General features: G+C 41.9%; 51 protein-coding genes and 1 rRNA gene. 14 read left to right on the top strand and 38 right to left on the bottom strand.

What is annotated here, in order from left to right:
- Window positions 1–291 precede the first annotated feature (291 nt).
- The 6 genes from B5Y67_RS01035 to B5Y67_RS01010 form a co-directional block, all read right to left on the bottom strand.
- On the bottom strand, window positions 292–2733 hold the full coding sequence (locus B5Y67_RS01035) for an ATP-dependent Clp protease ATP-binding subunit (protein ID WP_088224738.1): 2442 nt from the start codon (window positions 2731–2733) through the stop codon (window positions 292–294).
- A gap of 75 nt (window positions 2734–2808) precedes the next feature.
- A complete protein-coding gene (locus tag B5Y67_RS01030) occupies window positions 2809–3849 on the bottom strand; it encodes a protein arginine kinase (RefSeq protein WP_088224737.1) in 1041 nt (346 codons plus the stop codon).
- Window positions 3839–4354 (bottom strand): UvrB/UvrC motif-containing protein, encoded by a 516-nt coding sequence (locus B5Y67_RS01025; protein ID WP_088224736.1) that lies wholly within the window; start codon window positions 4352–4354, stop codon window positions 3839–3841. Before B5Y67_RS01025 ends, B5Y67_RS01030 begins: the two co-directional genes overlap by 11 nt.
- A 13-nt stretch (window positions 4355–4367) precedes the next feature.
- The gene (locus B5Y67_RS01020) at window positions 4368–4838 is read right to left on the bottom strand and encodes a CtsR family transcriptional regulator (protein ID WP_088224739.1); all 471 of its coding nucleotides are present in this window, start codon (window positions 4836–4838) and stop codon (window positions 4368–4370) included.
- A 239-nt stretch (window positions 4839–5077) separates the two neighbouring features.
- Window positions 5078–5362, bottom strand: coding sequence for a hypothetical protein (locus B5Y67_RS01015; RefSeq protein WP_088224735.1), 285 nt, complete (start codon window positions 5360–5362; stop codon window positions 5078–5080).
- 222 nt (window positions 5363–5584) lie between these two features.
- Window positions 5585–6013 (bottom strand): universal stress protein, encoded by a 429-nt coding sequence (locus B5Y67_RS01010; RefSeq protein ID WP_088224734.1) that lies wholly within the window; start codon window positions 6011–6013, stop codon window positions 5585–5587.
- 189 nt (window positions 6014–6202) lie between these two features.
- On the opposite strand from B5Y67_RS01010, the gene B5Y67_RS01005 reads away from it, so the two are divergent.
- Window positions 6203–7411 carry an MFS transporter gene (locus B5Y67_RS01005; RefSeq protein ID WP_088224733.1) on the top strand — a complete coding sequence of 403 codons (1209 nt, stop codon included), beginning with the start codon at window positions 6203–6205 and terminating at the stop codon, window positions 7409–7411.
- Here the strand turns inward: B5Y67_RS01005 and B5Y67_RS01000 are convergent.
- The 10 genes from B5Y67_RS01000 to B5Y67_RS00955 form a co-directional block, all read right to left on the bottom strand.
- Entirely contained in the window at window positions 7403–7720 is a 318-nt protein-coding gene (locus tag B5Y67_RS01000; protein ID WP_088224732.1) for a nitrous oxide-stimulated promoter family protein, read from the bottom strand. The genes B5Y67_RS01005 and B5Y67_RS01000 overlap by 9 nt on opposite strands.
- 104 nt (window positions 7721–7824) lie before the next feature.
- Window positions 7825–8328, bottom strand: coding sequence for a DinB family protein (locus tag B5Y67_RS00995; protein ID WP_088224731.1), 504 nt, complete (start codon window positions 8326–8328; stop codon window positions 7825–7827).
- A 249-nt stretch (window positions 8329–8577) separates the two neighbouring features.
- A complete protein-coding gene (locus tag B5Y67_RS00990; protein WP_088224730.1) occupies window positions 8578–9807 on the bottom strand; it encodes a malic enzyme-like NAD(P)-binding protein in 1230 nt (409 codons plus the stop codon).
- Between the two features lie 248 nt (window positions 9808–10055).
- A complete protein-coding gene (locus B5Y67_RS00985) occupies window positions 10056–10949 on the bottom strand; it encodes a CoA ester lyase (RefSeq protein ID WP_088224729.1) in 894 nt (297 codons plus the stop codon).
- A gap of 677 nt (window positions 10950–11626) precedes the next feature.
- Window positions 11627–13003, bottom strand: a complete 1377-nt coding sequence (locus B5Y67_RS00980; RefSeq protein ID WP_088224728.1) for an FAD-linked oxidase C-terminal domain-containing protein — start codon at window positions 13001–13003, stop codon at window positions 11627–11629.
- Window positions 13004–13021: 18 nt separating this feature from the next.
- Window positions 13022–14326: an FAD-binding oxidoreductase gene (locus tag B5Y67_RS00975; protein ID WP_088224727.1), complete on the bottom strand. Its 1305-nt coding sequence runs from the start codon at window positions 14324–14326 to the stop codon at window positions 13022–13024.
- A gap of 86 nt (window positions 14327–14412) precedes the next feature.
- Window positions 14413–15663, bottom strand: coding sequence for a (Fe-S)-binding protein (locus B5Y67_RS00970; protein ID WP_088224726.1), 1251 nt, complete (start codon window positions 15661–15663; stop codon window positions 14413–14415).
- A 220-nt stretch (window positions 15664–15883) separates the two neighbouring features.
- Window positions 15884–16660 carry an IclR family transcriptional regulator gene (locus B5Y67_RS00965; RefSeq protein WP_088224725.1) on the bottom strand — a complete coding sequence of 259 codons (777 nt, stop codon included), beginning with the start codon at window positions 16658–16660 and terminating at the stop codon, window positions 15884–15886.
- Window positions 16661–16985: 325 nt separating this feature from the next.
- Window positions 16986–20600 carry an SbcC/MukB-like Walker B domain-containing protein gene (locus B5Y67_RS00960; RefSeq protein ID WP_088224724.1) on the bottom strand — a complete coding sequence of 1205 codons (3615 nt, stop codon included), beginning with the start codon at window positions 20598–20600 and terminating at the stop codon, window positions 16986–16988.
- Window positions 20597–21940: an exonuclease SbcCD subunit D gene (locus B5Y67_RS00955; RefSeq protein WP_088224723.1), complete on the bottom strand. Its 1344-nt coding sequence runs from the start codon at window positions 21938–21940 to the stop codon at window positions 20597–20599. The genes B5Y67_RS00960 and B5Y67_RS00955 overlap by 4 nt, the downstream gene beginning before the upstream one ends.
- Before the next feature lie 258 nt (window positions 21941–22198).
- On the opposite strand from B5Y67_RS00955, the gene B5Y67_RS00950 reads away from it, so the two are divergent.
- The gene (locus B5Y67_RS00950; protein ID WP_207652381.1) at window positions 22199–22870 is read left to right on the top strand and encodes a uracil-DNA glycosylase; all 672 of its coding nucleotides are present in this window, start codon (window positions 22199–22201) and stop codon (window positions 22868–22870) included.
- Between the two features lie 126 nt (window positions 22871–22996).
- Here the strand turns inward: B5Y67_RS00950 and B5Y67_RS00945 are convergent, their stop codons facing one another.
- The 4 genes from B5Y67_RS00945 to B5Y67_RS00930 all read right to left on the bottom strand — a co-directional run bounded on the left by B5Y67_RS00945 (window position 22997) and on the right by B5Y67_RS00930 (window position 25799).
- Complete coding sequence (locus B5Y67_RS00945; RefSeq protein WP_088224721.1) at window positions 22997–23551, bottom strand: chromate transporter; 555 nt, start codon at window positions 23549–23551, stop codon at window positions 22997–22999.
- Window positions 23535–24101, bottom strand: a complete 567-nt coding sequence (locus B5Y67_RS00940; protein WP_088224720.1) for a chromate transporter — start codon at window positions 24099–24101, stop codon at window positions 23535–23537. The genes B5Y67_RS00945 and B5Y67_RS00940 overlap by 17 nt, the downstream gene beginning before the upstream one ends.
- A gap of 105 nt (window positions 24102–24206) precedes the next feature.
- Window positions 24207–24914 (bottom strand): GntR family transcriptional regulator, encoded by a 708-nt coding sequence (locus B5Y67_RS00935; protein WP_088224719.1) that lies wholly within the window; start codon window positions 24912–24914, stop codon window positions 24207–24209.
- A gap of 309 nt (window positions 24915–25223) precedes the next feature.
- On the bottom strand, window positions 25224–25799 hold the full coding sequence (locus B5Y67_RS00930; RefSeq protein ID WP_088224718.1) for a class I SAM-dependent methyltransferase: 576 nt from the start codon (window positions 25797–25799) through the stop codon (window positions 25224–25226).
- 253 nt (window positions 25800–26052) lie between these two features.
- On the opposite strand from B5Y67_RS00930, the gene B5Y67_RS00925 reads away from it, so the two are divergent.
- The 3 genes from B5Y67_RS00925 (at window position 26053) to B5Y67_RS00915 (ending at window position 28139) form a co-directional block, all read left to right on the top strand.
- Entirely contained in the window at window positions 26053–26238 is a 186-nt protein-coding gene (locus B5Y67_RS00925; RefSeq protein WP_088224717.1) for a ferredoxin, read from the top strand.
- A gap of 356 nt (window positions 26239–26594) precedes the next feature.
- The gene (locus B5Y67_RS00920) at window positions 26595–26906 is read left to right on the top strand and encodes a PadR family transcriptional regulator (RefSeq protein WP_242975767.1); all 312 of its coding nucleotides are present in this window, start codon (window positions 26595–26597) and stop codon (window positions 26904–26906) included.
- Window positions 26907–26951: 45 nt separating this feature from the next.
- The gene (locus B5Y67_RS00915) at window positions 26952–28139 is read left to right on the top strand and encodes an MFS transporter (RefSeq protein WP_088224715.1); all 1188 of its coding nucleotides are present in this window, start codon (window positions 26952–26954) and stop codon (window positions 28137–28139) included.
- 4 nt (window positions 28140–28143) lie between these two features.
- Here B5Y67_RS00915 and cbiM read toward each other — a convergent pair whose 3' ends face one another.
- From cbiM to B5Y67_RS00890, 5 genes are all read right to left on the bottom strand, one after another.
- Entirely contained in the window at window positions 28144–29169 is a 1026-nt protein-coding gene (cbiM, locus tag B5Y67_RS00910; protein WP_088224714.1) for a cobalt transporter CbiM, read from the bottom strand.
- Window positions 29170–29217: 48 nt separating this feature from the next.
- A complete protein-coding gene (locus tag B5Y67_RS00905; protein ID WP_242975766.1) occupies window positions 29218–30000 on the bottom strand; it encodes an ABC transporter ATP-binding protein in 783 nt (260 codons plus the stop codon).
- A gap of 17 nt (window positions 30001–30017) precedes the next feature.
- Window positions 30018–30953, bottom strand: coding sequence for a cobalt ECF transporter T component CbiQ (gene cbiQ / locus B5Y67_RS00900; protein WP_088224712.1), 936 nt, complete (start codon window positions 30951–30953; stop codon window positions 30018–30020).
- 48 nt (window positions 30954–31001) lie between these two features.
- Entirely contained in the window at window positions 31002–31214 is a 213-nt protein-coding gene (locus B5Y67_RS00895) for a CooT family nickel-binding protein (RefSeq protein ID WP_088224711.1), read from the bottom strand.
- Window positions 31215–31481: 267 nt separating this feature from the next.
- Window positions 31482–32012 (bottom strand): hypothetical protein, encoded by a 531-nt coding sequence (locus B5Y67_RS00890; RefSeq protein WP_088224710.1) that lies wholly within the window; start codon window positions 32010–32012, stop codon window positions 31482–31484.
- Window positions 32013–32577: 565 nt separating this feature from the next.
- Here B5Y67_RS00890 and B5Y67_RS00885 point away from each other — a divergent pair.
- Window positions 32578–32946: a hypothetical protein gene (locus B5Y67_RS00885; protein ID WP_088224709.1), complete on the top strand. Its 369-nt coding sequence runs from the start codon at window positions 32578–32580 to the stop codon at window positions 32944–32946.
- Window positions 32947–33003: 57 nt separating this feature from the next.
- Here the strand turns inward: B5Y67_RS00885 and B5Y67_RS00880 are convergent, their stop codons facing one another.
- Complete coding sequence (locus B5Y67_RS00880; protein ID WP_088224708.1) at window positions 33004–34515, bottom strand: PLP-dependent aminotransferase family protein; 1512 nt, start codon at window positions 34513–34515, stop codon at window positions 33004–33006.
- A 118-nt stretch (window positions 34516–34633) separates the two neighbouring features.
- Here B5Y67_RS00880 and B5Y67_RS00875 point away from each other — a divergent pair, with 118 nt between their 5' ends.
- Window positions 34634–35359: an AzlC family ABC transporter permease gene (locus B5Y67_RS00875; RefSeq protein ID WP_088224707.1), complete on the top strand. Its 726-nt coding sequence runs from the start codon at window positions 34634–34636 to the stop codon at window positions 35357–35359.
- Entirely contained in the window at window positions 35349–35666 is a 318-nt protein-coding gene (locus B5Y67_RS00870) for an AzlD domain-containing protein (protein ID WP_088224706.1), read from the top strand. The genes B5Y67_RS00875 and B5Y67_RS00870 overlap by 11 nt, the downstream gene beginning before the upstream one ends.
- A gap of 127 nt (window positions 35667–35793) precedes the next feature.
- Here B5Y67_RS00870 and B5Y67_RS00865 read toward each other — a convergent pair whose 3' ends face one another.
- From B5Y67_RS00865 to B5Y67_RS00850, 4 genes are all read right to left on the bottom strand, one after another.
- Entirely contained in the window at window positions 35794–36477 is a 684-nt protein-coding gene (locus tag B5Y67_RS00865) for an alpha/beta hydrolase-fold protein (protein WP_282432739.1), read from the bottom strand.
- A 22-nt stretch (window positions 36478–36499) separates the two neighbouring features.
- Window positions 36500–37285 carry a hypothetical protein gene (locus B5Y67_RS00860; protein WP_088224704.1) on the bottom strand — a complete coding sequence of 262 codons (786 nt, stop codon included), beginning with the start codon at window positions 37283–37285 and terminating at the stop codon, window positions 36500–36502.
- 104 nt (window positions 37286–37389) lie between these two features.
- Complete coding sequence (locus tag B5Y67_RS00855) at window positions 37390–37767, bottom strand: DUF4440 domain-containing protein (RefSeq protein WP_088224703.1); 378 nt, start codon at window positions 37765–37767, stop codon at window positions 37390–37392.
- A 56-nt stretch (window positions 37768–37823) separates the two neighbouring features.
- The gene (locus B5Y67_RS00850) at window positions 37824–38288 is read right to left on the bottom strand and encodes a GNAT family N-acetyltransferase (protein WP_088224702.1); all 465 of its coding nucleotides are present in this window, start codon (window positions 38286–38288) and stop codon (window positions 37824–37826) included.
- Between the two features lie 183 nt (window positions 38289–38471).
- Between B5Y67_RS00850 and B5Y67_RS00845 the strand changes: the two genes are divergently transcribed.
- The gene (locus B5Y67_RS00845) at window positions 38472–39482 is read left to right on the top strand and encodes a DUF3231 family protein (protein WP_088224701.1); all 1011 of its coding nucleotides are present in this window, start codon (window positions 38472–38474) and stop codon (window positions 39480–39482) included.
- Between the two features lie 300 nt (window positions 39483–39782).
- Here B5Y67_RS00845 and B5Y67_RS00840 read toward each other — a convergent pair whose 3' ends face one another.
- From B5Y67_RS00840 to B5Y67_RS00825, 3 genes are all read right to left on the bottom strand, one after another.
- Window positions 39783–40319: a hypothetical protein gene (locus B5Y67_RS00840; protein WP_088224700.1), complete on the bottom strand. Its 537-nt coding sequence runs from the start codon at window positions 40317–40319 to the stop codon at window positions 39783–39785.
- Between the two features lie 772 nt (window positions 40320–41091).
- The gene (locus tag B5Y67_RS00830; protein WP_088224698.1) at window positions 41092–41328 is read right to left on the bottom strand and encodes a phosphopantetheine-binding protein; all 237 of its coding nucleotides are present in this window, start codon (window positions 41326–41328) and stop codon (window positions 41092–41094) included.
- Window positions 41329–41445: 117 nt separating this feature from the next.
- A complete protein-coding gene (locus B5Y67_RS00825) occupies window positions 41446–43590 on the bottom strand; it encodes an ATP-dependent helicase (RefSeq protein WP_088224697.1) in 2145 nt (714 codons plus the stop codon).
- A gap of 1407 nt (window positions 43591–44997) precedes the next feature.
- On the opposite strand from B5Y67_RS00825, the gene B5Y67_RS00810 reads away from it, so the two are divergent.
- Window positions 44998–45825, top strand: a complete 828-nt coding sequence (locus tag B5Y67_RS00810) for an RNA methyltransferase (RefSeq protein ID WP_088224694.1) — start codon at window positions 44998–45000, stop codon at window positions 45823–45825.
- Window positions 45826–46170: 345 nt separating this feature from the next.
- On the opposite strand, the gene B5Y67_RS00805 is transcribed toward B5Y67_RS00810, so the two are convergent.
- The 4 genes from B5Y67_RS00805 to nrdR all read right to left on the bottom strand — a co-directional run bounded on the left by B5Y67_RS00805 (window position 46171) and on the right by nrdR (window position 50460).
- Window positions 46171–46644 (bottom strand): pyridoxamine 5'-phosphate oxidase family protein, encoded by a 474-nt coding sequence (locus B5Y67_RS00805; protein WP_088224693.1) that lies wholly within the window; start codon window positions 46642–46644, stop codon window positions 46171–46173.
- A gap of 133 nt (window positions 46645–46777) precedes the next feature.
- On the bottom strand, window positions 46778–47236 hold the full coding sequence (locus B5Y67_RS00800) for a hypothetical protein (protein WP_088224692.1): 459 nt from the start codon (window positions 47234–47236) through the stop codon (window positions 46778–46780).
- Between the two features lie 315 nt (window positions 47237–47551).
- Window positions 47552–49951, bottom strand: coding sequence for a vitamin B12-dependent ribonucleotide reductase (locus tag B5Y67_RS00795; protein WP_088224691.1), 2400 nt, complete (start codon window positions 49949–49951; stop codon window positions 47552–47554).
- A 20-nt stretch (window positions 49952–49971) separates the two neighbouring features.
- On the bottom strand, window positions 49972–50460 hold the full coding sequence (nrdR, locus tag B5Y67_RS00790) for a transcriptional regulator NrdR (RefSeq protein WP_088224690.1): 489 nt from the start codon (window positions 50458–50460) through the stop codon (window positions 49972–49974).
- A gap of 221 nt (window positions 50461–50681) precedes the next feature.
- Between nrdR and B5Y67_RS26095 the strand changes: the two genes are divergently transcribed.
- The 4 genes from B5Y67_RS26095 to B5Y67_RS00775 all read left to right on the top strand — a co-directional run bounded on the left by B5Y67_RS26095 (window position 50682) and on the right by B5Y67_RS00775 (window position 54919).
- Complete coding sequence (locus B5Y67_RS26095; RefSeq protein ID WP_282432738.1) at window positions 50682–50816, top strand: hypothetical protein; 135 nt, start codon at window positions 50682–50684, stop codon at window positions 50814–50816.
- 215 nt (window positions 50817–51031) lie between these two features.
- The gene (locus tag B5Y67_RS00785) at window positions 51032–52609 is read left to right on the top strand and encodes a spore germination protein (protein ID WP_088224689.1); all 1578 of its coding nucleotides are present in this window, start codon (window positions 51032–51034) and stop codon (window positions 52607–52609) included.
- Window positions 52610–52649: 40 nt separating this feature from the next.
- Window positions 52650–53750 (top strand): endospore germination permease, encoded by a 1101-nt coding sequence (locus B5Y67_RS00780; protein ID WP_088224688.1) that lies wholly within the window; start codon window positions 52650–52652, stop codon window positions 53748–53750.
- Entirely contained in the window at window positions 53747–54919 is a 1173-nt protein-coding gene (locus B5Y67_RS00775) for a Ger(x)C family spore germination protein (protein WP_088224687.1), read from the top strand. Before B5Y67_RS00780 ends, B5Y67_RS00775 begins: the two co-directional genes overlap by 4 nt.
- Before the next feature lie 471 nt (window positions 54920–55390).
- On the opposite strand, the gene rrf is transcribed toward B5Y67_RS00775, so the two are convergent.
- Window positions 55391–55506: ribosomal RNA gene (gene rrf, locus B5Y67_RS00765) — 5S ribosomal RNA — on the bottom strand.
- Window positions 55507–55510 lie beyond the last annotated feature (4 nt).

Below are 55510 nucleotides of genomic sequence, written 5' to 3'. Positions count from 1 at the left end.
TTCACCTGGGTGACCTCCGTTATTTTTTGATTGGATTCTGTTGGCCAACAGTGCATCCTCTCAAAGCTTAACGTGAGGTCGTCTTTTTTTCAAAGCTCATTTTTTGTTACTCACAGGAATGCTCCTTATTAATTTTTAGTATGTTCACTTTCTTAATAATCATTTAGTAATAATCTGGTTAATTTAGCTGCTATTTTACAGTGCCTCTTGTTTTTTTGTCACTGTTTCCGACTGCTGTTTTAAAAAAACGGGGTTGTAATCAAAGTTACAACCCCGTTTCTCATAAATCAATTAGCACTGCGAGAAAACTATTTTATCCTCATCTGCTCGTACACAAATTTTGTTTCCAACTTTAAACTCACCTTGAAGGATCTTCTCAGACAATGCGTCCTCAATTAATCGTTGAATTGCCCTGCGTAAGGGTCGAGCTCCAAAGGTCGGATCATTGCCTTCTTTGGCAATAAGTTCAATGGCACTTGGATCGATCTGAAGCTCCAGGCCAACCTCCTTCAGGCGTTTATTCATCTGCAGAGCAAGAATTTCCGTGATTTTCGCCAGATGCTCTTTCTTCAGAGAATGGAAAACCACCAGTTCGTCGATACGATTCAGGAACTCAGGACGGAAAGTTCGTTTTAATTCTTCCATGACCTGACCGCGCATATTTTTATATTCTGTTTTCTCATCCTTCTGAGCGGCAAAGCCCATGGCATCCTTACGCAAGAAGGACGAACCAACATTGGAGGTCATGATAATAACTGTATTGCGGAAATCAACAGTTCTGCCTTTCGTATCCGTCAAACGCCCATCCTCAAGAACTTGAAGCAAAATATTGAACACCTCAGGATGCGCCTTTTCAATTTCATCTAACAAGACAACGCTGTAAGGTTTTCTTCTGACCGCTTCTGTGAGTTGTCCGCCTTCGTCATGTCCTACATAACCGGGAGGAGCTCCCACTAAACGGGAGACAGCGTGTTTCTCCATATATTCCGACATGTCAATGCGAATTAATGCTTTCTCGTCCCCGAACATAGCTTCAGCCAAAGAACGACCAAGTTCTGTTTTTCCGACGCCTGTGGGTCCCAGGAAAATAAAGGAACCGATTGGCCGTTTGGGGTCCTTTAAGCCTGCCCGTGCCCGTCGAACTGCCCGCGCGACAGCGGTCACTGCATCGTCTTGTCCTATAACCCTTTGGTGAAGAATTTCCTCGAGGTTCAGAAGCCGTTCACTTTCCTCTTGAGCCAATTTTTTGACAGGGATTCCGGTCCAGCTGGCTACAATCTGTGCAATATCATCCTCTGTAACTGTTGAGTTTTCTTTCTGGCGCTTGCTTTCCCATTCTTCCCGTTGTTTGGCAAGCTCTTCCTTCAGTTTGTGTTCCTGGTCTCTTAATTGAGCGGCCTTTTCAAATTCCTGACCCGTAACAGCAGCCTCTTTTTCCTTCTTCAGTCGTTCAATTTCCCCTTCAAGCGTTTTTAAATCAGGGGGAGCAATATAACTGGTAAGCCGAACTCTTGACGCAGCCTCATCCATTAAGTCAATAGCCTTATCCGGCAGGAAACGATCTGATACGTAGCGATCAGACAGCCGTACTGCGCTTTCAATGGCTTCATCGGTAATTTTAACCCTATGGTGGGCTTCATAACGATCTCGTAAGCCGCGCAGAATCAAGATTGCTTCCTCTACCGTTGGTTCGCTGACCGTGATAGGTTGGAAACGGCGTTCCAAGGCTGAGTCTTTCTCAATATATTTACGATACTCTTCTAAAGTCGTAGCACCTATACACTGCAATTCTCCGCGAGCTAAAGCAGGTTTTAAAATATTAGCTGCATCAATGGCCCCCTCAGCTGCACCAGCTCCAATAAGAGTGTGCAACTCGTCAATAAAGAGAATGATATTCCCGTCTGCCCGGATTTCATCCATCACTTTTTTCAAACGTTCTTCAAACTCGCCCCTATACTTGCTGCCTGCAACCATAGCCGAAAGATCCAGCGTTATTACCCGCTTGTTGCTGAGGATCTCCGGTACTCGGTTGTTGATAATTCCCTGAGCTAAACCTTCGGCAATTGCCGTCTTTCCTACCCCCGGCTCGCCAATTAAAGCCGGATTATTTTTTGTTCGGCGGCTTAAGACTTGAATTACCCGTTCTATTTCCTGCTCTCGGCCAATAACGGGATCCAATCTGCCTTCGCGGGCTTGCTGCGTGAGATCCCGTCCAAATTCATTTAAGGAAGGAGTATTGGCTGGCCCAGCGTTTTTGCCGACTGGAACCGAGTTGGAAGGCGGAACAGCAGATTCGTCTAATTCTCCACCCAACAACTTAACCACTTGTTTCCAAACTCTTTCCGGATTGACGTTTAGATTAGCCAAGATTCGAGCGGCAATTCCCTCCCCTTCCATGATAAGACCTAAAAGAAGGTGTTCTGTACCAATATAATTGACGTCCTGGCGATGGGCTTCCTCATTGGCTAACTCTAAGACCTTTTTTACCCGCGGTGTCAGTTCTACAGCTCCCATATTGGGTTGGCCTACACCTGTAATTTCTTCAACCATAGTCCGGACCTTTTCAAGATCCAGGCCCAAATTTCTCAAGGCTTGGGCAGCAATTCCCTCCCCTTCTTGAATAAGCCCCAGCAAAATGTGCTCAGTACCTACAACCTTGTGTCCCATGCGTTTGGCTTCGCTCTGAGCTATCATTAAAACCTTTTCTGCACGTTCTGTATAGCGTCCTTTCATTGCGTTCATCCTTTCATTAACATTAAAATAGAAATTCTAGTTTTTTTGTTTTCTCGCTGCTTGTTCATGCCCGGATTATGTTGTCTGTTCGCGAATCAAACGGGCTCTTTCGCTATCTCGCTGACTGGGATCCAATTCCCGATCAAGAATGTATTGCAAACATCCCGGACGGGTATTGACAAGCAGCGTTGCAAAGCTCTCTTTGTTCTTAGGCAATATTCCCATATCTGTTCCCAAACGATCTTGGGATAATAGTTGCATTGCATCCTCAGAAGTAAGCAGACGGGCATTTTTCAGGATCCCCCGGGCCCGCCAGACTTTATCCTCTAAGAATAAGGGCATCTGTCTGCGAAGATATTCACGGGCCTGAAGTTCGTGTTCTAAAATTTGTCCGGTCACTGCTTCTAAATGAGTGAGAATATCCTCTTCGCTTTTTCCCAGGGTAATCTGATTAGAGACTTGGAACATCTGCCCATAGGCTTGAGATCCTTCCCCATACAATCCTCGGATAGCTAATCCTAAATTCGTCAAAGCCCCTAAAACCTGCTGTACCTGTTTAGTCATTACCAAACCGGGCAAATGGACCATAACCGAAGCTCTTAGACCTGTTCCCACATTGGTCGGACAGGCCGTAAGATATCCCTGGTTTTCCCGATAAGCAAAATCGAGTTTTTCCTCCAGAGCATCATCTAAGGCCATTGCTAAACGATTGCACTCCAGCAATTGTCTTCCCGGCAGAAGAACTTGAATTCTTAAATGATCTTCTTCATTAACCATAACGGCATATTTATGATCCTTGGCAAGGGCTACCCCACTTGATCCAGAAGACCCTCCTAAACTTGGACTGATTAAATGCTTTTCAATCAGCACCTGATGCTCAATACTGGTCAGATTCGTCAGAGACATATACTGTAAAGGGTCTTGATCCGCCTGAACCGTTGTAAGAGTCTGGGCCAAAATCTGTTCGACCTGACTAGCCCCTTCAATATTTAAAACGTGAGGAAAAGGATAGTTTTCAAGGTTGCGGGCCAGCCGTACACGACTGCTAATCACGACAGGGGAATCCGATTCAGCCATCCAGGCACTAGTTTGCAAAAGAAGTTCTTTACGTGTCATGGTTTTCCCCTCCCATGAGTTGTTCGATCTCGCGAATTTGATCCCGGACCAGGGCGGCCTCTTCGAAATTTTCTTGCTGAATTAATAGTTGGAGCTTTTCTTTAAGCTTTCGCTCTTCCAAACGGTTTTTAATAGCACTTCCTCGTCTGACAGGAACCTTACCTACATTTTGCCCTCCGCCATGTATCCTGCGAAGCAATGGCTCAAGCTGTGTTTCGAAAGTTTCATAACAAGTGCTGCAGCCAAGCTTACCGGCCTGAGTTATTCTGGAGAAAGATATGCCGCACTTCGGGCAGACCTTCTCAGAAGGTTGTTCCGGTAATTTGGGATTTAAACCAAATAAAGCTTGAAGAAACTCCGGGACAATAACAGGATGAAAAATAAAACTGACTTCCTTAGTTTGTTTTGCACAAACTTCACAAAGATAAACTTCACGGGTCTCCCCATTTTCTGTCTTCATTATCTGTACTTTAGCTTCTCTTTGCTGACAATGTTGACAAAGCATATCAAATCCCCCCTTAAAGCAAATCATCCCTGCTCAACGTGGTTAAAATACTCTTCATTAATTGAGCACGAAGTACATTCCAATCGGTAAATTCGCCGCTCAAAGCGCCCCCTGAGAGAATTCCTTTAATTAGAGCCGCTTCGCGAACCGTCACCAGCTGTTCATCAAGCAATCGCTCGACCAGCCCATTGCAGCGCACCCGTGTAAGCTGCTCACCAATTAATTGACGCATGATCTGTTGATATTGACCTTCCATGCCTAATCCCAAACGGACAATACGCAAGTATCCTCCGCCCCCTCGGCGGCTTTCCACTAAATAACCCCGTTCTACGGTAAACCGAGTATCCAATACATAGTTAATCTGAGATGGAACGCAGTCAAATTCTCCCGCCAGCTCGCTACGTTGTAATATAATATAACCATCTGGCGTTTGTTCCAGAATTCTTTTAAGATATTCTTCAATGCGGTCCGCAAGATTTCCCATATTTGATGTACTCCTTGTCAAATATTCTTTGCCTAAGCCAGCCCCAACAAACATTGACCTTCTCTGACCTTCTAACTATATGATACCCATTTTCCTCAAAATTTGCAAAGGATTTTTCTAAAAAACTTTAAACTCTTAAAAATCAAAAGCTTAATGGTAAACTTATTAGTTGAATGGTCTGCCAAAAATAATTAAAGACCGTCAATAGACAGTCCTTAGATAAGCTTCATTGTTTACAATTATTTCGAAAACAAGACAAAATAAAACCAAGATGACAACGTTAACAAGCCAATACTGCCAAGCAGCCATACAACAGGCTGCCCTTCTAAGGGCTTATTTTCATCTCTGTTTTTCCCGTCTGTGTTATTAATAACTTTCGGTTCCAGAAATTGAGCTGGTTCTTCTGACCTTCGCATGCCGATCCGAGACGTCGACGTGCGGGATGCAATATCCATCCAAAGTAAGGAGCCATGCAACATACTTTGGAGTTCTTCTTGACTCAGCCAAATATTATGCTCTTTCATGAACGTAAAGCGATAAACCCTTTCTTACAAAGGGCCCCCGCTTGGCACCTCCAAATCGTAAGTTAGTTGCCCAAGATCTGTGTAATTACTTCTCCAATTCTGCTATTCGCCCTTAGACTAAAAATCCCTGCTATGAATGCAGGGATTTTGTCTTTCTGGCTCGCTATAAATCATGGAATTGCAGCATAATTTGCGCCAAAGGTTCACAATACCTCCCAAATTCTACTTAATGATCAGAACTGGACATCCGGCCCTTTGGAGCACCCGTTGACTAACGCTTCCTAATACTGACCCTGTGATAGCCCCATAACCATGACTCCCCATGATTATCAAATCGATGTCTTCATTTTTAATCTCATCGAGAATCACCGTCACGGGGTGACCTGATTTCAGCGTCTTCTTGATTACAACATTTGAAGTCTCGATACCCGTCAGAGTTGCTTCGAGAGCCAAGTCTCCACTTTTGTCCAGTTGATCCTGCGTTACCGTAATACCGTATGAAATCGTATACCCCCAAAAAGCCTGGGGGGTAAAATTAACATGAAGAAGTTCTATCTCAGCCTGAACAGTTTGGGCTAAGTCTATGGCGGCCTTCAGAGCACGCCGCGAAAATTCAGAGGCATCCGTAGGGACGAGAATTTTTTTAAACAATCCTATCACTCCCTTACATAAAATGGACATCTTTCCTTTATTATATCCTATTCTCAATATTTCCAATACGATAAACTATAATTTCTGATAGTTAAGGGAGGATGGGCTGCTCGAGGTTTCCGAGTAAAGGGTTTTTTTATTCGTTTGTCGAAGTAATTACCTACTAGCTCTTAGAAGGTGGTTTTTCATTTGTGGTTTAAACGTCCGGATATCCCCCAAGCCGTTGTGATCTTAATTATCGGAGGATTCATCCAATCCATTGGGAATTCTCTGCTGTGGCCTTTAAATAGCCTTTTTATGCATAATAGTTTAGGTCGTACTTTAACAGAGGCAGGCACCCTTTTAGCCCTCCAGTCAGCAGCCTCTTTGCTGGGACAATTCTTAAGTGGGTTTTTAGCAGATCGCTTTGGTTCCAAAAAAATAATGATTATCGGTCTTGTAGGTGCCGTTTTATCCATAGGATCCATCGGAGTTTTCCCTGTCTGGAGAGTTTATATGCCCGGATTTGTCCTTTTTGGCTTAGCCCAAGCATTTATTTTGGTCCCTTTAAACGCGCTTATTCATGCCGTCTGGCCTGAAGGCGGACGGCGCGGTTTTAATATGCTCTATGTTTCTAACAACGCCGGCGTTGCAATCGGAACAGCAATTGGAGGGATAATTGCTCAAGTATCATTCCGGCTTACCTTTTCCTTAAATGCCGCAGCCTTTTTCATTTACTTTCTTCTCGTGTCCTTTGGGATTTCAGAGCATAAGACATCCATTTCCTCGACGCCTGCAAAACATCACTCGGGAAGTTTGTATAAAGACCGTGGCTTTAAGGTACTCCTTACCTTAGGAGGAGGTATTTTCTTTGTCTGGGGGGCTTACATCCAACTTGTATCAATTTTGCCGGTGGTCATGAATCAATTAGGTTTTTCCCTCTTTTCTTACAGCATTCTTTGGACGCTGAACGGCGTTTTTATCGTTACATTACAACCCCTCATTAATTGGGTGATTAGAACCTATGCTCAATCCTTTCAGCGACAGTTTTATCTTTCGGCGATGCTTATATCGATTGGTTTTATTATTATTTGGGCGAGACTGCCCTATGTATCCTATATTATCGCAATACTCATCATAACACTGGGAGAAATGTTAATTTTACCGGCAGTTCCTGCAGCCTCTGCTCAACTCGCCCCGCAGGGAAAAACCGGCGTATATCAGGGTATTGTTGGAGGGGCTTCTGCCGGCGGACGCATGTTAGGTCCTTTCCTCGGTGGTGTGTTTTTTGACCACGGGGGAGGCTCCTACGTTTGGATCCTTGCTCTCACATTCATGGCGATCTCTATAGTTATGTTTTTCTTCTACGGTAAGTATATTCGTTCTATGCTCATGGAACGAAGCGCAAGCTCATTTTGACGGCTTTTTAATACCGGTGATTAAATGCCTAAAGGCCATGAGAGGATGAGAAAACACCATCTTAGGTCCTGCATAACGCATAATCTCAATCATTCTTTCTCGCATATCCGGTTTATAGCAATGTACGGGGCATTTCCCGCAGGATGTTTTTTGATCTCCAAACCTGCAGTGATCCAGACGAGTCATAGCATATCTCTCAAGCTCCTGACATTCCGGACAGAGACCCTCTTGAGTATGATGATGATCTTTACAATAGAGTCTAAGCATTGTTCTTACTGTTTTCTTCTCCTGATCCAGCATTTTTGACATCATCCTCAACTCCTTGCTTAACCCATCTTGAATTTAGACTCAATGCTATTGTTCTTTAATGATGTTATAAATCTTGTTTTAGGAAAATTAGACTTCTATTCTCTTTATATTAAGGGAGGCTCCATGCCGAATTTACTCCAATCTTCCCGCGCAGGGCCGTAAATACCCGGTACTTTTAAACCTGCTTGCCTCATCAAAACGGTCATTTGCCCGCGGTGATGGATCTGGTGGTTAACAAGAACGTTTAAAATCATGGCAATTGTCCAGCTCTCCCCATACATGTTACGGTCCTCTAAGAGTGTTTGATCATTCCACTGATGTATAATTCCCATTTTCATGCTCTCACTTGCATTTTCATAATAGTTTATAATATCTTTAACTGAGCTTGGTACCGGAGCATCTTCCAGAAATCCTTCAAATACCAGCCCCGTCTTAGACATCATCTCAGGGATTGTTATGGCTATGTGCCATGCCAATCGTCCTATGGTACGGTCCTCCTTCGTGACTCTTTGATCCAGTGAGTCATCCGTTAAGGCTTTGAAAATTTCCAGGGTTAACTCTGATTCTCTTTTCCAAGTTTCCAGAAATGAAGCAATTGACGAAAACACGCAAGTTCCTCCCCTAATTATTTAATTTTCCCCATCTTATCAGTTAGCCTATAGTTCGGTCAATGAGTGAACTTGTTCAGCTAAAGCCTGAACATCGGGACCACACCCACTTGTAGAAGTTGGTGTCTTACAATTGGTTAAACTTCAAAAGCGGGACCCGCTTTTGAGCAGATCCCGCTTGTTCTTCATATTTTAATGAACCATTAGAAGGTACTAACATTATTTAATCGCTATTAATAAAAGCCTGCATTATTTACTTTCGTAATATTTACGCAGGTTAGCTGCAACTTGCTCCGGATCAACCTTGTGAGTTGCAACTCCCGTATCCATAGCTGCTTTAGCAACAGCAGCAGCAACGGCAGGTCCAACACGTAAATCAAAGGACTTAGGTATTACGTAATCGGCATTGAGTTCTTCGGCACTGACGATGCTGGCAATAGCATAAGCCGCTGCAACTTTCATTTCTTCATTGATCACTTTAGCACCGGCATCAATAGCACCACGGAAAATCCCCGGGAAAGCTAATACGTTATTGACTTGGTTCGGGTAGTCAGAACGGCCTGTTCCTACAACTGCAGCACCTGCTTCTTTAGCATCAGCAGGCCAAATTTCCGGAACAGGATTTGCTTGAGCAAACACGATCGGATTCGGTGCCATGGATTTTACCATTTCTTTGGTGACAAGATTTGCACCAGATACGCCAATAAAGACATCAGCGCCTTTTAAGGCATCTGCTAAATTACCCTTGAGTAATTCACGGTTTGTTTTAGCAGCAATCTCTTCTTTGTACTTATTCATGCCTTCTTTACGGCCTTCGTATATCGTACCCTTTGTATCGAGCATAATGACATTTTGAAGTCCCATGCTCATTAAGAGTTTAACAATGGCCATGCCAGCTGCGCCTGCGCCATTGGCCACGATCTTAACGTCCTTCAGTTCTTTCTTGACTACTTTCAGGGCATTGACCAATCCAGCCATAGTCACGACAGCTGTTCCGTGTTGATCATCATGGAAAATCGGTCCATCATAAATTTCTTTAAGTTTTTCTTCGATATAAAAGCACTCAGGAGCCTTAATATCTTCCAGGTTAATAGCACCAAATGTTGGCTCGAGAAGCTTAACGGCTTCAACCACTTTGTCACTGTCTTGAGTATCTAAGCAAATGGGGAAAGCATCTACATTGCCGAAGGTCTTGAAGAGAATTCCCTTTCCTTCCATTACCGGCATGGCAGCGCGGGCGCCAATGTTTCCCAGGCCTAAAACTGCAGAACCAGTTGAGACAACAGCTGTTAAATTTTCACGATTTGTATAAACATTAACTACTGCAGGATCTTTAGCAATCTCCAAACAGGGTTCAGCAACTCCTGGGGAATAAGCGAGGCTTAAATCTTCTCCATTACGAACAGGTACTTTACTTACAACAGCAATTTTGCCTTTATTGTCTTTATGGAGAGCGAGAGCATCTTCACGAAGGCCCATATCTACACCAATCCTTTCAACATAAGATTATTTTTTATAACAAACTTAACTGGCGAAGGAGGAACAGGTTAGCTGCATTTATGCTAAAGGAAAGTATCAACCGTAGGCCTATACTTTCTGATAGTATAAAGAAAAACCGGCTTCTCCGAGCCTTAGCGAAAGCGAAGTCGTTGTTGCATGCAGTCTATAATAAATAACTTGTAAGAAAAAGCCTGGCCACTCAAATAAGTGACCAGGCTTCACTTACCTTAGGCTTTTTTGGATGCGTTTTTGGCGTCGATCTCGGCTTGTGCTGCTAAGATATCTTTAGCATTGAGATAAACCGGGGTATCAACCATTTTGTTATTGTAAGAAACGGAAGCTTTGCCTTTGGCAATTCCTTCTTCTTCGAAGACTTTTACAACACCGCGTGCCCATTCTACGTCAGCCGGATCTGGTGCATACATACGGTTGGAAGGTTCGATTTGTCCTGGGTGGATAATCATACGGCCTTCATAACCCATTTGACGGCCTTCGGCAACGTTTTTCTCAAAGGCTTCGATATTTTTGAAATCTACGAAAGGAGCGTCGATAGCGACGATTCCTGCTGCGCGGCAGGCAACAGCCATGTGAGCCCGAGCATATTGTTGCTCAACGGATTCATTGGTTAATTTTACTCGCATATCGCGGCAATAGTCTACAGCACCGAAGATAGCATTTACATTACGTTTACTTGCTAAGCAGCATTCTGCAGCATGTATAATCCCTTTAGCAGTTTCCAGAAGCATGGAGATTTTCACGCTTCCTACTTCTAATCCGCGACGACGCTCGAGTTCTTCAAGTTTCCAATCGAGACGTTGAACGTCTGCAGCACATCCGGTTTTAGCTAAGGTTACACCTGCAAGTCCTTCATAAACGATAGCTTCGAGGTCATCATTGGTTAATTCAGTTTCCCAGTTGTTAATACGAACAAATACTTGTGCTCCGTTAGAGCCAGCATATTTGAGGTTTTCAGCAACTAATTTCCGGGCAGCTTCTTTTTCAGCAGGTGGTACGGAATCTTCGAGGTCAAGAGTAATGATGTCGGCAACAAACTCCGGAGCCTTTGCCACCATTTTTGGATTGTTACCAGGAATATACAGAATTGATCTCATGATAGCCATAACGTTTTATACCCCCTAATAAATATAATTTATTATTGATTCCCAGATGATATCCAGGAAAGATCAACGAAGAAAATTAACAGCGGTTATCTCCGCAATGCACGAGAGAATCTTAGACCAACCATCGAAACCTAGACCGGAATAGCTGCTCAATTACACTTATCGAAGTCCCCTCCCTTCTCCGCAGTTACGTCACTGGCATCAGGGCTTGCTATGTATAGTACTTCAAATAAGCAATGTCTTTGGTTCAACTGTTATCGGTTTCGTTTCATTCTTCAAAACTTGGTTTCATTATTATCCCTATTTCATTATCATACGTATCTCCTGATTAGTCAACCATTTAATTAGCTCTCCCGCCAAGACTTACAATAAAATTAATTTATGGAATGAAACAAGGTTTTAATTCTTTCAAGTCTTGAATCGTAATATATCTCAGGATGATTATGATCTAGATAAATATGGCATAAGTTTCCCCAGCTTTCGCCGAAATAACCATACTTTTAAGAATTAGCCCTTCTAAGTTAACATCTGTCACTATTGGAATGTTCGTAGTAAATATGAAAGCAGGCGTTAGAATTTTTTAACCAACATCCTGCTTTCACCTTCTTTCATAATTCTATAATTGCGAATTATTTTAAGACTACCTATTTAGTTGTTGAATACCCTTCCATAGGCCATTATAATTCAAAGACCTTTCCTGGGTTAAAGCGATTGCTTGGGTCAAAGCTTCTCTTAATCTTTCTAAAGGCTCCCATAGCAGCAGGCGTAAACTCCGAATCGAGATACTTCTTCTTAACGAGCCCGATTCCATGCTCTCCACTTACTGTACCATCAAGATCAAGAGCCATCATGCAAAGTGCCTTTTCTGCAGCATGAACGGTTTCAACTTCCTCTTTATTCCGTTGATCGAAAAGAACGAGAGGGTGTAGATTTCCGTCACCGGCATGAGCCACAACTCCGATGGTGACACCATACTCTTTGGCAACTTTAAGAACTCCCTGAATTGCTTTGGGGAAATTACTCCTCGGAACCGTAATATCATTAACACCATATGACGGTCTAACACGAGCAACAGATCCGAAAGCACAGCGACGGGAAGTCCAAATTTGATCAACTTCAGCTGCCGATTGAGCAATTTTAAACTCTTTGGCAATTTTATTGCAAATTTCACTGATTGTCTTAACTTGAGGATCCATATCTTCGGGATATCCGTCAACCTCAATAATGAGAACAGCTCCAGCGTCACGAGGGAGCCCGGCATGACTAAAATCCTCAGTCGTATTGATAAGCAAATTATCCATCAATTCCAAAGTAGTGGGAATAATACCGGCAGCAACTATATCAGCAACAGTTTGTGAAGCATCTTCAACCTTGTCGTAAATTGCCAGCATTGTTTTCTTAGCTCTGGGCAAGGGTATGATACGGACGAAGACTTTAGTAACTAATCCTAAGGTTCCTTCCGCGCCAACAATAATTCGAGTTAAATCATAGGCTGGCTCACTTTGGAAATTACGTCCACCCGTTTGGATAACTTTGCCATTGGGGAGAACGACTTCCAAACCCAGAATATAATCCCGGGTAACCCCGTACTTAAAACATTTCGGACCGCCGGAACATTCACCAACGTTTCCTCCGATTGTTGAAGCTTTATAGGACGACGGATCGGGAGGAAAATAGCAGTTTCTCTTTTCGAGTTCGACTTGAAGGTCAAAGTTGATTACTCCAGGCTCAACAACTGCCACAAAGTTTTCCGTATCTATTTCATGAATTTTAGTCATTTTAGTAAAACTAATGACCACAGAATCTTGAGTTGGAATTGTTCCGCCACTTTCATTCGTCCCAGCACCCCGAGGCACAAGTTTAATATTATGCTCGTTCATCAATTTGACGATTTCAACAACTTCTTCCGTCGTATGAGGAGAAACGACTCCTAAGGCCTCACCAGATAATAACGTGCCGTCATAGCCATAGGTCAGCAAGCCGACTTTGTCTGTAACTACGTTTTTTTCTCCAACTATCTCCTTCAACCGATTAACAACCGTTTGGCTTAACATATTCAGACCTCCTTCTTCTTAAGCCTCTAGACTTACCCCAGGACTGAGAATCCCTTTGGGGTCAAATTGCTGACGCAGTTCCTGAAGCAAACCTATAGTTTGCTGCCACATTTCCGCATCATTATAAGCTTCAGCTTTGAGCTTGTGACCCAAGAGGCCCTTTATATTTCCGCCCAGGGACATTGCCAGTTTATTCACTTTAGCGGCTAAGGCAAGTTTATCGGTTCCCTCGGGCAGAGCCAAACAAACATATCCGAGAAGTCCTTCGACAACTACACCGGGGTAAGCTCCCAGATCTCCCGTGAGCGCTTCAAGCTGAGTTAAGGCTTGGGGCATTTTCGCCGGGCCAACCAGAAACTCCAAGGTTTGCTCCGGTTTCCCATTGAGCTCGGCACGGACCTTAAGCCAACCGTTGATCACTTGATCATACTCAGCCTCATCCTCAATGATTTTGACATCAGTCCCTCCGCCCAATGTGAGAACTGCAGCAATTTCATTAGCAATATTTTTGCCCGACTCTTTAAAGCCCTGTAAATCAATAATTACCAGTTGCCCTTCAGTTCCAGATATGGCATTTTTGGCAAGGGAGGCATTAAGGAGGTTCATTCGGGTCGGCTGTACATTACGCTTAATCAAAGTATTGAACGTTGCATTAGCCTTGTGGATTGATGTAAATGTGCCAATTACTGCTCTTTTAGCTTCCTGTACAGGCAGGAGCTTCACCAAAAGTTTGGTGAAAATCCCAAACGTTCCTTGGCTCCCCACAGCGAAGTGAATGAAGTCTAAACCTGAAACGTTCTTAATGCATTTATTTCCGATTTCCAGGATCTCCCCTGTCGGAAGAACCATTTCAAATCCCAAAAGAAACGTTCTGGTAGGGCCATATTCGAAAGATTTTGAATCAGAATCCCCAATCGCAAAGCAGCCGCCAATGGAACTGGTTTCGACTTCATAGGGCTCAGGAGGAAAGTTTAAGCCGGCTTCCCCAACCTTAAGCAGAAATTCCTTATGAAGAAGTCCAGGTTCGACGTGAGCCACAAGGTTTAGATGATCCATTTCTAAAATACGGTTCATCCGGGACATAACCATCGCAATTCCGCCATTAAGACCCTTGGTCCCGGCGACTGTCCCGCCTACTGCTATTTTTACATTCTGCTCATTTGCTAGTTTAACGATGCTCGAAACTTCTGATGTATTTCCTGGTAAGACAACGACTGCAGGCTTACCTTTACCTTTTAGGTATTTTGCCATTTCGGAAGGCGAATCAATGACATTATTATCACCGACAATCGCCTTCAGCTTACTGATATTGACGTTACTCATGACTACCCGCCCTTCCACTAATTTACTAGAACTTGCGGTCAGCATGTTCCGCAAATATACAAAGTCAATGTGATTCTTTTGGTTAATTAGTCTTTGTAAGCGTTGGCCATTAAATCGGCAACATGCATAACTTTTTGTTTTTGACCGGCTTTATTTATGCCGCCTTGAAGTCGCAACATGCAAGCTGGGCAACTTGTAGCCACCAAATCTGCATTCGTATCTTTGATGTTTTCTACCTTCTGATCCGTGATATTTGTTGATACCTCATGATAGAAAGCTTGTATTAGACCGGCAGCTCCGCAGCAGCGGCCTGCTTCAAACATTTCCTTATATTCAACCCGTGGAATCATTTGCAGCAATTGCCGAGGCTGTTTTGTCACCTTAAGGCCCCGGATCATGTGGCAAGGATCATGATAGGTAACTCTGACGGGGCTTGAATTATGAAGCTGGCTTTGATCAACACCAATTTTCGCCATATATTCTGAAAACTCAACCACTTTTTCACAAAATAATTCAACTTTCGGAAGATATGAGGGCTCATCAGCAAAGAGCTTTAGATAGTCATGCTTGAGCATTGAAGCACAGGACGCACATGCTGAAAGAACAACTTCGGCATCTTTATATTTATCTAAAAATGTATCAATAGTTTTGCGGGCATTTTTCTTCGCTGTTTCAAAGTCGCCATAAGCATATTGCGGAAGGCCGCAGCACACTTGATCTTTAGGAATAATAACATCACAGTCATTTTTCGTTAACACTTTAACAACAGAATGAGCAGTTTGATCTAACGAGTAATTCAGGAAACAGCCCACATAAAATCCGACTTTGTGTTTCGGATGCTGCACCGTAATCCTCTCCGGAACCTGCTCCAAAAATGGTTTTTTTGCTGTTGGGAAGTTGCGAATATCAATACCGCGGAAATAGTCCATTCCATCGATTTTATTAAGAACACTTTTGCCCATTCCTCCGAAAAGACTGAATCCCATTCCCAACCTCTTCGGACTTGCTAATGTTTTTAAAGCGAAAGACTTAGCAAATGGCTTAATTCCTTTTCTTAATTTCAAGTCTCGACGCGCTGCCATGACAAGCTCATTGCCTCGTACACCGTTTGCGCAAGCTACTGCACACTCACCACACAACAGACAGCTCATGATAGCATCTTCATACTCTTGATTAGGTTCTAATTTACCGTCGGCAACAGCTTTGATGAGTTGAATTCTTCCGCGTGCAACCATTGTTTCCTGACCAGTCAATTTATAGGTCTTACAGGCTGTATGGCAACCACCACACTTGTTACACGTGTTTAACATTTCGTATACTTCTGTCAAAACCCCCACTGATATTTCCCCCTTCTCTGCCAGATTATCAGACCATATGACGGATAGACTGATACTTGCAACACCCTTTGCTCGTTTAGATTTCTCTAGGACTTAGCCACATGTTTTTACAAGTGAAACCATGTTTCACAATTTTATGACTCTATTATCTACCTGAGGTTTAAAATCGTCAAGAGTAAATTTCTGAAAAGTTCGTTTAAATGTCAAATCAGAAAAGTTGTTATAGTTTTTGGAAATAGTTAAATCCCAATTTTGCGGAAACTTCTTCGCCGGCTTTTTTCATTTCCTGCCCAATTCGCTCGATACCCTTTTCCTGAATTCTGCTGGCAGGGCCTGAAACACTGATTGCTCCAATGGCTCGTCCCGAATAATCAAAAACAGGTGTTCCCAAACAAATGATTCCGATCTCATTTTCTTCCTTCTCAACAGAAATTTTACTTTCCTTAATCGACTGCAGCTCCCTAAATAAAACTTCCGGATCAACAATTGTATTCGGCGTATAACGAGTCATTCCTTTGACCTCTAAGATGTGTCGAACCTCCTCCTCGGGCAGTGTAGAAAGAATAGCCTTACCCACAGCCGTACAATGCATAGGTGCTCTTCGCCCTACCTTAGAGTGCATACTTACAACATGAGAACTCTCAGCTTTGTCAATATATACGATCTCACCATCGTCAGGTAGTACTAAATGAACAACCTCGTTCAATAATTTTGCTAAATCATTAAGAACAGGTCCTGCAACTTTACGAATCTCAAGATCATTAAAGAAGCGAATCCCCAGTTCTACAATTTTAATTCCTAATTGATAATGTTCGTTCCCTTTTGTTCTCTCAACATAACCTCGGTAACATAATGTCTGTAAAATACGATGAACTGTACTTTTATGCAACTGAATACGGTTGCCTATTTCTGTTACCCCCAAAGGCTCTTCCGCGTGAGCAAGCACCTCCAGAACATCCAGCGAACGTTCGAGAGTTTGCACATATTTTTCTGCCACTATAGGTCCTCCTTCTGAACACCTTTTCCTATCACCCATTAGGGGATACCATTTCTTGGTTCCGAAACATTACATTTTCAAAGAACCAACATACTCACGTACTAAGTGAACTTGTGTACGGGGTACCACTCCCACTTATAAAAGTGGAAGTCTTATGATTGGATAAAGATTTGTAATTATGACTACATCTCGAAACAACTTCGATTATTGAGAAACCTTGTTTCAAAATATCTTCTTACTTTGAATAGTATGACTTCTTTAAATTATAGTCAAGCATTAAATACTGGATAATTCAATGGATTTGTAAAATGAAAAAGCAATTCTGTTACTCTATCTCTAATTTGACCTTGCTCCCGGCTCCGCCAGCCTCAGCGGGTGAAACAAGCAAACGCCTTGCCAGTCGATTCCTTAATTCCGGAACATGGCTGATAATCCCAATAGCTATGTTTTGAAAACGCAGTTTTTCCAGGGTATTCATTACTGTTTCCAGCAAATGGGGATCAAGGGTTCCAAAGCCTTCGTCCAAAAAGAAGAATTCCAGGGGAGATTCTCCGCGCAGTTGAATCTGCGTAGATAAGGCTAAGGCCAGGGCAAGGGCGGTAAGAAAGGTTTCCCCGCCAGAAAGGCTGCTTACAGGGCGGCGTACTCCCCCATTGGCATCGTCCCTCATTACAAATCCTCCCTCAGTATCAACTTCCAGAGCGTAGCGCTGATTGGTCAGTTGTTTCAAGCGTTCTGAAGCATCCCGGGAGACATTTGCCAGCTGCTCCTGAGCGAGGAACTCAATAAAGCCATTTCCTTTGAAAACATTCTGCAGGATTTTAAGCAAATTGAGACGATGAGCCAAAGCTTGGCGTTCGCCTTCTAAGCGCAGCCATTCTTCGTGTTCTTCTTTGAGCTTATTTAGTTTCTGCAGACTGGCACCGCGCTTTTCAACAGCTTCCGTATGCACTTTCTCTGCCTCTTTTAACACTGCCGGCCAAGCTAACCATTCCTCAGATGTAAGACCTCGTCCCTGTAGACGCTTTTCAAGATCTTCTCGCTTTTGTTCAAGAAGCAATCCCTCCTGATGAAACTCTGAAACACTCTGTTCCATGTTCCTTCTGTCTGAGAGTTCACAAAGGGCACTTTGAACTGCTTCGACTGACAAAAATTGCGACGTTATAAGAGACTGCTTTAATTTAAGTTGAATTGACGCTGTTGCCTCATGGGCTAGCTCCAATGACTTCCCGCTTACTGCACAAGTTTGTTCTGATTGCAGCCAAGCCTCTTTCCCTTGTTCATAGTCCTTCTTAAGTTGTTCTTCAGCAGTGACAACTTGAGTTAACTCCTCCTTAACCATCTCTAACCGCTCTTGTGCCGGTTTTCCTCCTGTAATAGCATCACACTGAAGTTTTAGTTCTTCCAAGGTTCGAACAGCTTCACTTCCTAAGGTTCTAAGATTCTGCAGGTCAAGCTCACAAGCTGTCTTTTCACCGAGAAGTTTATCCTGATCCACATTTATTTTTCCCAGTTCTGTTTCAACTTGTGTTAACTCTTGGCTTAAATTTTTGGTGACTTGATCCCAACGAGAATATTGGTCCTGCAATAATCGGATCTCCGAAGCGGGGATATTTTCTCGCAAAAGGTCTAAGTCCTTTTGCCGCTTAGTCTGTTCTTGTAAAAAATAACTGAGCCTATTTTGAATCTCTGAACCCATACCCGTAACCGCAGCGATCCTAGCTTGAAGCTTATGCCATGCTTCTTCAACACTGTCCAGATTATGCTGAGCACTCTCTAACTGATGCGTAAGCTGCTCTTGTTCTCGATTCCAATCTTTCAAACACTGTCGCTGAACCTCTAAATTCTCTTCCTGTTTCTGTAACAATCGGTTTAATTCTTCTACAGTCAGGTTTTTATCAGCTAATGATAGCTCCTCGCGATAATTTTTCACCTCAGTTAATTTATCTGCTAAAAGCTGGGACTGATTTTTTTCGAAATCTTGTTTGCTAGTCAACTGAGCTCGTGCTACTGCAAGTCTTGTCGCCTTCTCGGCCTCCAGTTTCTCGAGGGCATGCAATTGTTTACCGATTTCCTCAAGATCCTTATTGGCCTCTTCCATAATCACATCCTGAACTTTAAGAGCTGGGGAAGGATGATCAAGGGAACCGCAAACAGGGCAAGGCTCTCCTTCCGCTAAGAACTCAGCAAGTATTTTAGCCCGATAGTTCTGCTCCAGTTCTTTAACATAGGTCTTTTTAGCCTCCACAGATTCTTTCAGGCGGCTAATTTCTTCGTCTAACAGTTTTTGTTCCTGTTCATAACCATTTAAATCATCACCGGCTCTTTGGCACTCCAAAGAGATCGCTTGTAAACGTCCTTCGGCTTCTTGTCTCTCCACTTCAGCCCGTCCGACATTTATAATTCCATGGCGGCTGCGTTCCAGGTCTTGAGCTTGCCTGCTTAGCATCTCTTCTCGAATGGGAGGGTGTTCGGCTTTCATCGTCAGAGTTTCTTTAAGTCCTGTAACGACTTCCCGAGCCGTTTTAACTTCCAGAGCCAAATTAGCTTCCTGGGTTTTTACAGACTTTATTTCCGTCGTATTTTCGGCAAAGTCACTTTGCAAATCGCTCACTTGTTTAGAGACAATTTCATAAGCTTCTAAGGCTTGGACTGAAGCATTGACTTTTGCCCGCTGTGCAGGGTCAACCGTTATTTGACTCAGCCTGCTCCTTCCCTCTTGTAACCGCTTTTCAAGGGCTCTTTTCTTTTCCACAGCCTCTTGAAATCCTTGTTCCAATCCTTTACGCTTTCGATCAAGATCGCTATACTGCTGCCTTGTCTGAGATAACTTCAGACTGCGATTATGAATCTCTGCTTCCAGACGTTTCGCCTGTTCTAGTTGTTCTAATTGGCGAAGAAAGAACGGCTCCTTCTCCAATCGCTGATGATTGATCTCCAGCCAAAGCTGCTCTGCCTGTTCTTTTTTCAATCTTGCTTCTGCAAGTCTTTTTCTTGCTTTTTCTTCATCGCCCTGGGCTTCTTTCAGCCTTTTTTCTGCCAGGCCCAAATCTTCTAAAATGGGCCGTAATGTCTCCGCCCGTTCTGCCAAGGCGAGCTTTTCCGAAAGCTTGTCCATTTCAGGTTTAACAGCCGAACGACGAGATTCCCGTTCTTGAACTTGACGTAATTGTTCTTGCAGCCCCCACAGTTCTTTTGCCTGTTCAAACTCTTGCTTGATACGCTCTAAGCAGCCAAGGGATTGCTCCGAGGCAATTCTCGCGGTTTCAAACTCCTTTTCAGCCATAGCAACCTGTTCTGCTGAGGCATCCCCCAAGCCTTGAAGCCGCTGCTCAACACCATTAAGATGGAAGCGGGTACTATCAGCTTGTTCCGAAAGACGGGCCGTAAGATTTCGTCCATAGGCTTCAAGGGAAAACAATCGTTCCAACATTAAACGTCGGTCTTTCGGTTTTATCGTTAAAAATTCAGCAAATTTGCCTTGAGGCAACACGACTGCCCGGGTAAAATCTTCAACCGTTAGACCTAACACTTCTTCAACTTTTTTAGTCATCTCATCGGCTTTAGAGGCCAGAACTAATTCCGTATCCCCTTGAATTTCTACGAACCGACATGTTGAGGCTTTAACAGTACGATCTCCTGAACGCCGATAAGCGCGTTCTGCCCGGTATGTGATCCTTCGATTTCCTGCTGCTAAAGAAAAGGTATATTCTACCGTGAGTTTATCTTCCCCTTGATTAAGTATCCCTTGGGTATTATTGGCGGCTCTTTCCACAGTACCATATAGGGCTAGGGTCATAGCATCGAGAATTGTAGATTTTCCACTCCCGGTCGACCCAAAAATCCCGAATACTCCCGTCTCACAAAGTTTGGTAAAATTGATCTCCTGAACCTCACGAAAACTATTTAAACCGGCAATCCTTAAACAGATCGGTTTCATGCAGTCTCTGCCCCCTCCCTGTCGGTCATCGCTTTCACTGTACTGCCTCGTAAAGAAATTTCGTAGCCCACCCGTTCCTCGATGTTCTGATCTTTGGAACAGCTCCCTTTATCTTCGTTCTTATCAGCATCAATCAATGTTAAAAACATAGAGACTAACTCTTGATCCGGCTCAGCCCCACCTGTTTTTTCCTGATAGAACCTGCGAAAAAGTTCATCAAGAGGCAACTTGGAACGAGCCTCCAAGGTTATCTGCTCCATTTCCGGAAAGACCGGCCGAATATTAATAAGACGTTCTCTCTGACGGCGCAAGCCGTGAATATCCTGAGAATTGAGGACATTCGTTACATGGACCTCTAAATCGATCCATGCTTGCTCATCTTTCCCTTCATCAATCCACTGCTGTACTTGAGCTAAACCTTCTTTAGCTTTCCATTTTACCAGGGGGTAACCCGAACTAAGGAAAATCTCCCGAGTTGCCACCGGCTGCCCCGGAAACCCTTCAATTAAAATAACAGATTTGGCATACCCGGTTTCGGAAAAACTGTAAGCCAGGGGTGACCCGGAATATCGAGTCGGAACCGGTGACCCTTTGACAACTTGAGCCCGGTGTAAATGACCTAAGGCCACATATTGAGCACATCCAGGCATTGCCTCTGCTTCAACGGTCGGTGCACTGCCAAGTTGAATGGGACGCTCAGATTCTGATTGCATCCCTCCGCGTACAAAGAGATGACTCATAGCCAAGTTCACAGTATCAGGTCGAAAAGGTTTACTGAACAAAGCTAATAATTCTTGGACACGTTTTGAATAATCCTGCCTCAGAGTTTCCTCGTCAAGGCTGGAATTTAAAACTTCATTGAGCCGTGATTCTGAGGGATAGGGAAGAAGGGCTAATACTACGGGGTCCGAGCACTCAGGCAGATGTAACTCAACCCATCCTTGGCCTGCTGCCCTTCGTACTACTTTGTTATTATTAGAATGCCCAGAAAAACTCGGCTGCAAAACATCTTTAGGAAAGCCATATAAAGTTATCCCCTGCCGCCCTGCCAAAGGACTCGCCGCACAGAGCCGTTCCGGGTTGTCATGATTACCGGCAATTGCGACGACCCCTCGCCTTCCCCCTGATGTTAAACGATTTAAGGCATCATAAAACAGCTCTTCGGCAATTGCCGGAGGGTTCACTGTATCAAAAATATCTCCTGCAATCAGAACAAGATCAACTCTCTCGTCTTCAACGATTTGGCAAAGTTCATCGATAAACTTGATTTGTTCCTCGATTCTGCTGCGTCCTTCAAGCATTCGTCCGAGATGCCAATCTGAGGTATGCAAAATTCTCATGGATGGAATCCACCCCTTTAATATTTAACGTTTTAGGTTCCAATTCCTATTATAAATCATGTCCCAGACAAAAGGCTGCCTAAACGATTTATAAATATTTTTTTAACCTCGTGAGGCAAGAAGTCTCCCACCTCTTTAGGTGGGGTATGAATTGCCGCCTTTCTTTTTTAGATATTATCATTGATAGAGCCCTAAAATTATAGCAAAATATAATCAGTAATAACTACGCAGCTAAGGGTAAGAGAAGAAGAGAGGGGCATCATTATGGCAGTTCAAGCAGATTGGAAACGACTCCTTGAGGATGAGATACAAAAAGATTACTATCTTAAGTTACTGGAATGGGTCAAAAACGAATATCGCACAAAACGGGTTTTTCCCAAAAAGGAGGACGTATTTAACGCTTTAGTCTACACCTCTTATAAAAACACGAAGGTCGTGATTTTAGGGCAGGACCCTTATCCCAATGTCGGACAAGGAATGGGGCTTAGCTTTTCTGTAAATGTTGGGGTCCCTTTCCCCAAATCTCTGCAAAACATTTTTACCGAGCTCCAAACAGACCTCGGATGCACCATGCCTCATCATGGCTCGCTCAAGAAGTGGGCAGAGCAAGGAGTTCTGCTTCTTAATACGGCGCTTACCGTAGAAGAAGGGAAACCTAATTCGCATCAAAATAAAGGTTGGGAGATATTCACTGACCGAATTATTTCTTTAGTTAACGAAAAGACGGACCCTGTGGTTTTTATCCTCTGGGGTAACAATGCCCGGTCCAAGAAAAGACTAATAACGAATCCCCGTCACTTAATCATCGAATCTGCTCATCCCAGCCCTTTATCAGCAAGCAGAGGCTTCTTTGGCAGTAAGCCCTTTTCGCGAGCTAATAAGTTCCTGGTCTCCCAAGGCCGAGAACCGATTGACTGGCAAATTGATTGATCCCCTTAAGCATTTTCTCAGACGTAAATAGTTGACACAGTGTTATCAGATACCTACAAAAAAACGTGCGAAGATTGAATCGCACGTTTTTTAATGAAATAAATTCAATGTTTTGCTTATTGGAACTTAAAATAATAAAATACCAACCACTGCTGTGGCAGCAATAAATGTGAAGGTCCCCACTTTAACCTTTTTCTGGTTGAGTACAAAATATCCGGCTACCGCCATGATAACGGCTTTGAGCATTGTTAAGGACATGAAAGTATGGGTAGCTTGGTATAATGGCTTAAGACCAATAATGTAAGCTGCACTGAGAAGGAGACCAAGAACAGCAGGTCGAACTCCCTTCAAAAGAGCGTTTACGTACTTATTCGCTTTAAACTGAGTATAAAATTTAGTAATAATAACCGAGGCAACAAACGAAGGAATACAAAGAGCTATGGTAGCAATTATGGCACCGACGATTCCAGCAACTTTAAAACCGATATAAGACGACGAATCTACGGCAAAAGGTCCCGGTACGACCTGAGCAATGGCGATAACTTTTACATAATCAGCTAATGATACCCAATTATGAGACACCATTTCTGTTTCAAAGAAAGGAATCATGGCGTAGCCGCCGCCAAAGCTAATTGCCCCAATTTTTAGAAACACAAGAAACAAATCAATGAACGTTGACATGTTGCTTTTCCTCCTTCTTTAAAAAGTAAATATTCTTGGCAAAGCCCAGTGCCGCAAGAAGTAAAAGAACAAGAACAACGTTAATATTCGTAAAGAGCATTAGGGCAGCAGAGAGAAGTGCTAAGATTACATCAGAATAATGTTTAACCGCTGTTTTCCAGGTTTTCTTAACGGAATTGAGGATTAAAGCAGTAACACCCAGAAGAATCCCTATAAAGGCCTTATGAACAATAGGATTATCGGTAAATCCCCAAATTACAAAAGTCAGAAGCAAAATCAGCAAGAAGGTTGGCAGACAGGACGTGATTGTGGCAACAGTTGCTCCTAGAAGGCCTTTCTTTCGATAGCCAATCATCGTCGCTGAATTGACGAAAATAATCCCAGGTAAAGTTTGCGAAATAGCCATGATATCAGTCAATTCATCATTGGTAACCCATTGTTTTAATTCAACTACTTCTTTTTGTAATATGGCAATGACAGCATAGCCCCCGCCAAAAGCCAGACAGCCTATTTTAAAGAAGGTAATAAACATCTCTAAATATATTCCCATACTATCTCTCCTGCCCTTTGAATTTTTCCTTAGAATATAATTGCTTATACAAGCATACCCTATTTTTTATCTCAATATTTTGGTATACGGTTATACCAAAATAATTCAAAAGGAATTTATCGTTATATTTGATTCGTGGTCTTCCTTAAAGGCCATCTCGAGAAAAGCCTTATTGGAATTTTGCACATGACGCTTTGCCGCAATTTCAGCTCTCGAACTATCATGATAACGTAATGCTTCTATGATTTCATTGTGCTCCTGCCACACTTCTTCCGGACGCCCCGGTTTAGAGTAGGCAACTTGGGTAAATTTTGTTATATATTCTTTAAACGTACTAAATAAGTTGTATAATCTCGGACTCTCTGCGGCTCGATAGACGATTTCGTGGAAAGTATCATTTAATTGATTCGATTTTTGAATGTTTCCCTTCCTTTGTTCATCGGAAATCTGCTGAGCAAGCATTGCTAAACGCTCTACCTCTTTGGGCTTGATTTTTGTCGCTGCGATACTGCCCATCAACGCTTCTAAAGAGGCTCTGATAAGTAAAATTTCAATAATATCGGCCTTCGTAAATTCGGAAACTACAACTCCTTTCCGTGGAATATGAGTGACTAACTTTTCTAATTCAAGCTTACGGATTGCTTCGCGCACAGGGGTTCTGCTAACTCCCAGTTGTTCGGCAATGTTCCGCTCCACAAGTCTCTCCCCTGGTTCTAGTTTCTTCTCAAGGATGGCATTCCTCAGAATGGAAAACACTGAATCACGGATATTGCCCATATCATTAAATTTAATGGGTGGAAATCGATAGTCCATTGCTTTATCCCCTTAGAATAAATCTTCATCTGAAATTCATTATAAGTCTATTATACATTAAAAGGCAAGAGAAAAATGGTATACCGTATCCCAAAAAAATCGGCTCTATCCACTACGGTATAAGACTTTTGTCCAATCACAAGGCTCCAAATTCTAAAATGGAGTAATGGTATCTCGTACCATCTTCGGCGGGGGCAGAGTCCATCCTTCAGCCCGCTAGAATTTGTTATGGGCTAGGCGCTTTCGGCGAAAGTGTCCACAGGACACTCTCGTTACCGAAGCTCGATGTTCAGCATTTGCTGAATGAGTTCACTTCTTGATAGCTACTAAACCATAAAATGTTTCAGCGAATGACATTTCTTTTAAGAGCTCAAAGCTTGCTGGTTGCAGCAAACCTTTAGCATCTTGACTGCTTATCCGATGATCTAAGGGAGGGCCCATTTCCGTTGTTTTCTTCTCCCAATCAATTAAGGCTATTTTACCATCAGTTTTTAATATGCGATACACCTCGCCGAGAAATCTTCCTTGGTTGTCAATTTCGTGAAGGACATTGACTAAAAGTACAAAACTTACAGATTGATCAGGAAGCTTTAAGTCGTATTCTTCGGTCTTGACTGAGACGATATTTGATATACCGGCGGCATCTGCTCTTTTTTTTACCTCAGTCAACATTTCTTCTGAAATGTCCAATGCAAAAACTTTATGTGCTGATTTGATCACTTTGGCCGCTGGAATAGTAAAATATCCTATCCCACACCCGATATCAGCAAGAGTATCATCAGAATTAAGACCTAGTTTTTCTAATGTAAGTTTTGGAGGGAGATTCTGTCGACGCCACTGGTCATCAAGCTTTCTTTTGTTTGCCGGATTAAATTTATGTGCCATGGTTTTTTCTCCTTAGTCTTAAAAATAGCCCTTTATAAAATGTTGGAATATTGGATTGATTATAACCATTTTCCTCAGCAAGTTCAACTTCGGTTCAAGAACCTCTTATCCTGTCCAGACAAAAACTCAAATCAGCCTTATCTTTTACAGCCGCCTTAAGCTAAAATCTATGATTGACTAAGAAGGGATTCCCAAGTATTCTTAGTTAAAATGATAAGTCAGTCCGATTAGACTACTGAAAGGAGGCAACGCTATGTATGCTTCTGTAAATTCTGATTGCATTGGATGCGCTTCCTGCGAGTCGATTTGCCCACAGGTTTTCAGGATGAACAGTTTCGGGATTGCCGAAGCCTATTTGAATCCTGTTCCCCAAGAAATTGAAAAATTGGCTAAAGACGCTCTGAACAGCTGTCCTGTGGAAGCAATTACTTTAGAATAATGTCAAAGCCCCCGGTTTGGCCGGAGGCTTAAATTTTAGTTCCCATATCTGAACACTTTCGCGTTCCAAGACTCGCCCACCAACTGGATAATCAGTTGTTATTAAGCCAGTGAGCTCGTTCAGCTAAAGCTGAACATTAGGGCTTCGGTGGGATTGAATCAAATATTTAGACTTGACTATTTAACATCATATGGTTACATTATATTCAGTATACTGTTTAAAACAGTATACTGAATATAACAGTCTAACATTTACTCTAATTCCAAATTTCCTATTAAAGTGTTTCTGCTAAATGCGTAAAATTCAGAGAAACGGGGTGAATAACGATTAAACACGGACGACATACTCCAGCCTTTTTGCTTCTCTTCTTAACTGAAGGACCTAGCTATGGGGCGTTACTCTTAGCAAGATTACAGAAAGAGCTTCCTTTTTGTTTTAGTGATAGCTCAAATGTTTACCGCAGCCTGCAGGACATGGAGAGAAACGGTTCCCTCGAAACTTATTGGGAAATAACTGAGAGCGGTCCACCTCGAAAATGGTACACTATTACGTCTAAGGGAAACCAGGAGCTGAGAGAACAAGCCGAAGACATTCGTAAACGACTTGCCAATTTTGAATTCTTTCTATCGCACTACGAAGATCATAACCAAGATCGTAATGAAAAATAACTTATCCGCCAATAAATGTACAGCTATTTTGAGAGGAGTCTTTCCATGAGTGAGAATCAAAGAATCCAGTATTCCAAAATCGGCGTACTTTCTTTAGCTCATATGCTAAATGATTTATACAGCAACTATCTTCCCCAAATGCTCCCTTTTCTAGTGGCTCTTAGGCCCGATTTTTCAGCTACACGGGCAGCCATTTTAGTCTCAGCCTTCACGATCACCTCATCTTTAGTTCAGCCGCTTTTCGGATATTTTCTTGATCGTCAAGGAAAACGTTGGCTGGTCTATGTTGGAACTCTCTGGATGGGAATCATGCTTAGTTTAACCGGAATAGTCCAGAATTACTTGCTGCTTGTTATTCTTGCGGCCCTGGCCGGGCTTGGCACAGCGGCTTTTCATCCCCAGGCATCTACGATGGTCAATGTTTTAAGCGGCGATCGCAAAGCGGTTCTGCTGTCTGGTTTTGTGGCCTTCGGGAATTTCGGTTTTGCCTTAAGTCCGCTCCTCCTGGTTCCCTTATTTCAAACCTATGGTTTACACGCCACCCTTGTAACTGTGATTCCCGGTATTCTCGTGGCCATTTTGCTTCTGCTCTATGCACCCAAAAACAATGTTCTAGTCGGCTCAAATACTCCGCTTTCTGTCGTTTTACGCTCTCTTAAGTCAGCGGCTCCGGAACTTGCGGCTATTATTGCCGTCATCGCAATTCGATCTCTGGCCTATACAGGAATGTTAACGATCCTCCCCTTGTATTTTAAAGCTCAACATCTATCAAATATTGCCGGAAGTCAACTCGTAACTATTATGCTTGCTTGCGGAGCAGTCGGCGGTGTTATCGGCGGATTCATTTCCGATTATTACGGACGAAAACCTCTGATTGTTGGTTCCCTGGTCCTTTCAACTCCTTTATTCTTTGGCTTTCTCTACACTCAAGGCACGTTAAGCACAATCTTTTTGGGGCTTGCCGGAGCGGCGTTATTGTCTAGCTTTTCAGTAACAGTTGTAGCTGCTCAGGAAGCAATCCCGGAAAACAAGGCCCTGGCCGCAGGACTAACCATGGGATTTGCCGGAGGATTAGGCGGCCTTGCCGTCATACTTATCGGTCGTATTGGTGATACATGGGGACTAACATCAGCTGTTACCGTTATTTTTCTGCTTCCCATTCTGGCCGGTCTTTTTGGCTTCTTTATGAAAAGTCATCCTGCAGCCCGTATGAAACGCATCGCGGCACGCTAGATCACTAACTTGTCCGTCCCTGAGACCTGCCCAGGAAACGCTGAACGATTAAAGCAATCATGCCAATGACCAACAAGCCGAAAAACGCCGAAAGAAGATAACCAAGAGCTTGTTGCCAAAAGGTGTGGTCGTAGCCCGAAATGCCATAGTCTTTCAGAAAGGCATGATGCCAGAAATCTCCAAATTTTTGCAAACCGTTGGGAATAAAACCAAACTTGGCTTGCAATTCTTCACCGCCCCATTCACCCCAAGCAGTCCCAGAAGCCAATAATCCTAAAGGAGAGAGTACTGCCAGAACCAGTAACCCGATAATCAATGTTCTATACCGGAAACTGCCGGCCGATTTTTCCGTATTCGACTTTAGTTGGAGCATTGCCGGATTGGTACGTTGTAAGTATGTAACGACCAAGGCACCAACCAATCCTTCAACCGGACCTGCGATCGTTAAATGAGCAAAAAGCATGGCCGGTACAGCAATGTTCAAACCATAGGGACTATACAGCGGAGTGCCATTGGCAGTATGAAAGAGCAAGGGCTGTAAACCAAATTCGATCCCGGCGCAAAGAGCTGCAGCTGATAGACCGACATACCCTGCTATGGCCGCTCCAATCCAATGGCGCTTCGATGAAACAACGCTTTTTCCCGCAACAAGCCGGTAAATACCATAGCTGACAAAGGGCAGCACAACAGCCATATTTACGACATTGGCCCCTAAAGCCAAAATTCCGCCGTCTCCGAAAAAGAGAGCTTGAATAATTAACGCAATTGAAATACTGATCATTGCGGCCCAAGGACCAAGCAGAATCGCCAAGAGACTCCCTCCGACTGCATGGGCCGTTGTCCCATCAGGAATGGGAATATTAAACATCATAATTGTAAACGAGAAAGCCGCTCCGATCGAAAGCATGGGAATATATTTGGCGCGCAGAGTATGAGCCGTTTTATAGGCCGCCCCTGCCGCAGCAATCACACTGGCAATACCTAAAAGGGCATCGGTTTGCGGACTTAAATATCCATCCGGAATATGCATAAAAATTCCTCCTCCCACGATTAAGTCAGGTGTTCTTTCCTCTCAACATTAACCATGCTGCCGACTGCCACCCAAATGAAAATGAGACCGTTCATGGATCAAGTTTACCTCCAGCAATAGTTGACGATTCGAGAGCACTTGAAGCGGCGCACCATCCGCAGCAATTGTGTGATCCTCTCGAAAAATAATGACACGCTGGGCTAATTCTTCAACAATTGATAGATCATGGGTTGCCATAATGACCGTCTTGCCGGCTGCTTGCAGCGCCTGAAGGAACTCAACCAGCCAGAATTGGGTGCGAGGGTCAAGGCCGTTCGTCGGTTCATCCAGAAATAATACCTCCGGATTAACCGTGAGAACACAGGCCAGAGCAACCTTTTTCTTTTCACCTCCACTCAGTTTATAAGGAGCCCGGTCTAAGAGATTACCAATACCAACCAATTGAGCAATGTCTGCAACTCTTTCTTCTACAGTTTCTTTAGATAACCCGGCCTGCAAGGGAGCAAAAGCCAGTTCATCCCGCACAGTGGCTGAAAAGAGCTGAGCGTCCGAGTTTTGAAATACAAAACCTACCTTTTGTCTAAAATCCTGCAAGAACTTAGGATCACGCAAGGCGTCTTCGGTCAGCTCCTTTCCAAAGGCCAAAATTTGACCTTCCTCAGGATGGATAAGGCCACAAAGCATTTTGAGCAAGGTAGATTTACCACTTCCATTGGCCCCCAAAATTACTAAACCTTCACCTTCCTTAATACTTAAGGAAATCCCAGAAAGCACGGGATAACCGGGCAGATATGAGTAAGATACATCAAGAATATCGAAAATCTTGTCCAAACAGAGATCTCCTTTCATCAGCCCATGACTTTGTTGGCAACAATTAAGATAAGTCCCGCTAAGACAACCAGTGACAAAACTAAGACATCTGACCAACATAGGCTGGCACTTTTTAGGAGGCGTATTTCTCCGGAATAACCGCGTGCAGTCATGGCCCAATAGACTTCTTCACTCATTTGCAGCGACTTGCCAAACAATCCTCCCACTGCTGAAGCTACGAATCGCCGCTCTTCTTTAGGAGCAGATTGACCAGCGTCACGGGCCTTTCGAGCAAGAAACATTTCTTCCATGGCGCTTACTAAAACAAAAATATAACGATAGGTCATCTCAAGTGTCATAATAAAAATTTTGGGAACAAAGAAGGTACGTAAGGCACGCAAAAAGTCCATCCAACGGGTGCTCAGCGTAAGTACCACCGCTAAAGAAACAGAGATTCCCACCCTGCTGATCAGCATTATCCCTCCCCACAATCCTTGCCTGGTAACCGCCAAAACCGAAGGGAACGATAAATAACCCAGGTGAAGGGGGTGAGGGAAGTCAGCGATAACCCATAGCGGGTCGCCGGGACGTACCCAGTTAAAGATTGAAGGCAGTACCATAATCCCTGTAAACAATGGTATGACCAGCCATACCCTAGCCACCACTTGACGCAGGGGGAGTTTAGATAACACCGCTATAGCCAGCAAAACTAAGTAAAAGCCCCATAATAGAGAAAGGTGCGCACATAAGTTAACAATAATTAAAAGATATATCAGGGAGATCACTTTGATTCGCGCGTCCAATCTTTGTAGGAATCCTGGCCGCCGGGCAATTTCCTCAGAAAAAACCGCATCTTGAATAATCTTGACTATGTCTCGCAGTGTTTTCTCAATAAAGTTTCCTTTCCGTCTGCCACCGCAACCGCAGCGACATAACGCAGGACTTGCTTCGCTTAACCAGTCAGGCAGTTCCATTTAGGTTAGCCCCCTTCGCTAATGTCGCTGAGCTTTCTCTCTTTTTCCTTAGTCCGAATCATGCTTAAACCCGGCAGTCTCTTCCAAGACGATTCGGTGATTAAGCAGTGTCATGTCTTTGATCCTAGCCTTAACAAACTTTTGTCGTCCGAATATATCCACCAACTTTAAGCCATCTTCATAAGGTTCAATAACATCAACCGCTTCCATAAACAAGACCTCTTGACCATCACTGTTAAAGTACGCATTAGCTTCGCACATTGTTTATCCTCCTCTTTAAATAAAAAAGACCATGGAGCGACCCTATATGGGTCAGACCTCCATGGTCTCATTTTAGTATTAAAATATAGTTAGTATTAATAATGTAGCTGAATAATTACGGCAACGCAAGCCGCAAGCCTTCTGGCCTGCCATTCCGCTCATTAATAGATACATTCGCCGTGTTCAGGGCAAATACCTTCTTTATTTATAATTATTTCTTCATTTTTTCCCAATTAATCATTGCAGTTTCAGTTATTACTCATCAATCTATTCATCAATCATCAAACTGCTTAATTTCCATTCGCTATTGATCAATGTATACGTGACATTTAGAGTATATATCCTGTCATCATATTTATTACCCGAAGTATACCCCGCATCATAGATCTCATAGATTGCATTATAGGTATTTCCATTCCTCGAATAGACTCTTTGCCTTAGGTTCATCATACGGTCCGGAATAATAAATTCGTAATCACCGGAGCTTAATTTCGTAATCAATTTGTGGTTCTCAGTGCGCATCGAGGAATCAAGGTACTTTTCCGCCGTTGTATAATCTCCCTTAATAAGGGATGTTAAAATCAAATGAAGGTTATTATCCAAATTATTTCTTAAGTTGTATAGTTCCTCCTGCTGTTTAACTTTGTTATTCGCGGTATCAACTTGTTGTTTTAGCGATTGTATTTCGGTTTTAAGCTGAGAATTTTCCTTAGCCAATTCAGAACTCTGAGTACTGCATCCCAGCAAAAAAAAGATACATATCAGTATGGAGCCTAATATTTTAGCTTTACGAGCCATTCCTTAGTCCCTCCTTTTTTTATTAATTGTGCTATTTGCCATTTACGACTCCCCACAATTCCTCCCTTTACTCTAAACCATACTGCAAAGAGTTTGAGGCATCAAAAGGTGATATTTTACACAATTCCGTTATTATGTATTTCCCATGCGAAGATAATCAATATTTATCATGATAAAAATAATCGAAACGCTTATTTTAAAAGTAAACTCGTTCAGCTAAAGCTGAACATCGGGGCTTCGGAGACGAAAGCGCCTAGCCCATAAAATGCGATCGCGCTAAAGGATAGACTCTACCCCCACTGAAGCGAGGTATGGAACCACTCCAACTTGTAGAAGTGGAAGATTTACGATTGAATACAATAAATCTGTTAAAAATTTTTCTTTTAAAAAAGTTATCTTCTTTCTATAATAAGAGTGAATCATATATATGAGAAAATATCAATAGGTAAATGGTCAATATCAGCGTCACATAGATTGAGAAGAATCTTATCGCTTTGTATTTTGTTTGTCCGCAGTTAGATCTATAATATATTAATTCAAGGACCATAGAAAGGTGTTGAAGAAAGTGCCGAAGCCAGAACGTTCCAGGTATTGTATCTTTTATCCTGGCAAGGAAGGAAATCTTATCATACGCGAAGATATAGGAGTTGATGATCTGGGCAAAATCTTTAAGGAGGTCGAAGCAGTATCTCAGGAGAATGAATTATTTGCCTTTAACATGAAGGGGATTTCTCAGCTTTCGGATATTGACGATTCCCCAGAGAAGACCTTCATCCTGATCACCATTAAAAATGATGAGTTAACTGCCTACACAGAAATGGGGCGGGCAGAGGCCGAGGAATTAATCGCCGGCGCTCAGCATTATTACCTCCTCGACGATATCTATGTCGTCAGTGACACTGCTCTTCGTCAATTCCTCAAAGAAAAAAAATAGGCCGATTCTGCTGCCAAAGCCAATAACCGTAATTTTTAGGTTATTGGCTTTAATGTATTAAATAATCGGCCATAACGAACTCGGCATTACATCGTTTTCTTTATTCCTTTTTGATATTTGGGCTAAGGTTTTAGCCAAGCGTTGTACGCTTTCAAGCAAAACAGCTTCATTGTGGCTCGTAAAACAGAGGCGAAACTCATTATCATTAGTGGGCACTGTATAGAACGCTTGGCCAGGTACAAAAGAAATTCGATTTTTGGCAGCTTCTTGTAGAAGTTGATGGGAAGTGGCCTCATGCTTTAACTTGCACCAAAAATAAAAACCTCCCTCAGGTACAGTAAATTCAATATCGTTTGCACACAAACGCCGGAGAGCCGTAGCCATTGTATCCCGGCGTTTTTTATATTCCCTGCGCACCATGGTCAGATGTTGAGCAAGCTTCCCTTCATTTAAAAACATCGCCAAAAGCCATTGGGCTATATTGTTTGAATGAAGGTCAACTAACTGTTTTTCCAAGGCCAGCCGGTTGATTAAAACAGGCGGACCCACAAGATACCCTGTACGTAAACCAGGAAATAAAATTTTCGAAAAAGTCCCCAGATAAACGACTCCTCCATAGGAATCCAGAACTTTTAAAGCCCGAGGAGGCTGCTCACCGTAAAACAAATCACTATAGGGATCGTCTTCAACGATAACAAGACGATAACGTTTTGCTAGTTGTATTAAATCTTTACGCTCTTGTTCAGACAAAACCCTGCCGGTCGGGTTTTGATAAGTAGGTATAAGATATAACAATTTTGGCCGATAGCGAATCAGAAAGTCCTCCAACAGCTCTAATGAAAACCTTCCTGTGCAGGGCAGACTTAAAACCTTTGCTCCTGCAGCCTGAAAAGCCTGAATAGCACCAATAAACGTTGGTACTTCCATCACCACATAATCGCCGGGCTCTAACAAAACCTTGCTAAGCAAATATAATCCTTCTTGGGACCCTGAGAGAGCAATTACATTCTCCTTCGAGGCAAATATGCCCCTCTCGCTCAACATAGTGGTGATTGCCTTTCTAAAGGGGTCGTAACCTTCTATAGGGATATGTCCAAAATCGGAAGGTGGAGTCCTTCCAATATTACCGTTAAACAACTCGGCAAAGGCATCCATAGGATAAAAGGCCGGATCAGGCATGCCTGGTGCTAAAGATATAGTACCTGGAGCAGGAGCAGCAACTATTTTCCTTAAAATTGAGGCCAAAGGGTTTTGGGGAAAGGCAGTAAACAATTGGGGCCAGGGCACTTCAGAGACCAGCTCCCCCTCGCCTTCTTGCGCCACATAAGTCCCGCTGCCTACTTTTGTCCAGACCAATCCCTCTTGCTCCAGCTTGCGATAGGCATTGATCGCAGTTGTACGGCTTACATCAAAAAGATCGGCTAATTCTCGCTCAGGGGGAAGTTTAGTACCCGGAGGAAGTATTTGCTTTTGGATTTTGTCTGCAATCACTAAGGCAATTTGCAAATAGAGCGGCCGCTTATCCGAAGTATTCAGCTCTGAACTATTTAGGTGATTGGATATGTCCATTTTCATTTTCTCCTTATTTTATATCCAATTTTCATCTTATATCATTAATTGGATATTTACAATGCTTTGCCTACTCGTTAATATTTAGAGAAATATTAACGGGATAGGTGGAATGATTATGCAGCAATCCAATCTCCTCTTCGGCAAGGAACAACTTGCTGAAGAAACATGGACGGCACTTCGCGATTGTACTCCAGTCATGCTCGGGGTAGTGCCCTTTGGTATCACCTGCGGAATTATGGGACTTACAGCTAAAATGTCAGGAGTCGAAACTATTTCCATGTCGGTCTTTGTTTTCGCAGGCGCTTCACAGTTCATTGGCATTACCATGCTGGGCGCAGGCATAACTGGCTCAGGAATGATTATACTTACTACCTTGTTGGTAAACATGCGCCACTTAATTATGGGATCATCTCTGTCTCCTTATATGATTGAACTGCCGTTTCCCCTTCAAGCAATTTTGTCATTCTTTTTAACCGACGAAGCCTATGCCCTGACTATAAGCCGAATTCACAAAGCTAAATACAGCGTGCTTTATCAATTGACCGTGAGCACAATGCTTTATCTGGTTTGGATATTGGCTACAGCAGCCGGGGTAGTTTTGGGCAGCTACATTTCCGACCCCTTAACCTGGGGGCTTGATTTTGCCATGCCGGCAACTTTTCTGGTATTGCTGATACCCCTTTTGGCAAACCGCATCAGCCTAATTGTATTTGGTGCGGCTGCAGTGGTTTCGGTACTTGCCGCCCTGAATTTACCTGGTAAGTGGTATATTATTATCGCCTGCCTTACCGCCAGTTTAATAGGAGGTTTATTAGAGGGGGACAGCAAACATGCGCAGTGAAGTTTTATATATCATTATCGGAATGGCTTTAGTTACTTATTTTACCAGGATTGGCGCTCTGGCTTTGTTCCGGTTTACCGGGGTGCCAACCTGGTTAAACAGGTGGTTAAAATATGTCCCCATTGCCATCCTGACATCCTTAATCATACCGTCATTACTTTTACCCAAAGGACATTTGGATATTAGTTTAAACAATCACTACTTAATTGCGGGCATTGTTGCTGCTTTTGTTGCCTATAAAAGCCGTAATATTATCGCTACCCTGGGTTTCGGAATGTCGGTCATGTTTCTTCTCAAGCTCTTGTAGATAGCTCTTCATCCTCAATGTCGTTTCACTCTATCTATGTTGCTGTATCCTTAGCAAAAAGCCGATAACCGAAATATTTCAGTTACCGGCAAAGATGCGATCTGCTTTGTCGAGATCGAGTCACTATTCACCTTTGAATCGGCTCCAGCAGCCATAAAATGGCCCTGCCGATTCTCTGGGATATTTCCCGAAAATGACCGCCGGGCTCTTTTACATAAATCACTTTGGCCGACTTTGCAACCAACTTTTTGGACTTCTGTGTGGCTTTGCCCACTTCACACATTAAAGGATCTTTGGCCTTTTCCTCTTTGCCGCCCAAACTCAGGTAGACTTTGCCGGAAGGCTGGTGCTTCTGCAAAAATTCCAGCCATCCTGGAAACCAGAGCGATCCTGAACAGCTGCCGCAACCGCTAAAACCCGACCTGCAGTGGGCATACAAAGAAGTCAATCCTCCCAGAGAATAGCCTACCGGATATACTTCCCCGCTAAGGGAAAAAATGCTCTGCAGCATTGGCAGCAGGGCATTTTTCATAAAGCCCAGCGTTTTATCGGCTTTCCCGGCAAAAATCCGGCCGCCAGTACCTTCCAAATACCATGGTGAAAAGTCACGGTCCCAGTCGATGGGGCCAAATCCCGTAATTAGAAACGGCCGGCACTCCCCAGCTTCGATCCGGAGCAACAGCATTTCACGGATTTCCGACAACTGCTGCACGCTGTCGTCACCGGTCAGCAAAATCACCAATGGCACCGGCTGATCCGACGGCCCCAACTGCTCAGCCCAGCAATATTTTTGGTCCAGTACAAATTTCATCATCAGCATTCCCTCTCCTGCATCACTGTTTGCCTAAAGCCGTATCAATACTGCGGAATAACAAAGGTTCTGAAACAAAGAGATGTTCCGATTGCCATTGTTTGCCCCGCCCAACAACCAACACCCTTTTAAATAACTTCTTTAATTCACAAAAATATTTGCAGGAATCCAGCTCATCTTTAGACCAGCCCTGTAAAGATGAGCCTCCGACAGTGTTACTGTTTCTCGAAAGCTCTGATAGTAAATACATAAAATACTTATTTCTAAAAACATTAGGTTCACTTATATCTATAGTTTCTTGTTCAGAATTTAATTCAAATTCATAAATGCTGACCTTATCATGATTATCTTCTCCATATAATGGACTAGGGGCTGTGTTTGTGCGAAAAAGAGTTGTCAGACAATTATCTATTTTTCCCTCCTCAGTTAACGATCTGTAAGCCTTTACCGTCCCATCAGTAAGTTCTTTGGCCCAAATTCCTGTGATCAGTTTATCTCTGGTAAATATTCTGAGATTTTTAAAGATACTTGGAAAGAGTTGTATTGTTGGTAAACTCACAAATTCTATTATAGACATAGGTGTTATAAATTCCATTTGAAAGGGAACGTGACTCACTGAATAATAATCATTGTGAAAACTCATAGCAACTAAAACCTGCAAATAACTATTGGATAGTATTACATCGCAGGGATTGAATTTTTCAAAGTATTCAAAGTAAGGGAATCGTGTAAAATTAGCTGGTTCTGTGGACTTTACCCCAGTTCTGAGTAATTCACTAATAGTTTGTATTGGAACACTCTTTAACATTTCACTAATCCTCCTTTCAAAATTTATCTGATTTAAAACTTGAAAACCTACCGAATGTGGGGATTATATCAATATTCTTTACCCATCTTGCAACAAGAATAGTGTCACTTGCAGGACTCCATTAATCTAGTTCCTTGATGAAAAACAATTTGCCACCGTCCATCTGTGAACCTCCAAATTGAACTGCGTAATGAGCTCCTCATCTCTTCTCTAGATTCGTTTGTCTTTACTGCACGATAAGTAGCTAGTACCACATATGGCGATAAGACTTTTATTTGAAAGCCCTCAATAATCGTTGAACCAGGAAGAGAATGTGGCAATTCCTCAACAACTTGTATTTTATCATACATGCGCCCGGAGCTTCCAAATTCAACAAAATCGTCGGCTAAAAGCATTGAGATTTCCTCTCTTGATCGACGAATCTCAGGTTGTAATAGTCTGTCTTCTAAATCGTATATTTGTTCATGGAGTGATGATCTCATTTTCAATATCCCCTTTTAACATAAGAAAAACTTCAATAGTTTCCCCGCGTACGGTTTTACTTGTATGAGCCTTGGCTCTTATTTCGCATTTTGAGCTTCTTTTTAAAACCATTATGTGTTCGAGGGCTATATCCTGCTGACTCATAGAATTTACAAGCATCAATTCTATTGCTTTCTGTTACAAGTATCACTTGGGTACAATTCCTTGTAGTTGCAATTTCCTCAAGCTCGGATATTAACGCTTTTCCTACTCCTTGGTTCCTATGTTCTTTATCAACTATCATGTTTTCCAGCACTAAAAAGGGCTTACAATCACCATATAATTCCTCGCATATCACTCCCATAACTGAACCAATCAACTTGTTATTTTCAATAGCACTTAGTAGTATATGTGAACTATTCTTTTGAAATTTAATAAACTGCTTATGCATGGTTTTAACGCAGGATTCTTCACTCCAGAATTGTCTATATAACTTTGCAAGGTCACCTATGTCATCAGCAACCATTTCCCTAATAATCATTTTAGTTACCTCCTACCCTTTCCTTAATAACTATTTTAATAACCACCTCGCATTATCCTACATTTGATCATGAATAAGAATTTTATCCGAAGTAATTATTTCTTTTAAAGTTTCTTTGAATAATTAAATAGTGTATGAAGAATTATATTAAACAGATTTAACTTCTCAATTGAAGGAGGGCTTATGGAACAGCATCACATTAATTTAACAACTCCCGAAATTTCTAGTTTATGGAAGGCTTACATGCAAAATATCTCAAATTTATATGTGTTTAAACATTTTCAGCAAAATATGCAGGACTCGGAAATTATGCCTTTAGTAAAAGAACAAATAAATTTATCGCAAAAGTTCATAGATAAAATTAAACAAATATTTACAAACGAAAATTTCCCTATACCAAAAGGATTTTCTGATGATGATTTAATTTTATCCGCACCCGCCCTTTACTCAGACCTATATGGATTAAGCTATGTCTATAGGTTTAATCAAATGGTTTTTAGTGATTATGCTACTATAATAACAAAAGTAGCTCGTGAGGATATTGTTGAATTTTTTTATGAATGTTTAAATTTGAGTGGTGCGTTATTTAAAAAAGCATTAAATCTAATGCTATCCAAAGGTGTCTATGACAGGCCCCCTAAAATGCCTTATCCTCGACAAGTCGAATTTATTCAAAAAAGAGGTTCTCTATTAGAAACATGGTTTGGTGAGCATAGACCATTAAATGCTATGGAATTAGGTGAGATATTTTACATTATTGAAAGAAATTATATTGGACTGCTTATGTTAATGGGTTTCATTCAAGTAATGCATGATAAAGAAATTAAAGACTATCTCATTAGGGGAAAAGGCCTTGCACAAAAGCAAATTGATATATTTAATAAAATTTTGAAGAAAGAAGAACATTTGGGCAACTTGCCAGTTAGTATGGAAGTAACTGATACAACAGTTTCACCTTTTTCCGATAAGTTAATTATGTTTCTAGTTAGCACATCTGTCACCGCAGGACTTTATTTATGTGCGTACGCAATGTCTCTTTCTTTTAGAAAAGATTTAGCATTGCACTATGCTACACTTATGATGGAAATAATGAAATATGGTGAAGAAGGCTTGAAAATATTGATTGAACGGGGCTGGATGGAACAGCCACCACTATCGTTTGATAGAAGACTGTGTTCGAAAGTAATTAAGTAAGTGAACAAAATAAAAATACTGGTTTGCTTGAGACCTAAATCATTACAGTTAATAATATTTATTAATAGGATGCAACACGGTTAATAGCGTACTGAGGAAATTTCTTTGTTAAAACTTTCATTCTACCACAATCGAAATAACTGAATTACAAATGAACTTAGCATAATCCTTTACAAATGCCGTCCAACTACATAGAGGTTGGACGGCATTTTTACTACTAGGTTTAGTAATAATGTGTACCAATAATAAATTACTTAACTTAGAAAGGTGAGAATTAATGCTAAGTTGCTTATAAGTTGCTTAAATTGGTCCTATTCCAAACCCTTTATGCTTGTTCAAATCATATACCCGGATAACATACTTGTTCTTTTCAATAGTATCTGTAAACTCTTTACCGCCATCAACCTTAATTAAATACTTGGTTGGTTGATCATCGGTAATCATACCGAAAAATACGCCGTAATCTTTCTCTGAATTAGTCCCTTCATTAGTAACCAATACCGTAGGGGACCCCTGAAAGAAGATATCATATTTGTATTTATTATTTGGCAGACGTTTAAATACTGCTAATCCAGTCACTTGAGGAAAATCCGGGGTTGGCGAGTATGCTAAAAGCAGTAAATGCAAATTGTCAATGTCTTTTTCTAACTCAATAGTAAAGTTTATTGGCTTACCCTGAAACCAGTATTGGTCAATACATTTCACTAGTTCATCGTGTGTTAAATCTTTGTTAGCAATGTATGCTTTACTATTGGTATAAAAGGAAAATCCACAAGACCCAATTATTAATAGAATACCAACTAATAGTATTAGAAGTTTTGCTTTATCCTTTATCATTAACATCCCACCTAACAGCAAACATCTAGGATACCCTGTATACAACGATTTGATTAACGGTTTAAGAATTATGTAAACCTGTTTACAAGGGCAGCATACGATTACTGCACGTCCCATCAACTTACATCTTTACAAGTGTTGCAAATGCCGTAGATTATTGCCCATGAATAATCCGATCCAGGTTAGAAAGCAGATTAAGGTGGTTAAGTCGAGTTATCATGCATTTTAGAAATTTTCCCGAACAATAATCTACACAAATCAATCAATATAATGGCTATTGTTGATGCAGCTGCATTTCTAATGAGATCATCTCCTTGAAACCATTCCCACAATTCATTAAATAAATAGGTTAGTCCCAATAGGCAAAGGAAAAATGTCACATACCCAAAAATCTTACTTATAAACCTATTCATATTAACAGCAACCCCATTCAAAATTTAACAATCTTTGGCTCCCATTATCAATATTCTTGTGCCTTTACGTCCATCAAATAGCCAAATAATAGGATATTGACCTGAAAATATAGACAAAATACCCAGCAATTTTACCATTATTGTCGAATACTAATGCCTTCATTACTCTTACATTCCATCTTTTCGCCACTCAACCTAAGGTTTCACGAAATAAACTTTAATAACGGAATTTATGGTATATTTTCAAAAAAACAAGGCATACCCTCTAAAAGATGAAGTATGCCTTGATGCGTATGGGTTTTAGCCGTCAATCGAACCGGGAACGACAGGTTATGAAATTACTCCGAATTTATAATCGATCAGTAATCGGATAAACCTCTAGCTTTCAGTTTTTCTACAATATCATTGACGGTAACCACATCTGCAAATTCGTCATCAGTAATGGTTATCTCGAATTCATCCTCCAGGTCCCCAATAATCATCGACATATCTAAAGAATCCACAAATAAGTCTTCCCGCAAACGGCTCTCCAGGGTTATCTTTCTCTTCTTCTTTTGTAAAATATGATTTAAAGTGAATAGTACTCTGTCTTCCATTTTTAGTAAAACACCTTCCCTCAACGCTTATATAATATTGTGTGGGCTGATTCAAATTCTAATTCGCCTTTTGAAACCAATAAGGTTATGGTATGATTTTACAACGGACATCCCGAATTAGATAGCCCAAATTAACCTCTGTTTGGCACAGATATCTTTCATGAACGAACGCTGTGATCCGTTCTTAAAACGAACTACCATTACATTTCCCTCATCGTTAACAATGACTCCCTCTCCAAATGATTTATGTTGTATAACCAACCCTGCAACTAAATCGCTCATAGGGCCTGATACTTCCTGGGGGATCACCTCTTGAGGGTTTTTACCTTGCATCACAAGATTGACCTCACGGATAAAACGGGAAGCTTTCACTCGTTTATGATGATAATAATTCATAGAGCATAAGGTTAACTGGCGTTTAGCCCTGGTCATGCCGACATAGAAAAGACGTCTCTCCTCTTCCAATAATTCGTTCTTTCCCCCTTGTTCAGCTTTGATCGTCTCCCGTTCAGGAATAATCCCTTCGACAAGATCAATTAGGTAGACCTGTTCCCATTCTAAACCCTTGGCAGAATGGATGGTTGAAAGGGTCACGGCATTTTTGTGCTTATTTTTATGCGAAGACGTCATCTGCTCTTCAAGATACGTTAAACGATTGGCAAAATCCACAATTGTACATTCGTTCTGTGCAATTGAACTCAGAAGCTCCAAGAGATTTCTGACATATTCTTCAGAAAAACCTAACGTCTCACATATTCTCTTCATTGCTTTATCATAATCCAGTTGGTTTCGGATATAATGGATAGCCTGAGCAGGTGAAAGAGTATTAAGCTCCTTAAACCACTTTTTGAGGTCTAAGTACTCTGATCTTCCCTTTAAGGTCACTCCCGGTTGTTCAGCCAAGATTTCGAAGATTGAGCGATCGATTGGCATTTGCTTTAGTAAATCAAGATGTTGCTTACGTATAGGACAACTCAACTTGGACCAAATTCGCTCCAAAACGGACAAGCTTTTATCGTTAAATGAAAAGCGAAGGAAATTTAACATATCGTTAATGGCCCAGTGGGTGAAAAACCTCTGTTTACCTGATTCATGCATATAAAAGGAAATATTAGCCCGATCTAATGCATCCGCTAAACAAATGGCGGATAAATTATTTCGGTACAAAACCCCTGCCTTTGCCAAATCCTTTTGACCCTTGAGTTTCTGAATAATAAATTGATTTTGTTCTTTAATTCCTTCAAATTGCCCAACCCGAAGAACGTCTCCCTTGGGATTCTCAGTAAACATATCTTTATAGAATCGCAGTTTATTAGAACGAATAAAACCACAGGCTACCTCCACAATCTGCGGAGTCGAGCGAAAGTTTTGCTCCATGCGAAGGATCTTTGCACCGGGGTAAGTCAGTTCAAACTCTAAAAGATACTTTGGTTCAGCCGCTCGAAACCCAAAAATAGACTGATCATCATCCCCCACTACAAATATATTACTCTTGGGTTTAACGATCATTTCGATGATTTTATGCTGTAGAAGAGACGTATCTTGGCTCTCATCCGTAAGAATATAGTCAAATCGCTTTCGATAATACGCTAAGTACATCGGATTTTCCATTAACTCTTGAAAGGCAAGGGAAAGCATATCGTCATAATCAATCAGACGCGGCCGGCTGCTTTGCTTATGGTTCTCATAATCCTTATAAATAAGTGGGAAATTCTTAATGTCACAATTCAAAAGCTCTTCAGGTTTGCTTAAAGTATTTTTTACGTAACAAATGCAATTCTGCAACCCTTCCAGCTGCTCATCGGTAATTGCGGAAGTATTATGCTTTTCGTAGATTTTACGAAGAACTCCCATCTTGCTTTCAGCACCTGTTTGTTCCTCAATAATTTCAAATCTGGTACCCCTTTGTCGAAAAGCGGTTCGAACTACTTCATAAGCAAAGCTGTGGATCGTAGAAAATTTAATTTCCCCACGGCCTTCATTTTGACTGCTGACCATTGCCCCAAAATTCGCAATAAACCGTTCACGCATTTCCTTGGCTGCTGCCCGTCCGAAGGTTAGACAAAGAATCCTTCGAGGGTCTATGTTTTTAACAAGAATCAAATAGGCTAAACGAACGGTGAGAACCGTCGTCTTGCCTGCACCGGGAACAGCTAAAAGCAAAAGAGGGCCCAGGTTATGGACCACAGCCTGTTTTTGCTGTTCAGTTAAATCAAAACCTCTAGCCTTGATCTCTGCAAAGAAATCCTTCTCGCTAATCACCTTAAATCTCCCACTATGTATTTGTAACACCTTTACTACTTCCTGATGCCTCAAAAATTAGATTCATGCACCAAGAATTATATCATATGGACGCATGGTTTATTGTATAGTGCAATGTCAATCATAGCAAAATCGAGATTACATCTGTACTCAATAAAGATTGTGCCTGCATCTTTGTTATCTTTCTCCAATCCTACACTACCAATCAATTTGATCCGGGTACTCCAAATTCAGACGGATATCATCCGGATTTCGGGCACACCAAACTATAACACTGATTAGTTATAAAAATGGTCAATTCCAGCTTAAAACTTTCATTAATTCGTTCACTCATCTTCCCGTGATAGGCTATCATGTATAGAAACCGTTTTATTGGAAAGGTTGATAATCCCAAATCAGAACTTGGATCAATTAGCCATTTAACAAATGCACTATGCCACATTTCTAGGTGTGATACTGCTAGTGTTTCAAACAAATTACTTTTGCTTTGTAAGCTCTTTAGTAATAAAAAATTAGCATTGGTCAACAGTCTATTCAACTTGTAGTTCAAATTATAATTTCCCATGTTAACCACTCCTAAGATTCCTGCCCGACTCAACAATTGAATGATTCATTTCGATTACCGTTATTAAACAATGTTTTGCCGCGAAAATAATTACGCAAGCAGCTTCCAACTTCCGGTTATAAGCACTTGTAGTCTTCTGCAAATTAAGTCAATACTACTTGCAAGGAGATGATTAGCAAATGCAATCTACTTACGTGTTTAAGAATTTGCGAAAGTTAATTGTTCACATCTATCTTTCAAATTCCATCCTCCAGATAGCCCAAAGTGAACAATAGGCATGTGCTTCATCAGGATATTCAGTAACAAGTATAGATTGAATTTGTTTAGCTTTATCGACATCTTTCTTTAACCCATATTCCGAAATATCATCAGGTAAAAATGCCCTATCAAACCCTCCACAATTAGTCAAAGCACTTATTCTTACGTCATCAATTAAATCATATCCATAGAACCTAAATCTGTTATCTATCTGGATATCAGAACAATCACTTTTTGGTTCTTTAATTACAGCAAGTATCAGTTTTCCCTTGTGGCTTTGAAGTTGATGCCAGCCTACGCTTAAGGATGAGGATTTAGTTGCAACTAGAAGGTTTAAGAATTAGCGGAAGCCTTGGTACCAAGGGTTTCAGCAAGAGCTGGGCCCTTTTTGTATCTACAAACCAATGTTATGGGGTATAATTGAGCAGAACACTGTGACGCATTGGTAGGAAAGTGCGAAATACTACTTAAATTCATATATTGATGGTGGTGTAATTCTTACTTACGGTAAAAAGAGAATTTTATGTTGCAAAAAAATAAAGGTTGATATGTTACCACTAACCTCGAACATAAAAGGAGATAAGATGTCAAATATCATTGAGATAAGCGATTTTTCATCGTCCAATTTGGATATCTTTGCTCGCCTGACGGAAACGCAGCTGCGCAACCGGTTGGAGCCGGAGATGGGCATCTTTATTGCGGAGAGTACCAAGGTAATTGGACTTGCCCTCGACGCTGGATGCGAGCCTATTTCACTTTTGATGGAGCGCAAATACATTGCAGGGCAGGCGCACGGTATAATCACCCGCTGTGGAGATGTCCCCGTCTATACTGCCGATAGCAACCTGCTAGCAGGGCTGACTGGCTTTCAGTTGACCCGCGGTGTGCTGTGTGCCATGCGGCGTCCTCATCTACCCAGCGTTGAAGAGGCGTGTGCCGGTGCAAGTCGAGTGGCTGTGCTTGAAGGTATTGCGGACTCTACCAACGTCGGTGCCATTTTTCGCTCGGCTGCGGCGCTAGGCATCGATACCGTGTTGCTTACCCCCTCATGCTGTGACCCACTGTGCCGGCGTGCGGTGAGGGTGAGCATGGGTACCATCTTCCAAGTGCCATGGGCCCGTATTGGCAGCGAACCCTCGCAGTGGCCGCAGCAGGGCATGAAGAGTCTGCGCAAGCTGGGCTTTAAGACCGTTGCCATGGCTTTAAATGATAACGCTGTCAGCATAGACGATCCGCAGCTCATGGCAGAGGAAAAGCTTGCTATCGTATTGGGTTCAGAAGGTAATGGACTGGCGCCCTGCACGATTGCTGACTGCGATTACACCGCGTGCATCCCCATGTCCCATAACGTGGACTCTCTGAACGTTGCTGCAGCCAGCGCCGTGGCCTTTTGGCAACTCAGGTCCCGGTAAGCTTTTATATTCACATAATACGTCGTAAAATAAGAATAATTGGCAGTTTAAGGAAGGAGAAAACTTCTTTAATCCAAATGCGTAAGTATTACTTATACTATGGATATAAATATTTAGCTGTTATTAAGTTAATTTCTTTTCGACTCAACATTACTTTTGAGTATTTTTTTAATTTCCTTTACATCGTCTGCAATTCGAAATACTTTATAATAAATTATAAACAGGATAATCATTGGTACAACAAAAACGGCGATGTCATTACCCATGGAAATTCCCCCCTTTTAAATGCTTTAGATTATCCTACATTAAAATTTCCCTTGCGACGCTATATCCGAAAAATGTGAATTAATGATGGTCTTTTCCAGTATAATTTTGAACGATAATTTTAAATACAGAAACGCTATTAACTGTTCCATCATCAAATGAAAAATCCTGTCCAGTCTGGTGTTTCATTAACAACGATAGCACTGTTTTCTTTTCTTCAATGGCATCTATAAAGACAACCCTACCCTTTCCAATAATACTTTTAAAGTAATATCCATATTTACAGGCTATATCCGCTGTAATAAGTCTATGTTCACAATCCATTTCAAAACATACATCGCTGTTCTCTCTCAATGCACTAATTTTTCTTCCTTCCTTTGCACTATGGAAAAATAACACCAATTGACTATTTACATAAGTATAGCCGAAATTCATTGGCACAATATAAAGCCCTGCTTTATCGTGCATAGCAATTCTACAAACTTTACACTGGTCAATAATCTGCATTAATTCCTTTAGTTCTGTTATCTCTCTATCTTTTCTTCTCAAATTCATCATACTCCTTTAAATATTATTGCTGCACATTTTGGGTCTACTGTGCAATAAAAGGCCTGCTTGATTTTTATATCAAGTACAGGTCTTTTACTGAATATAATCGGAATAATGCTACACAACACTTAATCAAGCATTATCGATACGCAAAAGCGAATAGTGCCTCACCAGTGTTAGCATCAACCACAGTATTAAATTCATGATGCAAAGGTAACACGACATGACTCCCTTTTGGCCCGCCGGATGGACCTGACCATCCCTTATTACTTATAAAAGAAACGATATATACCGGTTCCTTAGAAAGCCTATGGCCTCCTGCTGCCGGGTCGGTCATTAATTGATACTCTACATTTATTCTATCTTCGCTGAATACCCATATATGATAAGTTTTTACCGCATCCACAATAGCAACGATAGGGTTTATTTTTGCTGAAGCGTTTGTAGTCTCAATTATTGTATTCATCCTATTCAAAGCACTTTTATCCTGAAAAGTCGCTCCATTTGAAGCTATATGAATTTTGGCAAATAGGAACAGACTCCCAGCAATGAGAACAAACACAACAATTATTGAGAGCCATTTAAAAAACTTTAACAAAACACCACCTCTTGAAATAGCTTTTTTCCTGGTCTATCGCAACCTTAGACATAGACTTCTCACGGTTCAGAGTGTTTGGTGCTTTTAGCAAACTTCCATTAATCCTACTAACTATAACTTAGCCTAAGCTAATCTAAGCTTCCAGTTATAGACAAAACGGCTCGGCTACAGAGACATAATATAAAGGAAAAGCCAATAACCGTAATATTTCAGTTATTGGCTAAGGTGCGTTTTGGTTAGTCAAATAATTATTAATTTTTTATAGTGGATGTCGGTTATCCTATAGTGTCCGACTTTATTATCAGTGAAAATTTATTATCCGCACTTCGAATATCCGCAATGGGTGCAGACTACGCAGCCGCTTTCATGGTTAATCGGCATACCGCACTCTGGGCAGGCATTCGCTGGAGCTACGCCCGGAAGGGGTTTCTTTGCAGATATCTTTTCTGAGGGACCCGTAACATTTAAAAGTCCGCTTGCATTTTGCCCTTCAACAGCCTGTACTTGTGTAACATTGATGCCAACTTCGTTATATTTCTTAATGACACGGGCAATTGCATCCGGACAGGAAGTGACGCTGACCCCTTCACGCCGCATACAAGCAGGGCAGCGAATTCCTTTGACTTGCTCAATAATGGCATCAACAGACAAACCCGAACGTAAAGCGATAGAAATCAAGCGAGCTGTAGCCTCTGATTGTGAAGAACATCCTCCGGCCCGGCCGGTATTTGTAAATACTTCACATATTCCTTTTTCATCAGCATTAACACTAACATAAAGATTGCCGCAGCCAATTTTAATCTTCTCTGTAACCCCAATAGTGGTGGTTGGTCTCGGACGAGGCATTACGGTATTCACTTCAGGAACAAACGGGGTAATGGGGGCTGTTATCTGACCAGAAGAGGTCTGGACTTGTCCTTGATCTCTACCTGCAGCTTGTTTGGAGGCATCGGTGGCTGCCGGCACTGTAGTTCCGGTAGAAAGCACTTGTTCCTCCCTGCTTCCATCCCTGTAAACCGTCAACCCTTTGCAGTTCAACTCGTCTGCCAAACGATATGCTTCCGCAATATCTTCTCTCGTTGCTGAATTAGCAAAATTAATCGTCTTAGAAACTGCGTTATCGGTATATTTTTGAAAAGCAGCCTGAATGCGAATATGCCATTCCGGAGAAATTTCTTGAGCTGTCGTAAAGACCTCCTGTACCCAGTTAGGGACTTCCGGTAGTCCAAGAACGGTTCCTTTCTCAGCAATTTTGCGCATAAGTTCCGGCGAATAAAAAGTGTAGTCTTTCGCGAAGGATTCAAAAAGAGGGTTTACCTCAACTAACGAAGTTCCATCCATGACAGTTTTCGTATAGGCCACTGCGAAAAGAGGTTCGACTCCGCTCGAAGCAGCACAAATCATCGATATCGTTCCCGTCGGGGCAATTGTGGTTAGTGTGGCATTACGCAGTTTCATAACTCCGTCATAAATAGAACTTTCATAATTGGGGAAAGTTCCTCGTTCTTCGGCCAGACGTTGGGATTCGATGCGTGCCTCTGTCTGAATAAATTTCATGACTTTTTCCGCATAGTCAACAGCTTCTTCCGTAGCATAAGACGTTTGCAGCAAAATCAACATATCAGCAAAGCCCATTACTCCCAAGCCAATTTTACGATTTCCTTTTACAACCTCATCAATAATCTTTAAAGGATACTGATTGGCATCGATTACGTTGTCTAAAAAGCGTACCGCCAGACGGGTAACATAACTTAATCGCTCCCAATTGATGACCATTTTACCATTTTTCTCAGTTACCATGAGTTTAAGATTAATAGAGCCTAAGTTGCACGCTTCATTGGGAAGCAGAGGCTGTTCCCCACAGGGATTCGTCGCTTCAATTTTACCAAGTTTGGGGGTAGGATTGCTTTCATTTAAACGATCAAGAAAGACAATTCCCGGCTCTCCATTTTGCCATGCATGATCAACAATTTTATCAAAAACCTCGCGAGCAGATAATTGACCTGCTGCTTCCCCAGAATGGGGATTAATGAGGTCATAATCCCGCCCCTCACGGACAGCCTTCATAAATTCTTCCGTAATTCCAACCGAGATATTAAAGTTCGTAATTTCCTTATTGTCCTCTTTGCATTGGATAAAGTCTAAAATATCCGGGTGGTCAACTCTTAGTATTCCCATATTGGCTCCGCGTCGAGTTCCGCCCTGCTTCACGGCTTCCGTAGCTGAATTAAAAACCTTCATAAAGGAAATTGGTCCCGAAGCCACGCCGCCTGTTGAACGAACCATACTATTTTTAGGACGCAGACGTGAAAAACTGAAACCCGTTCCTCCGCCAGACTTATGAATAATTGCCGCATTTTTTATCGCATCAAAAATATCCTCCATACTGTCTTCAACCGGCAGGACAAAACAGGCGCTCAGCTGCCCCAAGTCCCGTCCCGCATTCATCAAGGTTGGAGAATTAGGCATAAACTCAAGATTGGCCATAATTGTATAAAATTCCTTCGCCAAAGCTCGTGTTTCTTTCTCACCTTTGCCATACTTTTCCTCTTCGATGGAGGCAATTACATTGGCGACTCGATAAATCATATCCTCTGGTGTCTCGATAACTTGTCCATCGACTTGTTTTAAATATCTCTTTTCCAAAACAACACGGGCATTAGGCGCTAAATTTACCTTTGGCCAGTTTTTTGGTGCTTGTCCTTCGAAAATCAACTAGAATCCCCCAACTTTCCTTATATCTCTTTTCTTTCCTTATCTGTTAACGTTCCCCGTTTTTCTATAAGTTCATGTAACTCTTCCAAAAAACGTTGTATATCCCCAAACTGACGATATACAGATGCGAAGCGTATGTAGGCCACTTCATCTAAGCTGAATAATTGCTCTAAGACTGCCTCCCCGACTTCAGCACTCGTCACTTCACGCTCATGCGTATTGCGCAGGGTCTTTTCAATGTTATAGGCGGCTTCTTCAATTTGTTCTGTTGAAATTGGCCGTTTTTCACATGCTCTTCGCATGCCGGCCATCATTTTAGAACGGGAAAAAACATCACGTCTCCCGTCTTTTTTGACAACTACGAGCGGTGAATCCTCAAACTTCTCAAAGGTAGTAAACCGACGCATACATCGATCACATTCTCTGCGTCTTCGTACAGTTGTTCCTTCGTCAACCTGACGCGAATCAAAAACCTTCGTGTCCTCGTTTCCGCAGAATGGACAACGCACCCCTTCACCCCCAATATATAGTGTGCTTTTACATTTAAACACACTATATGTAGTATGTCAACTGGCCATTAGTCATGTTTTGAGTCCAACTTTCTAATCATTGTTTGTTTCTTCTTGCTATCTTCGTCTTTCTTGTTTTTTTATTCCGTAGTATTACTTCTGAAAAAGGACAAAATAAATTAGAACCTAAACCATGATCTGAGAAAGGATGTGACAATACTGTGATAAAAAAGATGCCTTCTGAAAAAAATCCTAACCCCAATACAAAACCAGCGCCGCCTAATCATCAGCCGAGCATGGATTCCAGGGATAACCATGGCCTTTCTCAAGAGGAAGCTTTACGAGCTAAGAAGTAACCCCTTCCTGCTTTCTAAGAGAGGCTGCAGCACCTTATCTGTAGCCCCTCCCTTTTGCGAAGAATCCTATCAGGATGTATCACTTCAGGAGTTACCTTATAATGTTACGAAACAGGCAGGAATATCGTATATTTCCGATATTCCTGCCTGTTTCGTAATAAATCTACCTCTTTGCGCAAAAACTATGTAAACAACTGAGGAACAGGAGGTGGATCATGCTCACAAAAATTATTAGAACATCTACTAGGAAGAAACGCCGCCAATCCCCTGAGCCTCTCTTACCAAATCCTTCGGAAAATCCTACAACTCTATCTAAAAAACTAGAGGATAACCGGCAGGCAATTCTAAAGATCTTTCCCAAGGCTGACGATCTGGTAATTCGAGAGTTCACTATTGGAACCGAAACTCCCGTTCAGGCCTTTGCAGTTATGATCTTCGGTCTGTTTAATGAAGATTCCGTTAACGAAAATCTCTTTAAGCCATTACTATCTGTACACAATAATCATCTTACAGGAACTACCTTAGAAATTGTTAAGGAAAGTATATTGTCTGTTTCCAGTGTTGAGGAAGTTCAAACCCTAGAAGATGCCGTTACAGGAATTTTGTCAGGTGATACTGCCTTATTCCTTGATGGAACAGATAGTATACTTATTGCTTCAATTCGCGGCTTTGCAGCACGCAGTGTCGAAGAACCGAGTACTGAATCTGTTATTCGTGGTCCCAGAGAAGGATTTGTTGAGTCTCTGAGCACAAACATTTCTCTTATCCGCAGGAAAATAAAAAATCCAAATTTAATGGTTGAGAAAATGACCGTAGGCAGACAGACAAAAACCTCATTAGCCATCGTCCATATTCAGGGTATTGCCAATGACGAAGTCGTTCAGGAAGTCAAGAAAAGAATATGCCGAATCGAGACAGACTCTGTTCTCGAATCAGGTTATATTGAGTCCTTCATCGAGGATGCCCCTTATTCCTTATTTCCTACCGTTGGTAATAGCGAAAAGCCTGATATTGTCAGTGCGAAATTATTGGAAGGGAGAGTTGCAATATTAACTGATGGAACTCCCTTGGCCTTAACGGTACCTTACTTATTCATAGAAGCGTTCCAAAATAGTGAAGATTATTATTCACGGCCTTATCTTGCAACGTTTATTCGTTGGCTGCGGTGGCTGGCTTTTTTTATTTCTACATTCGTACCCGCTCTTTATGTTGCCATCACAACTTATCACCAAGAGTTGCTGCCGACTTCACTCTTGATTAGCATTGCCAGTGCAAACGAAGGTTCTCCTTTTCCTACGATTGTCGAAGCACTTTTGATGCAAATCGCTTATGAAATTTTAAGGGAAGCCGGCCTTCGCTTGCCCAAGGCAGTTGGGCAGGCCGTTAGTATTGTCGGCGCACTAGTCATTGGGGAAGCCGCAGTATCCGCCGGATTAGTTGGAGCTCCCATGGTTGTCGTGGTGGCCCTAACAGGAATTTCCTCCTTTGTCGTCCCAGCTTTTACAGATGTCACTACAATCGCCCGCTTTGTTCTTCTCATATTGTCAAGCTTTTCCGGCTTGTATGGAGTAATGCTCGGATTCGCGGGGTTTGTTATTCATCAACTCTCGCTTCGCTCCTTTGGAGTGCCTTATATGTCTCCCCTTGTACCACTTAACGGTGCCGGCCTTAATGATGTCATTATTCGTAAACCTTGGTGGGCTATGACTTCAAGGCCTCTTAGTTTAAGCAGAAACAGAACGAGACAGGCCGATTCATTAGCCCCCAGTCCCCCAGAAAATCCCGGCAATTAGGACATAATTAATCAATATACCTCTCCATAAAGGAGATCCTATGTTAGAAGATGCAAAAATCACCCCCAAACAACTTATTTTCCTTGTAGCAATAAGCAGGCTTATCGTTTCGATTACGTTTTTCCCTGTTTTCACTGGACCTCCAGGAAATCAGGATGTATGGATATCGGAAATCTTAAGTCTGCCTGCCAGTCTATTGTTAACAGTTCCATTTTATCTATTATGGAAGCGCTTTCCTGAACAGTCACTCTTTGAATATGCTGAAACACTCCTTGGTAAAACTGGTAAAGCCGTTGTCCTCCTTTATATCTTGTATTTTTTTCATGGACTGTCGCTATTTTTGTACGAATGGAGCGCCTTCTTGACAACTGCCGTTATGCCTGAAACTCCAGTTCTTTTCGTTCTTCTCTTTCTTTTCGCGTTTTGTGCTTATGCAGTTCTCAAGGGCATTGAAGTAATTTCACGGTTTGCTGAATTTTTAGCGCCTTTAGTCTTCGGTGGAATTCTGGTCATATCTCTCCTGCTAGCCAAAGATATGGATCTAAAGGTCTTTATGCCATTCATGGAAAAAAGCATGATATCTATAGGAATGGGTGGATTCGCGATTGCTTTGAAAACATCCGAGATAGTAGTGCTCGCTATGCTGCTTCCCCATTTAAAATCTAAGAAAGAGAAAGCAAAGCTTGTCCTAATATCCAGCTATTCTCTTATAGCACTTTTGTGGCTTATTACAACTGTAACTGTTCTAGGAACTCTAGGGCTTGATTTAAGTAAGATGCTTCAGTTTCCCTATTTTAGCGCCGTTCGTTTAGTGAACATTGGTGATTTTATTGAACGCATAGAATCTATTCATCTCTCAATATGGATCCTCAGTGGTTATCTGAAAACCATCTTATATTTCTATATCATCCTGATCGGATTGAGTCACTTAGTTGGGATAAAGGATTATAGGCCCCTTGTTATCTCAACCCTTACCGTACTTCTTCCGGTATCTCTATCCGTTCAAAGCAACATTTCCGATCTCAATGATTTTTTGTCTTATCCCATATCCATTTGGATTAATATCATTTTCATAATTGTTATTCCCTATCTACTTCTTGCTATAGCCTTCTTTAGGAAGCAAGGTGTAAAGAACATATGAGAAGAAGAATTACTTTAATAATCTTAGCTATTCTTCTATTACTTCTTCTGCCAGGTTGCTGGAACCGAAGAGAACTTAATACTATGGCAATTGTTGAAGCTGTGGGTGTTGATCGGACTGAAGACGGACAAATCGATGTCTCCCTTCAGATTTTAAAACCTAGCGCAATTAAATCTTCAACATCAGAAAAAGCTAGTGGCTCAAAAAGCGTTTGGGTCGTCACGAGCAAAGGAGAAACAGTATTTGATGCCGTACGAAATGCTTCACTGCAAACGGATCGCAAAGCATATTTTTCTCATAACACTGTTTACGTTTTATCTGAAGAACTCGCCCGGAATGGAATCAGCGACGAACTGGATCTATTCACTCGTGATCCCGAATTTCGTAAATCAACTTATGTTTTTATTACCAGGAGAAAAGCTGAAGATATTATAAGAAGTGACTATGAACAAGAGAAAATACCAGCCCAAGCAATCGAGAAACTTGCAAAATCAACATATGCAGCTTCTAAAGTACCCAAAGTCCAATTAATTGATCTCCTCAAAAATTTTGCCAGCAGAACCAATGATTCAATCGTTCCCGGGATTGACATAATCCAAGGGGAAACCAAAAATACAAACGAAGAAAGCCTAAAGCTTGATGGAACGGCGATCTTAAAACGAGATCGTATGGTTGGTTGGTTCAATGCACAAGAAACTAGAGGCGTCTTATGGGTTCTTGGCAAGGTAAAAAGCGGAATCATTGATATTGCAACTCCAGGAGATGAACGCAAAAAATCGGGAATTGAAATTATTAGAGCTAACAGCAACGTTGTACCGGAGTTGGTTGACGGCAATCTCAAAATGACAATTAATGTTCATATGGACGGTAATCTTGGAGAAGAAATGGGGAGCAGCGACTTAGTGAAACCTGAATCCTTTGATGAGCTCGAAAAACGATTGGACACAGTTATCGAAGAAGAAATCAACAGCGCCGTTAGCAAAGCTCAAGATTGGGATGTGGACATCTTCAAATTCGGCCCAGACGTGCATCGCAAGTATCCCCAAGAATGGCCTGAATTAGAAAAGAACTGGCCAGAGGAATTCAGAAAAATTCAAGTCAATATCGTTGTCGATGCCAAGCTCCATTGGTCCGGGTTTCTTAAAAAGCCGGTTCATCCAACTACATAATGAAGGAGAAGAGGCTTGATGAAGGTTTTTATTTATGTCATGGTCCTGATTTTTATCTTCACACTTATATCGCTTTCACAAATTCCTCCCCTAATAAAAAATAAACAGCGTAAAGAACTTATCGTGGTAATAAGCCTCTTATGTATTGGGTTTCTCTTGAATTTTTTGCTTATTATCGGTATTAAATTACCTAATCCCCTTCGAATCCTGGCCACAGTTATTCATTCACTGCTTTAAATACTAACGGTTTACAACTTCACTGAATAAAAACACGAGACTGCCTCTTTGACAGTCTCGTGTTTGTTACCCAGCTAAACGGCATCCCGTGACGATGTACGAGCTTTTCGCCACATTGCAACTTGTGACACATTCTCCTGCAGCGTGGATCGAACGGGTGGAACCCCGGTAGCTTTCTTTCATTTCTTTCATAAACACAGATAGACTGCCTATTGGCAGTCTATCGTTTGTTTTACCTGGCGATGACCTACTTTCCCAGGGGCAATGCCCCAAGTATTCTCGGCCCTGGAGGTCTTAACTTCCGTGTTCGATATGGGAACGGGTGGAACCCCTCCGGCATGATCACCAGATCTC

It is taken from the genome of Desulfosporosinus sp. FKB, from assembly GCF_002196705.1.
Classification (GTDB): Bacteria; Bacillota; Desulfitobacteriia; order Desulfitobacteriales; family Desulfitobacteriaceae; genus Desulfosporosinus.
The sequence above is the reverse complement of the archived record's forward strand: the minus strand, read 5'-3'. Positions and strand labels throughout refer to the sequence as shown.

Coding starts and splice junctions, on each gene's coding strand:
- B5Y67_RS01035 (WP_088224738.1), bottom strand. CDS start 2,733: ATGAAAGGACGCTATACAGAACGTGCAGAAAAGGTTTTAATGATAGCT.
- B5Y67_RS01030 (WP_088224737.1), bottom strand. CDS start 3,849: ATGACACGTAAAGAACTTCTTTTGCAAACTAGTGCCTGGATGGCTGAA.
- B5Y67_RS01025 (WP_088224736.1), bottom strand. CDS start 4,354: ATGCTTTGTCAACATTGTCAGCAAAGAGAAGCTAAAGTACAGATAATG.
- B5Y67_RS01020 (WP_088224739.1), bottom strand. CDS start 4,838: ATGGGAAATCTTGCGGACCGCATTGAAGAATATCTTAAAAGAATTCTG.
- B5Y67_RS01015 (WP_088224735.1), bottom strand. CDS start 5,362: ATGAAAGAGCATAATATTTGGCTGAGTCAAGAAGAACTCCAAAGTATG.
- B5Y67_RS01000 (WP_088224732.1), bottom strand. CDS start 7,720: ATGTCAAAAATGCTGGATCAGGAGAAGAAAACAGTAAGAACAATGCTT.
- B5Y67_RS00990 (WP_088224730.1), bottom strand. CDS start 9,807: ATGGGCCTTCGTGAAGATGCTCTCGCTCTCCATAAAGACAATAAAGGC.
- B5Y67_RS00985 (WP_088224729.1), bottom strand. CDS start 10,949: ATGGCTATCATGAGATCAATTCTGTATATTCCTGGTAACAATCCAAAA.
- B5Y67_RS00980 (WP_088224728.1), bottom strand. CDS start 13,003: ATGTTAAGCCAAACGGTTGTTAATCGGTTGAAGGAGATAGTTGGAGAA.
- B5Y67_RS00975 (WP_088224727.1), bottom strand. CDS start 14,326: ATGAGTAACGTCAATATCAGTAAGCTGAAGGCGATTGTCGGTGATAAT.
- B5Y67_RS00960 (WP_088224724.1), bottom strand. CDS start 20,600: ATGAAACCGATCTGTTTAAGGATTGCCGGTTTAAATAGTTTTCGTGAG.
- B5Y67_RS00955 (WP_088224723.1), bottom strand. CDS start 21,940: ATGAGAATTTTGCATACCTCAGATTGGCATCTCGGACGAATGCTTGAA.
- B5Y67_RS00945 (WP_088224721.1), bottom strand. CDS start 23,551: ATGTCAACGTTCATTGATTTGTTTCTTGTGTTTCTAAAAATTGGGGCA.
- B5Y67_RS00940 (WP_088224720.1), bottom strand. CDS start 24,101: ATGGGAATATATTTAGAGATGTTTATTACCTTCTTTAAAATAGGCTGT.
- B5Y67_RS00935 (WP_088224719.1), bottom strand. CDS start 24,914: ATGGACTATCGATTTCCACCCATTAAATTTAATGATATGGGCAATATC.
- B5Y67_RS00930 (WP_088224718.1), bottom strand. CDS start 25,799: ATGGCACATAAATTTAATCCGGCAAACAAAAGAAAGCTTGATGACCAG.
- B5Y67_RS00925 (WP_088224717.1), top strand. CDS start 26,053: ATGTATGCTTCTGTAAATTCTGATTGCATTGGATGCGCTTCCTGCGAG.
- B5Y67_RS00915 (WP_088224715.1), top strand. CDS start 26,952: ATGAGTGAGAATCAAAGAATCCAGTATTCCAAAATCGGCGTACTTTCT.
- cbiM (WP_088224714.1), bottom strand. CDS start 29,169: ATGCATATTCCGGATGGATATTTAAGTCCGCAAACCGATGCCCTTTTA.
- cbiQ (WP_088224712.1), bottom strand. CDS start 30,953: ATGGAACTGCCTGACTGGTTAAGCGAAGCAAGTCCTGCGTTATGTCGC.
- B5Y67_RS00895 (WP_088224711.1), bottom strand. CDS start 31,214: ATGTGCGAAGCTAATGCGTACTTTAACAGTGATGGTCAAGAGGTCTTG.
- B5Y67_RS00890 (WP_088224710.1), bottom strand. CDS start 32,012: ATGGCTCGTAAAGCTAAAATATTAGGCTCCATACTGATATGTATCTTT.
- B5Y67_RS00880 (WP_088224708.1), bottom strand. CDS start 34,515: ATGGACATATCCAATCACCTAAATAGTTCAGAGCTGAATACTTCGGAT.
- B5Y67_RS00875 (WP_088224707.1), top strand. CDS start 34,634: ATGCAGCAATCCAATCTCCTCTTCGGCAAGGAACAACTTGCTGAAGAA.
- B5Y67_RS00870 (WP_088224706.1), top strand. CDS start 35,349: ATGCGCAGTGAAGTTTTATATATCATTATCGGAATGGCTTTAGTTACT.
- B5Y67_RS00865 (WP_282432739.1), bottom strand. CDS start 36,477: ATGAAATTTGTACTGGACCAAAAATATTGCTGGGCTGAGCAGTTGGGG.
- B5Y67_RS00860 (WP_088224704.1), bottom strand. CDS start 37,285: ATGTTAAAGAGTGTTCCAATACAAACTATTAGTGAATTACTCAGAACT.
- B5Y67_RS00855 (WP_088224703.1), bottom strand. CDS start 37,767: ATGAGATCATCACTCCATGAACAAATATACGATTTAGAAGACAGACTA.
- B5Y67_RS00850 (WP_088224702.1), bottom strand. CDS start 38,288: ATGATTATTAGGGAAATGGTTGCTGATGACATAGGTGACCTTGCAAAG.
- B5Y67_RS00845 (WP_088224701.1), top strand. CDS start 38,472: ATGGAACAGCATCACATTAATTTAACAACTCCCGAAATTTCTAGTTTA.
- B5Y67_RS00840 (WP_088224700.1), bottom strand. CDS start 40,319: ATGATAAAGGATAAAGCAAAACTTCTAATACTATTAGTTGGTATTCTA.
- B5Y67_RS00830 (WP_088224698.1), bottom strand. CDS start 41,328: ATGGAAGACAGAGTACTATTCACTTTAAATCATATTTTACAAAAGAAG.
- B5Y67_RS00810 (WP_088224694.1), top strand. CDS start 44,998: ATGTCAAATATCATTGAGATAAGCGATTTTTCATCGTCCAATTTGGAT.
- B5Y67_RS00805 (WP_088224693.1), bottom strand. CDS start 46,644: ATGAATTTGAGAAGAAAAGATAGAGAGATAACAGAACTAAAGGAATTA.
- B5Y67_RS00785 (WP_088224689.1), top strand. CDS start 51,032: ATGCTCACAAAAATTATTAGAACATCTACTAGGAAGAAACGCCGCCAA.
- B5Y67_RS00780 (WP_088224688.1), top strand. CDS start 52,650: ATGTTAGAAGATGCAAAAATCACCCCCAAACAACTTATTTTCCTTGTA.
- B5Y67_RS00775 (WP_088224687.1), top strand. CDS start 53,747: ATGAGAAGAAGAATTACTTTAATAATCTTAGCTATTCTTCTATTACTT.